This window comes from Serratia sp. LS-1, assembly GCF_003719595.1.
GTDB lineage: Bacteria > Pseudomonadota > Gammaproteobacteria > Enterobacterales > Enterobacteriaceae > Serratia > Serratia ureilytica.
This window is the reverse complement of sequence record NZ_CP033504.1, coordinates 1,812,023-1,869,693: the sequence shown is the minus strand read 5'-3', so window position 1 is coordinate 1,869,693 and position 57,671 is coordinate 1,812,023. Positions and strand designations below refer to the sequence as shown.

General features: G+C 59.8%; 46 protein-coding genes and 1 riboswitch (2 of these 47 running past the window's edge). Of the genes, 32 read left to right on the top strand and 14 right to left on the bottom strand.

Features of this window, described 5'->3' with window-relative positions; genetic code table 11:
- Positions 1-1,585, top strand: partial view of a TonB-dependent siderophore receptor gene (locus tag EDY99_RS09125; RefSeq protein ID WP_123061694.1) — the 3' portion only. Its footprint begins 557 nt before the window's first position; the window shows 1,585 of its 2,142 coding nt (coding positions 558-2,142); its start codon lies off the left edge, out of view; the stop codon is at positions 1,583-1,585.
- Positions 1,585-2,724 carry an ABC transporter substrate-binding protein gene (locus EDY99_RS09120; protein ID WP_123061693.1) on the top strand — a complete coding sequence of 380 codons (1,140 nt, stop codon included), beginning with the start codon at positions 1,585-1,587 and terminating at the stop codon, positions 2,722-2,724. Before EDY99_RS09125 ends, EDY99_RS09120 begins: the two co-directional genes overlap by 1 nt.
- Before the next feature lie 4 nt (positions 2,725-2,728).
- On the opposite strand, the gene EDY99_RS09115 is transcribed toward EDY99_RS09120, so the two are convergent.
- The gene (locus EDY99_RS09115) at positions 2,729-3,337 is read right to left on the bottom strand and encodes a TetR/AcrR family transcriptional regulator (RefSeq protein WP_033643085.1); all 609 of its coding nucleotides are present in this window, start codon (positions 3,335-3,337) and stop codon (positions 2,729-2,731) included.
- Positions 3,338-3,458: 121 nt separating this feature from the next.
- On the opposite strand from EDY99_RS09115, the gene EDY99_RS09110 reads away from it, so the two are divergent.
- Together EDY99_RS09110 and EDY99_RS09105 are read left to right on the top strand one after the other, a co-directional pair.
- Complete coding sequence (locus EDY99_RS09110; RefSeq protein WP_308324924.1) at positions 3,459-5,057, top strand: MFS transporter; 1,599 nt, start codon at positions 3,459-3,461, stop codon at positions 5,055-5,057.
- 2 nt (positions 5,058-5,059) lie between these two features.
- Positions 5,060-6,445 carry an MmgE/PrpD family protein gene (locus EDY99_RS09105; RefSeq protein ID WP_123062166.1) on the top strand — a complete coding sequence of 462 codons (1,386 nt, stop codon included), beginning with the start codon at positions 5,060-5,062 and terminating at the stop codon, positions 6,443-6,445.
- Between the two features lie 24 nt (positions 6,446-6,469).
- Here EDY99_RS09105 and EDY99_RS09100 read toward each other — a convergent pair whose 3' ends face one another.
- Positions 6,470-6,784, bottom strand: coding sequence for a helix-turn-helix transcriptional regulator (locus EDY99_RS09100; protein ID WP_033643082.1), 315 nt, complete (start codon positions 6,782-6,784; stop codon positions 6,470-6,472).
- Between the two features lie 186 nt (positions 6,785-6,970).
- On the opposite strand from EDY99_RS09100, the gene EDY99_RS09095 reads away from it, so the two are divergent.
- Complete coding sequence (locus EDY99_RS09095) at positions 6,971-7,393, top strand: MAPEG family protein (RefSeq protein WP_033643081.1); 423 nt, start codon at positions 6,971-6,973, stop codon at positions 7,391-7,393.
- Positions 7,390-7,746: a thioredoxin family protein gene (locus EDY99_RS09090; protein ID WP_050594418.1), complete on the top strand. Its 357-nt coding sequence runs from the start codon at positions 7,390-7,392 to the stop codon at positions 7,744-7,746. The genes EDY99_RS09095 and EDY99_RS09090 overlap by 4 nt, the downstream gene beginning before the upstream one ends.
- On the opposite strand, the gene EDY99_RS09085 is transcribed toward EDY99_RS09090, so the two are convergent.
- The 5 genes from EDY99_RS09085 to EDY99_RS09065 all read right to left on the bottom strand — a co-directional run bounded on the left by EDY99_RS09085 (position 7,727) and on the right by EDY99_RS09065 (position 14,209).
- Positions 7,727-9,262, bottom strand: coding sequence for a phospholipase D family protein (locus tag EDY99_RS09085; protein WP_033643080.1), 1,536 nt, complete (start codon positions 9,260-9,262; stop codon positions 7,727-7,729). The two genes, EDY99_RS09090 and EDY99_RS09085, sit on opposite strands and share 20 nt — an antisense overlap.
- Before the next feature lie 86 nt (positions 9,263-9,348).
- Complete coding sequence (locus EDY99_RS09080; protein WP_033643079.1) at positions 9,349-10,140, bottom strand: helix-turn-helix domain-containing protein; 792 nt, start codon at positions 10,138-10,140, stop codon at positions 9,349-9,351.
- 357 nt (positions 10,141-10,497) lie between these two features.
- Positions 10,498-10,815, bottom strand: a complete 318-nt coding sequence (locus tag EDY99_RS09075; protein ID WP_033643078.1) for a cupin domain-containing protein — start codon at positions 10,813-10,815, stop codon at positions 10,498-10,500.
- Between the two features lie 233 nt (positions 10,816-11,048).
- Positions 11,049-13,019 carry an FAD-dependent oxidoreductase gene (locus tag EDY99_RS24575; protein ID WP_164489274.1) on the bottom strand — a complete coding sequence of 657 codons (1,971 nt, stop codon included), beginning with the start codon at positions 13,017-13,019 and terminating at the stop codon, positions 11,049-11,051.
- Positions 13,020-13,036: 17 nt separating this feature from the next.
- On the bottom strand, positions 13,037-14,209 hold the full coding sequence (locus EDY99_RS09065; protein WP_232098240.1) for a nitrate/nitrite transporter: 1,173 nt from the start codon (positions 14,207-14,209) through the stop codon (positions 13,037-13,039).
- Positions 14,210-14,390: 181 nt separating this feature from the next.
- On the opposite strand from EDY99_RS09065, the gene EDY99_RS09060 reads away from it, so the two are divergent.
- Entirely contained in the window at positions 14,391-15,260 is an 870-nt protein-coding gene (locus EDY99_RS09060) for a LysR substrate-binding domain-containing protein (RefSeq protein ID WP_033643077.1), read from the top strand.
- 90 nt (positions 15,261-15,350) lie between these two features.
- Here the strand turns inward: EDY99_RS09060 and EDY99_RS09055 are convergent, their stop codons facing one another.
- On the bottom strand, positions 15,351-17,129 hold the full coding sequence (locus EDY99_RS09055) for a sensor domain-containing phosphodiesterase (protein WP_122003830.1): 1,779 nt from the start codon (positions 17,127-17,129) through the stop codon (positions 15,351-15,353).
- 4 nt (positions 17,130-17,133) lie between these two features.
- Positions 17,134-19,014, bottom strand: coding sequence for a diguanylate cyclase domain-containing protein (locus tag EDY99_RS09050; protein WP_046687046.1), 1,881 nt, complete (start codon positions 19,012-19,014; stop codon positions 17,134-17,136).
- A gap of 180 nt (positions 19,015-19,194) precedes the next feature.
- Positions 19,195-19,270: riboswitch (Fluoride riboswitch) on the top strand.
- 40 nt (positions 19,271-19,310) lie between these two features.
- On the opposite strand from EDY99_RS09050, the gene EDY99_RS09045 reads away from it, so the two are divergent.
- From EDY99_RS09045 to eno, 3 genes are read left to right on the top strand one after another with little or no spacing between them, the layout of a single operon-like run.
- Entirely contained in the window at positions 19,311-20,276 is a 966-nt protein-coding gene (locus tag EDY99_RS09045) for a DHHA2 domain-containing protein (RefSeq protein WP_123061692.1), read from the top strand.
- A gap of 3 nt (positions 20,277-20,279) precedes the next feature.
- The gene (locus EDY99_RS09040; protein WP_089197052.1) at positions 20,280-20,708 is read left to right on the top strand and encodes a universal stress protein; all 429 of its coding nucleotides are present in this window, start codon (positions 20,280-20,282) and stop codon (positions 20,706-20,708) included.
- Between the two features lie 16 nt (positions 20,709-20,724).
- The gene (gene eno, locus EDY99_RS09035; RefSeq protein WP_123061691.1) at positions 20,725-22,008 is read left to right on the top strand and encodes a phosphopyruvate hydratase; all 1,284 of its coding nucleotides are present in this window, start codon (positions 20,725-20,727) and stop codon (positions 22,006-22,008) included.
- Here eno and EDY99_RS09030 read toward each other — a convergent pair.
- Positions 22,005-22,412 carry a MerR family transcriptional regulator gene (locus EDY99_RS09030; protein ID WP_123061690.1) on the bottom strand — a complete coding sequence of 136 codons (408 nt, stop codon included), beginning with the start codon at positions 22,410-22,412 and terminating at the stop codon, positions 22,005-22,007. The two genes, eno and EDY99_RS09030, sit on opposite strands and share 4 nt — an antisense overlap.
- A 70-nt stretch (positions 22,413-22,482) precedes the next feature.
- Here EDY99_RS09030 and EDY99_RS09025 point away from each other — a divergent pair, with 70 nt between their 5' ends.
- The 4 genes from EDY99_RS09025 (at position 22,483) to EDY99_RS09010 (ending at position 28,128) form a co-directional block, all read left to right on the top strand.
- Positions 22,483-23,703: an NADH:flavin oxidoreductase/NADH oxidase family protein gene (locus EDY99_RS09025; protein ID WP_123061689.1), complete on the top strand. Its 1,221-nt coding sequence runs from the start codon at positions 22,483-22,485 to the stop codon at positions 23,701-23,703.
- Positions 23,704-24,208: 505 nt separating this feature from the next.
- Positions 24,209-25,591, top strand: coding sequence for a diaminobutyrate--2-oxoglutarate transaminase (locus tag EDY99_RS09020; RefSeq protein WP_071845182.1), 1,383 nt, complete (start codon positions 24,209-24,211; stop codon positions 25,589-25,591).
- A gap of 18 nt (positions 25,592-25,609) precedes the next feature.
- Positions 25,610-27,079, top strand: a complete 1,470-nt coding sequence (locus EDY99_RS09015) for an aspartate aminotransferase family protein (RefSeq protein ID WP_123062165.1) — start codon at positions 25,610-25,612, stop codon at positions 27,077-27,079.
- 143 nt (positions 27,080-27,222) lie between these two features.
- Positions 27,223-28,128 carry a LysR family transcriptional regulator gene (locus EDY99_RS09010; protein WP_123061688.1) on the top strand — a complete coding sequence of 302 codons (906 nt, stop codon included), beginning with the start codon at positions 27,223-27,225 and terminating at the stop codon, positions 28,126-28,128.
- A gap of 40 nt (positions 28,129-28,168) precedes the next feature.
- Here EDY99_RS09010 and EDY99_RS09005 read toward each other — a convergent pair whose 3' ends face one another.
- Entirely contained in the window at positions 28,169-28,810 is a 642-nt protein-coding gene (locus tag EDY99_RS09005) for a TetR family transcriptional regulator (protein WP_123061687.1), read from the bottom strand.
- Between the two features lie 94 nt (positions 28,811-28,904).
- Here EDY99_RS09005 and EDY99_RS09000 point away from each other — a divergent pair, with 94 nt between their 5' ends.
- From EDY99_RS09000 to EDY99_RS08960, 9 genes are all read left to right on the top strand, one after another.
- The gene (locus EDY99_RS09000; protein ID WP_033650409.1) at positions 28,905-29,567 is read left to right on the top strand and encodes an O-methyltransferase; all 663 of its coding nucleotides are present in this window, start codon (positions 28,905-28,907) and stop codon (positions 29,565-29,567) included.
- A gap of 81 nt (positions 29,568-29,648) precedes the next feature.
- Positions 29,649-30,698 (top strand): dipeptidase, encoded by a 1,050-nt coding sequence (locus tag EDY99_RS08995; RefSeq protein WP_123061686.1) that lies wholly within the window; start codon positions 29,649-29,651, stop codon positions 30,696-30,698.
- Positions 30,699-30,815: 117 nt separating this feature from the next.
- A complete protein-coding gene (gene pqqA / locus EDY99_RS08990; protein WP_004937827.1) occupies positions 30,816-30,893 on the top strand; it encodes a pyrroloquinoline quinone precursor peptide PqqA in 78 nt (25 codons plus the stop codon).
- Positions 30,894-30,951: 58 nt separating this feature from the next.
- A complete protein-coding gene (gene pqqB, locus EDY99_RS08985; protein WP_033643061.1) occupies positions 30,952-31,863 on the top strand; it encodes a pyrroloquinoline quinone biosynthesis protein PqqB in 912 nt (303 codons plus the stop codon).
- Between the two features lie 9 nt (positions 31,864-31,872).
- Positions 31,873-32,628, top strand: coding sequence for a pyrroloquinoline-quinone synthase PqqC (gene pqqC / locus EDY99_RS08980; RefSeq protein WP_089194742.1), 756 nt, complete (start codon positions 31,873-31,875; stop codon positions 32,626-32,628).
- Positions 32,628-32,906, top strand: a complete 279-nt coding sequence (pqqD, locus tag EDY99_RS08975) for a pyrroloquinoline quinone biosynthesis peptide chaperone PqqD (protein ID WP_033643059.1) — start codon at positions 32,628-32,630, stop codon at positions 32,904-32,906. The genes pqqC and pqqD overlap by 1 nt, the downstream gene beginning before the upstream one ends.
- Positions 32,899-34,035 (top strand): pyrroloquinoline quinone biosynthesis protein PqqE, encoded by a 1,137-nt coding sequence (gene pqqE, locus EDY99_RS08970; protein ID WP_033643058.1) that lies wholly within the window; start codon positions 32,899-32,901, stop codon positions 34,033-34,035. The genes pqqD and pqqE overlap by 8 nt, the downstream gene beginning before the upstream one ends.
- 2 nt (positions 34,036-34,037) lie before the next feature.
- Positions 34,038-36,347: a pyrroloquinoline quinone biosynthesis protein PqqF gene (pqqF, locus tag EDY99_RS08965; protein ID WP_123061685.1), complete on the top strand. Its 2,310-nt coding sequence runs from the start codon at positions 34,038-34,040 to the stop codon at positions 36,345-36,347.
- Between the two features lie 149 nt (positions 36,348-36,496).
- Positions 36,497-38,932, top strand: a complete 2,436-nt coding sequence (locus tag EDY99_RS08960; RefSeq protein ID WP_123061684.1) for a glucose/quinate/shikimate family membrane-bound PQQ-dependent dehydrogenase — start codon at positions 36,497-36,499, stop codon at positions 38,930-38,932.
- 443 nt (positions 38,933-39,375) lie between these two features.
- Here EDY99_RS08960 and EDY99_RS08955 read toward each other — a convergent pair whose 3' ends face one another.
- Positions 39,376-42,306 carry an autotransporter domain-containing protein gene (locus EDY99_RS08955; protein ID WP_231922825.1) on the bottom strand — a complete coding sequence of 977 codons (2,931 nt, stop codon included), beginning with the start codon at positions 42,304-42,306 and terminating at the stop codon, positions 39,376-39,378.
- Between the two features lie 1,024 nt (positions 42,307-43,330).
- On the opposite strand from EDY99_RS08955, the gene EDY99_RS08950 reads away from it, so the two are divergent.
- The 7 genes from EDY99_RS08950 to EDY99_RS08920 all read left to right on the top strand — a co-directional run bounded on the left by EDY99_RS08950 (position 43,331) and on the right by EDY99_RS08920 (position 52,709).
- Positions 43,331-45,436: a bifunctional diguanylate cyclase/phosphodiesterase gene (locus EDY99_RS08950; protein ID WP_047575248.1), complete on the top strand. Its 2,106-nt coding sequence runs from the start codon at positions 43,331-43,333 to the stop codon at positions 45,434-45,436.
- A 277-nt stretch (positions 45,437-45,713) separates the two neighbouring features.
- Positions 45,714-47,090 carry a glycosyl transferase family 2 gene (locus EDY99_RS08945; protein WP_047575251.1) on the top strand — a complete coding sequence of 459 codons (1,377 nt, stop codon included), beginning with the start codon at positions 45,714-45,716 and terminating at the stop codon, positions 47,088-47,090.
- Between the two features lie 76 nt (positions 47,091-47,166).
- Entirely contained in the window at positions 47,167-48,444 is a 1,278-nt protein-coding gene (locus tag EDY99_RS08940; RefSeq protein ID WP_046898373.1) for a glycosyltransferase family 2 protein, read from the top strand.
- On the top strand, positions 48,444-49,892 hold the full coding sequence (locus EDY99_RS08935; protein WP_123061683.1) for a radical SAM protein: 1,449 nt from the start codon (positions 48,444-48,446) through the stop codon (positions 49,890-49,892). Before EDY99_RS08940 ends, EDY99_RS08935 begins: the two co-directional genes overlap by 1 nt.
- 3 nt (positions 49,893-49,895) lie before the next feature.
- The gene (locus EDY99_RS08930) at positions 49,896-50,705 is read left to right on the top strand and encodes a hypothetical protein (protein WP_046687030.1); all 810 of its coding nucleotides are present in this window, start codon (positions 49,896-49,898) and stop codon (positions 50,703-50,705) included.
- Positions 50,702-51,874 (top strand): MFS transporter, encoded by a 1,173-nt coding sequence (locus tag EDY99_RS08925; RefSeq protein ID WP_123061682.1) that lies wholly within the window; start codon positions 50,702-50,704, stop codon positions 51,872-51,874. Before EDY99_RS08930 ends, EDY99_RS08925 begins: the two co-directional genes overlap by 4 nt.
- A 22-nt stretch (positions 51,875-51,896) precedes the next feature.
- Positions 51,897-52,709, top strand: coding sequence for a hypothetical protein (locus EDY99_RS08920; RefSeq protein WP_123061681.1), 813 nt, complete (start codon positions 51,897-51,899; stop codon positions 52,707-52,709).
- Positions 52,710-52,739: 30 nt separating this feature from the next.
- Here the strand turns inward: EDY99_RS08920 and EDY99_RS08915 are convergent, their stop codons facing one another.
- Positions 52,740-53,933: an MFS transporter gene (locus EDY99_RS08915; RefSeq protein ID WP_089197038.1), complete on the bottom strand. Its 1,194-nt coding sequence runs from the start codon at positions 53,931-53,933 to the stop codon at positions 52,740-52,742.
- Between the two features lie 149 nt (positions 53,934-54,082).
- Between EDY99_RS08915 and EDY99_RS08910 the strand changes: the two genes are divergently transcribed.
- A complete protein-coding gene (locus EDY99_RS08910; protein ID WP_123061680.1) occupies positions 54,083-54,997 on the top strand; it encodes an ABC transporter substrate-binding protein in 915 nt (304 codons plus the stop codon).
- Between the two features lie 57 nt (positions 54,998-55,054).
- Here EDY99_RS08910 and EDY99_RS08905 read toward each other — a convergent pair whose 3' ends face one another.
- Positions 55,055-56,830, bottom strand: a complete 1,776-nt coding sequence (locus EDY99_RS08905; RefSeq protein ID WP_046687026.1) for a sigma-54-dependent Fis family transcriptional regulator — start codon at positions 56,828-56,830, stop codon at positions 55,055-55,057.
- Positions 56,831-57,104: 274 nt separating this feature from the next.
- On the opposite strand from EDY99_RS08905, the gene EDY99_RS08900 reads away from it, so the two are divergent.
- On the top strand, positions 57,105-57,671 hold the 5' portion of the coding sequence (locus EDY99_RS08900) for an aldehyde dehydrogenase family protein (protein ID WP_033643043.1). The gene runs 954 nt beyond the window's last position; only the first 567 of its 1,521 coding nucleotides appear in the window; it begins with the start codon at positions 57,105-57,107; its stop codon lies off the right edge, out of view.

Sequence of the window (57,671 nt, the reverse complement as noted above, 5' to 3'; positions counted from 1 at the left end):
TGTCGGCAATGACCGCTCGCACTCCCTCAGCCTCGATTCCATCGGCGCGCTGACCGATGACGAACGGTGGGTGTACCGCTTCGATGGTCTGGCGGCCACGCGCGGTTCGCAGATCGAAGACACCAGGCAAAAGCGCATCTTTCTGGCGCCCGCAATCACCTGGCAACCCAATGATCGCACGCGCTGGACCGTGTTGGCTCACTATCTTCGCGAACCCCAATCAGGCTATTACAACACCCTTCCCGCCCAGGTTTTGGGGCTGTTGCCCAATCCGCACGGCAAGATAGATACCGATAGAAATTACAGCGATCCCGCGCACGAGCACTCGAGCCGTACGCAATACGATATGACCTCGCTGCTTGAATTCGAATTGAACGATCGCTGGCGCCTAAAGCAAAACCTGCGCTATTCCCACGTAGACTCGACGGTGCGACGCGATTTTACGCGCGCCATCACGCCGGACGAGAGACTTTTGACGGCGGTTTATCAGGACGCACCGAGTCAGGCGGACAGCATCGTGATGGATAACCAGGCCGAGACGACATTCGTTACCGGCGCCATCGTCCATCAGGGATTGGCCGGGATCGACTTTCAGGCCGGTAAATTGGATAAAGACTGGTGGGGATCGCAAACCGTGACGTTTGATCCCTGGTCCGAACAGTACCGCCCTTCATTCGAACCTATCCCGGTTTCACGCACGTCGACAACGCAACGCTTCCAGCGCACGGGCTTATACGGACAGGACGAAGCCAGCTGGCGCGGATGGCATTTGTTGTTGGGCGGCCGTCATGACTGGTCACGCATGCGTACCAGTGACAATCTGGCCCATACTCAAACGCAAACCAATGACGCAGCCTGGAGCTATCGCGCCGGGTTGAGCTACCCGTTCGACAATGGCCTGGCGCCGTGGGCCAGCGTCTCTACCGCCTTCGATCCGTTGACCGGCACAAACGCTCAAGGCACGCCGTTCAAGCCAACCCATTCCACTCAGTATGAGATGGGGATGAAACTGCAGCCTCCCGGCAGCGCAACGATGACCAGCCTGGCGGTCTACCAACTGACGCAGCGCGATGTGAACACCATCGATCCCCTTAATCCCAGTTATTACACCCAAACGGGTGAAGTGCGTTCTCGCGGCGTGGAGCTGGAATCACGGGCGGCGGTGACCGATAACCTTAATCTGATGCTGTCCTATGCCTGGGTCAACAACGTCGTGACTGAGGCTAACGATAGCACGCAGGGGAAACATCCGGTGGGGGTTCCGGCGCAGACCGGCTCGATGTGGCTGGACTATCGCTTTACTAAAGGGCCGCTGCAGGGGCTGCTGATCGGTGGCGGTACCCGCTACCTGGGGGCCAGTTGGGGAGATGGCGCCAACACCTTCAAAGTGCCCGCCGTTTGGCTCGGCGATATGACCGTCCGCTATACGCCGGGTGCCTGGGATCCTCGTCTGTATAATCTGGAGCTGGGACTGACGGTCAACAACCTGACCAACAAATCTTACATCGCCAGTTGCACCAGTGCGCCTTACTGCAGCATCGGCATCGAACGCCGCATCATCGGTTCGATAAGCTGGTATTTCTGATGCACAGACGACGTTTTCTTCAGGCGGCCGCTTTGCTGGCACTTTCTTCGCCTTCACGCTCTCTGCGCGCCCAGGCTGATACACAGATCGTGACCGATATCGTCGGGCGTACGGTGACTTTACGCTATCCTCTGCGGCGTATTTTCCTGGCGGAAGGCAACCTGTTTTATACCGTTGCGGCGCTCAACCCACGCGCGCCGATGGAAAAACTGGTGGGTTGGCGAGACAATTTCCGCACCGCCGACCTGGACAGCTACCGGCTGTATCTGCGCTATTTTCCCGAACTGGCCAAGCTGCCGGCCTTCGCCGGCGTGCAGCAAATGCAATTCGATCTGGAAAGGTTGATCGCTTTGCGGCCCGAAGCCATGTTGCTCAACGCGAATACGCGTTCTGTGCTGGAAACGAGCGGCCTGATGGCTAAGCTTACGGCGGCGAACATCCCCGTGGTGTTTGTCGATATGAGCATCGGCCTGATGAACAACAGCGCCAGAAGCATCGCCATCATGGGGCAGCTGTTTGATAATCCGCAAAGTGCACATAGCCTGATTCGCTTCCGCCAGCGTCATCTCGATACGATCCGCGACACGCTGATGAAACGGGCTCCGCCGCGCCCACGCATAATGATGGAGCGCGCCGCCGGATTATACGAGGATTGCTGCCTGTCTTGGGGCAATGGCAACTACGGCGAGATGGTGGATAGCGCAGGAGGATTCAATTTGGCTCAGACGCATATTCACGGCGTTTACGGCGCATTGAGTCAGGAAACGGTGATCGCTTCCCAGCCCGATAAGATCGTCGTGACCGGCAGCAACTGGAGTCATTACTCGCCCCACGGTGACTGGATCAACCTTGGGCCAGGCGCAGATTTGACGCTGGCAAAAACGCGGCTGGAAAAATTGATGCGACGCCCGGCTTATCGCACCCTGGCCGCGGCAAAGAACGGACAGGCGTACGCCATCTGGCACCCGTTTTACGATCACCCTTTTAATTTCGTCGCGATCGAACGTCTGGCCAGTTGGTTCCATCCGTCGCTGTTCGCCGGCGTTGATCCCGAAGCGACTTTTGCTGAACTCTTCGCCCGCTTTCTTCCCATTCCGTATCAGCCCGGTTACTGGGTGTCGCTCAAGGCGGCGCCGTAAACGATCAGCGACATCCCAGCAAACGCATGAATTCCTGCGCCAGCGCAGGCCCCAGCCCTTGGCGGTCGGCGTCGGGGTTGACCATGACGTCATCCACGGCACCATGCATGCCGTGATACATCAAGATGGCGGTCAGATGCGGATTCTCCAGACGCCAGGCGCCCGCCGCTGCGCCATCGTTTAAAATCGTCAGGATCTGCTCCAGCACGGCATCACGATCCTGATTGCCTCGGGTATGATAATGATGATCGTGATACAACGCATCGTGCAGTTCCATGCCTTCAAAATAGGTCGCCACGCCGGCATCACACCAGGCTCTCAGACGCGCCAACCAGTCATCCGGCGCACACTCATCGATAGCCAGCTGAATTTTCTCGATAAAGTGATTGGTGAAACGTATACGTAAAGCGGACAACATTTCATTTTTGGACGGGAAATAGTGGTAGAAGGTCCCTTTGGCGACGTTGGCGTCGCGGACGATATCGCTGATGGTGGTCGCTTCAAACCCTTTTTCGATAAACAGCTTCTGCGCCGCATCCATCAATTCATCCAAGCGCACTTCCGCCGGTTTGGTTCGAGGCTGTGTTTCTTTCATCTTCTCTTTTGTCTTCATATCAACATCCACTAGGAGTCCAGCGGCCATCGTAACCAATGTTGTTGCCATTGACCAGCCGGCCTATCTCAGTGAAATCAATATTTACGCTCCATTGACCGACGGTCAGTCATAATATAGGATGAGAATAGTTTTCACTATCACCCCCATCTCAATAAGGAGCCCCACTATGTCCGGTATGCGCAGGATTTCGCTCGTTGCCGCCATCTGTCTGGGTACATTTATGGCGTCGCTTGATATCAGCATTGTCAATGTGGCGCTGCCCACGATGCTGGAATCGCTGCAAACCGACATGTCGGGCCTGCAGTGGGTCGTTGACGCCTATGCCCTTTGCCTTTCCGCGTTAATCCTTTCCTCCGGTCCGCTGGGCGACAGATTTGGCCGTAAGCGTATTTGGCTGTACGGCGTTGCATTGTTTACCGTCGGTTCGATCGTTTGCGCATTCGCCTCCTCTCTCGGCATGCTGCTGACGGGCCGGGTGATACAAGGGATCGCCGGCGCAGCCGTTATCCCTGGGGCATTGTCGTTATTGACTCATGCTTTTCCGGAGGAGCAGTTGCGCACCCGCGCGATCGGGATCTGGTCTTCGGTCAATGCCCTTTCGCTGGTGATTGGCCCGGTTTTGGGCGGCTTGCTGGTGCATACCACCGGTTGGCCAGGCATATTCTGGATCAACATTCCGGTCGGGATCGTCGCGTTGATATTGGGCGGTTGGGGGCTGCGAGAAAGCTCGCATCCTGAGCACGCTGCGCTTGACCCGCTGGGGCAAGGGTTGAGCATCTTGTGGCTTGGCGCGCTGACCTACGGGCTGATTGCCGCCGGAGAATTCGGTTGGCACAGTGTGCAATCGCGTTTTCCGTTGTACGCCGCCCTGGCGCTGTTTGCGCTATTTCTCTGGGTGGAAACGCGGGTCAAACGCCCCTTGCTGCAGCTGAGCCTGTTTCGCAACGCCGATTTTAGCGGCTATAACCTCGCCTCTTTTGTACTCGGTTTTTCCGCTTACAGCAGCGTCTTCTTCGTCTCGCTATTCCTGCAACAAGCCCAGGGCTGGAGCCCCGCCGACACCGGTTGGCGCATGGCGCCGGAATTTCTCGCCATGGCGCTGGCCGCTTCCGGTTTTGGCCGCCTGTCCGCCAAACTGAGCGTGAACTCGCTGATGATCGTCGGTTATGGCCTGATGGGCGTTGCCCTGTTGTTGCTGACGCAGCTGCACGCCGATTCGCCTTACGCTCTGGTGGCGCTCTATTTGGCCCTGCTCGGTTTCGGCATGGGGCTGTCCATGCCGGCGACAAGCGCCTTGGTGATGCGCACCGTTGCGCCGCAACGTTCCGGGATGGCGTCGGCAACGATGAACGCGCTGCGACAAACCGGCATGACGCTGGGCATCGCCTTGTTGGGCACGCTGATGAGCATGAAAGCGGTGACTACCTTGACTGCGGCTTTGCAAACGCAAGGCGTGGAACAGGCCGCCGCAATCGCCCGGACGGCGGTCATCGAACAACAGCAAACGGCCGTTGATGCATTGAGCGCGAGCCGCATGCAAGCGCTGACGCACAGCGCCTTCGCCGATGGTTTCGGGATCGCCATGCTGTGTGCCGGATTACTCAGCATCGTGATGACCGTGTGGCTGCTGATCATGCTACATCCGCGTTTCCGTCTGCATCCTCAGGCCGGAAACGCCGTGCTGAACAAGTCACCTGAACGACTGAACGAGGAATGAACATGACAAAATTATCGGTCGACCCGATCGAAGAATTGATCGCTTTCGCTTCGCAGGTAGATGCGTGCATGATTCCCCCCGCCGTCCTGGCATTCCAGTGTAAACGGCTCATGGATAATCTTGGCTGTCTCGCCGCCGGCTACGATCAAAGCGGCGTTGACGCGGCGCTGTCGCTGGCCAGACGCTGGAGCGGCAGCGCCGAAGCCAGCATTATCGGCAGCGAAGAACGGCTCGCCGCGCCGCAGGCGGCGTTTGTCAACGCCGTACGCGCTCGCGCGCTCGATTATTGCGACGTGCTTTCTCCTGGCTGGCACCCCAGCTCCTCGGATATTCCTGTGGCCTTGGCGGCTGCGGAACTGTCGGGTGCTTCCGGCCTCGACACCTTGGCTGCGTTGGCCGTTGGGCAAGACTTCGCTCAACGCATCAACCTCGCCGCGCAGGCGAACGGCTTTTTCTACCGCGGGTTCGACTCGAACATCCTCGGCCTGTTTTCCGGCGCAGCGATCGCCGCCCGCCTGTTGCGCCTGGACCTGCACGCCTTTACCGACGCTATCGGCCTGGCTTTCGATTTTGGCATCGGCACCTTCCAACACTACCAGGACAAGACGCTGGCGGTACGTATCAGCCAGGGATTGGTGGCTCGCCATGCGCTGGAAGCGGTTTTAATGGCGCAGGCTGGAATAAGTGGCCCTAAACGCGTCCTGAGCGGCGAGAACGGATTTTTCAATCTCTATGCCCCGGGCGAACCCGACCTGGGATTGCTGACCCACCAATTGGGCTCCGCCTTTCTGGGTGAAGAAGCGACCTGTTTCAAACTCTACCCGCACTGCAGCATTCTGCTGGCGCTGACCGAAGCGCTGTTGAACGACGGCCCGCATCGGCAGTTGTCCGATCCCGCACGGGCGAAGATCACTCTGCATGCCTCGCCGACCATGCGCATGGTCTGCGGCGCGCCATACGAGCCGCAGAAAACGGCCGAAATCGATGCGCAGTTCAGCGCGCGTTACATCATCGCCAACGCGCTGCTGCGCGGCCAGGCCAGCGCACGTGAATTCAGCGCGGCTTCAGCGACAGAACCTACGGTCGTTGCTCTGGCGCAGCGTATCGAAGTTCATGAACAACATGCCTTCGATAGGTTTGACCGCTTCGAACTACACATCACGCCGGAGCAGGGTGATACGCTGCGGCTCAAGGCCGAGTTTGGCCGCGGCTGGCCGGAGAATCCGGCCGATATGCAGGATATTCGTGAGAAATTTCTTCACTGCTGTGCGCAATCACCCAGTGAGGGATTACGCCTTAATGCGCGAAAACTGATGGCCTGCATCGAGAATCTGGTCGAAGCGCCTTCGTTACAAGCCTTGTTGGCCGCAACGCGAGAAGTGCGCTAGTCCCGACGCACTTCGCCTGCCCCCTCACTTCGGCGCGTAAATCTCTCTGAGCGTGGCGATCACTTTCGCCACGTTTGGGTCATCGATGCGGTAAAACAGGGTTTGCGCTTCGCGTCGGTACGTTACCAGACCTTCATTGCGCATTTTCGCCAGGTGCTGCGACAGCGCCGATTGGCTGAGCGGCACCAACTGTTGAAGCTCCCCCACGGCAATCTCATCGTGTTTCAATAGCAGGCAAAGCACCAGCAAACGGTGTTCGTTGCCTATCGCTTTCAACAGCCTGGCGGCCTCAATCGCCCCTTCATTCAAAAAGGGATCCTGCTTAGCTTTTGCATTCATGGTCAGTCACGGCCCCGTCATCATTCAGCCGCATTATAGCGGCTTTCAGGCGCCGGCACAGCATTACATTAGCACCCATTAAATTAGGTATTGCTAATTTATATAATTCTAATATAACCTTATATTCAAGCCGAGCAGCTCTCCCTGAGGCCGCAGGCTCTTTCCCAAGACAAGTGAGAATGCGTTATGAATATGCCAACCCTGGTGTTGCTGGCGTTTGCCGGCTGGACATTATTGATTCTATTCGGCACCGTCGGCGTTTATCGCTGGTCCCGAATTTTAACCGGCCGCGCCACGGTCAGCGAATGGCAAGCGAATAAACCGCAGGGCAGCGATGGCTACCAGCGCGCCATTGCGGCGCATCGCAACTGCATTGAAAATTTGCCGGTTTATACCGCCCTCGTTGTAGCGATAGCCGTATTTCAGGTGGAAAGCACGACGCTGAATGTCTTGTCTCTGGCCCTGCTCGGCGCGCGCATGGCGCAGAGTCTGGTTCACATCGGTTTCGAGCAGACGGAGAAAGTCGCCACCTGGCGCTTCGCTTTCTTTTTCACGCAAATCGTCACGATGATTTGGATGGGGATAGAGATCGTCAGGAGCCTGCCATGACGATCACGAACCTGGCAGAGCCCCATGAGGTGACCCGTTTCCTCTATGACGCAGACAAACCCGAGGGGCAGCGGGCCATCCTCTACTTTTCCGCCTCCTGGTGCCGCCCTTGTCAGAATATGCAGGGGATCGTTGAACAGCTGCACCGTCACGCCAACGAGATCGCCTTCGGCCGCATTGACGTCGCGCAGGCGCCGACGGTCGCCCCTGCGTTCGGCATCAAATCCGTGCCCTCCCTCGCCCTGTTTGAGGATGCGCGCCTCATCGCAATCATCGCGGGCGAGGTTCCCTTGCAACGGCTGTTACACCGGGTGGCGACGGCCTTCGCCGGCGTTACAGCATCCACTCGATAGGCAGCCAGCCGGCCACGGTAAGAACGATGCGTTTTACCCAGCCGGCGCCGGGTTCTTGCTGGTGCACCTCGGTGTGGCCGTCTTCGAAGGCTTCTTTCCACACCATTTTGCCTTCGGGCGTCAATACCGGCCGATAGGCGGCGTATTCGAGCGGGCCATCAAACAGTTGGCGGGTGTCGGCCGCCAGCGACGGGCTATCGATCAAGAATCCCATTTCGCAGTTCAGGTGCGCCGAGCGCGGATCGAAATTGAACGAGCCGATAAACACCCGTTTGTCATCGATGGCGAAGGTTTTAGCATGCAGCGCCGCACCGGACAGCCCCAGCGGCTTGAGTTCCTTGCGCCCCGTCGGTTGCCCGGCGCGCAGCTTCAGCTCGAACAGCTCGACGCCCGCCTGCAGCAGCTCACGCCGGTATTTGGCGTAGCCGGCGTGAACCACCAGCACGTCGGTGGTGTTCATTGCGTTGGTCAGCACGCGGATGGATTTTCCCTGTTTGGCAAGCGATTCAAAGAAGGTTGCCCCTTCCCGCCCCGGCACGAAATAGGCGGAGACCAGATCCAATTGCCGGCTGACGCCGCCGATGATCTTGCCCAGCTGCGTCACCATCAAGCGATCGCGCGACGCTTTGCCCAATCCCTTCGCCGGATCGTCGGCCACCAGCTCTACCTGGGTGAATTCCGGCTGCACGGCGCCATCACGAAAGCGCACCGCACTGGTTTCCAGCTGCACCGCCAATTTACGGGCGCGCTCGCTGGTTTCGGTTGCGGCGGCCTGCGTCAGGAATGCCGAGAGGTTGCCCTGGCCCCGGATAATTTGCTCAACGCCGAATACCGAGGCGCTGTTCCAGTAGCGATCGAAGACATCGGCGGTCTCCGCCACCACGCTGCCGACGCTCAACACGTCGAGATCGAGGAAATAGTTCTCGTCGCCGACCTGGAAATACTCATCGCCAATGTTGCGGCCGCCGATGATCGCCACGGCGCCGTCGACGATGTAGGACTTGTTATGCATGCGCCGGTTCATGCGCATAAAGTCGAAGGCGTAACCGGCCAGCTTCGGCGTACGCACGGTAGACGGGTTGAACAGACGGATCTCGACGTTTTTCTGCGCGTTCAGCGCCGCCAGCGTCTCATCCATGGCGACGCCGTTATCGTCCAGCAGCAGCCGCACACGCACGCCGCGTTGGGCCGCGTCATACAGGGTTTTCAGCAGGATCTGCCCGGAGGTGTCGTTATGCCAGATATAGTACTGGGCATCGATCGACCTTTCCGCCATCCGCGCCAACGCCAGGCGGCTGGCGAACGCATCGTGGCCGCTGACCAGCGGCACCACGCCGCTCAGGCCGGGGTGTGCCGCCATCTGTTCGGCGGCCCGCGCCGGCAATAGCGCGGCAGGATCCGCCGGCAAGGCCGCCTGCGGCAGACGCTGCGAAATATCCGGCAAACGAAAGATGACTCTTGCCGCAATAATGGCGATCGTCACGGCGATAATCAGGTACACGACAATTTTTATCACGGGAAGCGGCCTCGGAGGTTGACTGCTTTGCTTTATACGTCATTAGGTTGCTTCAATCTATAGGAGAAGCGCGCTCTGCAATACGGCTATAGCGTAAAGCGCGAAGGCGAAACGCCAAACAGTTTTTTAAACGCCACCGAATAGGCGCTGTGGCTCTCATAACCGCTTTCGAAAGCGGCGTGTATGATGGAGTGGCCGGCCAACAGCAGCGGAATGGACGACAGCAGCCGCAGACGCTGTTTCCACTGGCCAAAGGTGATGCCGGTTTGTTGAGTAAAGTGACGCTGGAAGGTTTTCGCGCTGATCGACAGTGAATCCGCCCAGATCTCAATGCCGCGATCGTCGGCCGGCGTGATGACCAACTGCCGGCAAATGGCGGCCATTCTCGCTTCCATCGGCCAAGGGAGATGCAGCGCCAGCTGTGGCTGCAGGCTCAGTTCCTCGAGGAACAGCGCTCTGAGCAGCGCGTGGCGTTTGGTTTCCTCGCCCTCGGGTGCCAGCGTCGCCAGTTGGGCGATCAGCTCCCGCAGCAGCGGTGACACCTGCAAAACGCCGTCGCGCAACGGCAACCGCGCGGCGGTGAATTCATCGACAAAAATCCCGTAAACGCAGATATTGCTCTGCATGACCAGTTGATGCTCCACCCCCGGCCGCAGCCAGACTGCGGTGGTTGGCGGCACGATCCAACGCCCGCTGCCCGCCTCGACCGCCATCACTCCCTGTTGCGAATAGAGCAAATGGCAACGTTTATGCGAGTGGAAAGGAACGACAAAGCCTGCCGGATAGTGTTTCACCAGCCCTGTCACCTCGAACGAGGAATTCTCGTGGCTGCTGAGGTTGATGCGTTTCGTTTCGGCGTTGTCGACTTCGAATCCCATGGTCGTTTGTCCCTTTTGATAACGCGAATGTCTTTTATTTGATAGAGAGGCCGCATGATCCTCCATATAGTGACGTTCTCGCAAGCCACACCAGGGGCCTTATGCGAATAAACTCACTATGACACCCACATTTCATCGTTCTGCGTGGTAACGGGGCGATGACATTGTGCATGCGCTGCACAATGGCGGCAACGTTGCGGGGGCGACGGAGGCCGAAAGTGATGGAAAGGGAAAGCGCGGTGGATTGAATCAGGAGGTTTATGCCTAGTCAGCAGGTAGCTTAGCCTGGGGGGCGGCTCAATGCTGAAGGGATAGGGAGAGCGCCTAGGCTCTCCGCTATCCCTTCTTGTCAATACGTCAACGGGCCAGTTCGGCGCCGTCCAGCTCGGAAATCGCCAGACAAATCACTTCCGTTATGGCCTCTACCGTATAGGCGGTATTGGCAGGAATGATTAACATCTCATGAGGTTGCAGCGTCTGATCGTCAACCTTCAGTTCACCGCTCAGCACCATCAGTTTCACCCATCCCGGATGAAAACGCGCCGGTTGTCGGCTGCCCGCATCCAGCTTCAGCAACGCCGTATGGCCCGGCGTCTCCCGTTTCAAAATATGAAAGCGCACCCCATCGTAAGGCATGTTTTCGTAATGCAGTGACGCCAGTGTTCTCTTATGCATGGTAAGTGTCCTCGTGACCTGTGAGTAGCTGCTCCGCCTTCGGTCGCCGTAAAAACGTTTGGCGGCTGTCCCTACCGAAAGCACCGTCTCGCAGCCTCTTGGCGAACGGATTAACTGTCGTGCTTGCAGCGGCCTGTACGGCCTCCACTTCATGCCTAACCTGCCTCAGGCATGCTAATAAATATATAAGAGCCTCGCCAACGGCGCAAAAAACCACTGCAACGTTGAGCGCATTACGGTGTTAATCCGTAGTCGGAAAGATTATCCAGCAGCCCGATCAGAGAGAAGAACAGCGCCGTTTGCCGAGGATCGCGCCAGCCATCAGCAAAGTCCGCCATCAGCCACAGGACTTCGTCGAGAAACAGATGCTCTACCGCCTGATGCCAGCTTTGCACTTCGCCGGCCGTCAACGCGACAGACTCACCGTACCCCGTCAAAAACAGCCGCCATTCCCGTACGGTGAACACGCGGTCGGGCGCCGAGTCCAGTGCGTTGTGGAACAGCAGCAGGACCAGCGCCAGATCGAACACGCGCGGCAAAAACAGCGCGTTATCGGGGTCGATCAGCACTGGCCTATCCTGCGCGACATAAATCAGATTATCGGCTTTAAAGTCATAGGGCGTTTCCACGCAAGGGAGATCCCGTGCGCTAAGCGCCGTCTGCCGCCCGGCAATCTGCAGCATACGCGTTTTTAGCGCCTCGATGTCGAGCGTCAGCCCCTGGCTTGCCGCATGACTGGCGATCTCGTCCAGATCCGCTGAGATATCGTCTTCAGTCAGTGCATACTCGTCATAAACCGCCAGCCCGGCGTTATTGTCTGCCGAAGATAACGCGTGGATCCTTCCCAACAGCCTGCCCGCCGCGATAATCTGCTCATCGCGGCCCGCATATTTTTCTCCCGCCACAAAGGGATAAACCACCCACATACTGCCCGCTATCTCTTGCGGACAGGCCGTCGGCGCCACGACGTCAACGCCCTGACGATGCAACGCGGTGAGATACGCCGCCAGCGCCTGGGCTTCGCCCGACGTCGGACGGGTGCGCTTCAGGATGTGCTCCCCTATCTTATAAACCGGCGCATAGGGATAAAGACTGAGCGGCGGCTGCGCGGTATCCAGCGCGAACCGACCGGCAATCGCGATGATATCCCCCCCTTCACCCCCATCATCAATAAATCGCGCCGGGCGGTAACCGTGAGGAATGGCGGGATTAACGCCGTGCAACAGCTCGTCGCTGACCAGCCGACCCAACGTCGGAGCGCACATCACGGCCGGATGCATCACCGCCACATAGAGACAGGTGGCGCCCAGCGGCCCGAGGATGGGATAACCGTCGCGCGGCCTGGGGCGCAGCCCCACCGAACACGCCTGCAGTTGCAATGGCGCCGAGCCGTGCAGGCGGTTTTGAATCGCCGATCGCGCGTCCTCTTCCACGCGTTTGACATCGCCGCCCGCAGGATAATCCTCCGCCGCGAGCAGATCGCCATTTTGCGCATGACGCGCTTCGATGTCGTCGCCCGCAATCAGCGTGTTCACCGCCTGCGCCGCCGCGTGATAGCGCAACAAAATTGCCGGCGACGCCTCGATCGGCAACGAGAATTCGCTGCCGTCCAGCAGCGCCGAGATCCCCGTACCGCAGGCGAGCACTACCCGTTCGGCGGCGATCGCGCCCTCCTCGGTAACGATGCCGGTTATCTGACCACCGGCCTCGCGCAGAAATCCGCTGACCGCACGTCCCAGAAGCAACTCGCCGCCCAACGCGCCTACCCGTTCGAGCAACCGCTGTGTCACTTCTTGCGGATCGACCGCGCCATCGCGCGCCGCAAAATAGGCCTGGCTATCGGGCAGCCCGAGTGCCGGCTCCAGCGCCATCACCTCGGCGGAGGACAGACGCCGATTGTCGGGGTTTTGCGTCGCCGGCGCCTGACCATAGCTGAGCGCGCCGGACCAATTCACCCACAATTCCGGGATCTCCTGCGTCAGCCGCACCCAGTCAGCCACGATCTCGCGCCGCAGAAACGCGTCGGGAGCGCCCTCTGGCACGCCTTCGCTGATCCAGCCGAACGAGCTGCCTGTGGCCCCCGCCGCGGGATGCGCCTGCTCAACGACGATAACGCGCTGCCCCTGACGCGCGAGATGATAGGCGATCGATGCCCCGACAATCCCGGCGCCCACGATAACAATGCGTGATGATGTTCCATTCATTTAATGATGTCCGTACCTCATTTCAAATGTTGTCGCCAAAGCAAGCAGGCCGCCAGACAGGCTACCCCGCCGCCGCAGGCCAATACGGCATAAGACGCGCCCCAACTGTGGGTGGTATCCATCACCACGCCAAAGGAGAAAGGGGCGAACGAACCGATGCCGAACCCCAGCAACGATCGCCAGCCCATCACGCTGCCGAGCTGTTGCGGCGGTACGTTGTCCGCCATCGCGGCCGACAGCACGCCGGAGTCGCCGAGAATAAAGAAACTGCCGATGCTGACGAGCAGCAGCGTCCAGCCCGGCCCCCAGTTCGCCGACCCTCCCATCAGCAGCGAACCCAACGCGCCGGCGGCGCCCATAAACATCAGCACCGACGCGCGATTGAAATAGTCGGAAACGGTGCCGACAATCAGCGTGGCGATCATGCCGGCCAGGTGGATCACCGCCGCGACGATCAATCCGGCGCTGAGCGGATCCAGAGAGAAACCGCTCAACGCCTCGCTGACCAGGCTGGGCGCCCAGGCCCAGTTGCCGAGCAGCTCCCAGCTGTGGGCGATATACCCGATCAGCAACAGCAGGGTCGCATAGGTGATAGCATAGCTCTCACGTTTCGTCTTCCTCCCCAGCGTGCGCGGCTGCGGTTCCCGATAACCGACCAGGGCCAACGATCCCGCCAACGATCCCAGTAACGCACCGGCGGCGCACAGAGAAAACGCCACGCCGGCGCCCCAGCGCATGGCGCTCCAACCGGCGATGAAAACCGACAGAAAATACCCCAACGAACTGGCCGCCAGCACCATGCCGATGGCATAACCGCGCCGCGCCGGACCGTTCATCCCCATCGCCAACAGCAGCGCCGGCGTATAAGCCCCGCCCTGCGTCAAACCGACGAAGGCCATCAACACCAACGCGCTGAGATAAGAATGGGCAAATACGGCGAACAGCATCAACGCAGCGGCGCCCAGCCAGGAGAACAGCAGATAAACCCGGCGGGCGCCCAACGAATCACACCACCAGGAGGCCACCAGCAACGCCAGGGCGTTGGTCAGGCTGAACACCGTCTGCACCGTGCCGGCCGAAGCGGCGTCGAGCTGCCACTCGCTCCTGATGGTCGGCAGCGCGCCGGCGAACATCATGGTGCCCAGACACAGACCCGCCCGGCTCACGCAAAGCAGATAAAAAGCCCGCATTTCAGCGCCACCTCCCTGCCAACCGCAGGGGGAGAATAACGCCATTAACACGCATGACCGATAGCCAAAAGATCCGCATCATAAACTCAGCAATCAGAAGGAGATGCCTCATCATAGTGAGCAAAATCAAAGGCTGACAAACGATCTTTCTTCCCCCATTTGGTTGAGCTAGACTCAACCTATGAAAAAAATCCACTCCCTGCCGCACCTGTCCGCTTTCGAAGCCGCCGCCCGTCTCGGCAGCTTCAGCGCTGCTGCGGATGAGCTGTTTCTCACCACCGGCGCGGTCAGCCGCCATATTCGCAGTCTCGAAGCACAGCTGGGGATCACGCTGTTTTATCGCGGACACAAATCCGTGCGGCTGACGCAGGCCGGTGAGAACTTTTCCCGCACCGCGTCCCGGGTCATCGGCGAACTGTTTGCTGCGGAGAGCGCGCTGAAAGCGAGCGCCGGCCAGCAGCGGCTGGTGGTGCACAGCCTGCCGACGTTCACCATGCACTGGCTGATGCCGAAACTGGCGGCATTCAATGAGCGTCATCCGGGGGTCGCGATTGATATCACCACCGGCATCGGCGCCGTCGATCGCAATACGCCGTTTGACGTGGCGATCCGGCGCGATCCCGCGCACTTCTCCGGGCTGAAAGCGATCCCTTTCCTGCAGGAAGACAGCCTGCTGGTCTGCAGCCAGAGCTATCTGCACGCCAGACCGGTCATTGCGCCGGACACGCTTGGCGAGCATACCGCCATCCGCATCCGTGCACGGGAAGATTTGTGGCGCAGCTGGCTGAATGCTTATCCGACGGCGCTGGACGCTTCGCCGCCGCCGCTCACGCTCGATCATACCTTCGCCGCCATTCAGGCGGCTGAAGACGGCCTGGGGCTGGCCGTTGTGCCTTATTTGTTCTGCGCCAAACACCTGTCGTCCGGCCGACTGGTGTCGCCTTTCCCGACGCTGACCATCCGAACCGGCGTCTATTCTCTGCTGCTGCGCGACCGGGACGATGACGTCGTGAGAACATTCGCCGCCTGGCTGCGCACTTACCAGGCCTGACCGGGTGACGACATTGACGGACAGTCATGGCCTGCGCCTGGGTGAGAATCGCCGGCGATTTCCGGTTGGCGCGCCATGAGCGGCGCTGCCTCAGGCATTTCGCCGCTGCTGCCCGTGAATGTCGACGAGCGCGCACAGCTTTTCCAACGTCACCGCCGGTGAAAAATAGAAGCCCTGTACGACATCGCACCGATACTCGGTCAGGTAGTGGAGTGACTCCAGGTCTTCCACCCCTTCCGCCAAGACTTCATAGTTGAGTTTATGCAGCATATCGATGATGCTTTGCACGATGATGCGGCTTTCCGCATCGCTCTTCAGCAGTCTTATCAGGGAGGCGTCCAGTTTGACGACGTCGGCGGGGATATGGCGCAGATAGTTTAAATTGCTGTAGCCGGCGCCGAAATCATCCAGCGCGATGCGATGCCCGTTGGCCTTGAGCGCATGCAGACAGGCCAACGCCGCGCTGCTTTCCTGAATGCGTTGCGACTCCAGGCACTCTATCTCAATGTCCCCCGCCTGCAGCCCGCGCCGGGTGATGGCTTCATTCAACCGCGCCGCAAAGTGCCGCTCGGCCAGATTGCCGGCCGTCACGTTGATCGAGATGGGAAACGCGATCCCCGCTTCACGCATCAACAACAACTGTTCAATCGACTGCGCGATGACAAACTCGGTCAACGGTTTGATCAGCGAGGTATTTTCCACCAGCGGAATGAACTCCCCCGCCGGGATCGCCCCCCAACGTTCATGCAGCCAACGCAGCAATGCTTCCGCGCCGACGATCCTGCCGCTCGCCAAATCAATCTGCGGTTGGTATTCCAAAAATAGCCCGCGATTATTTTCCTTCAGACTCTGCGCCAACTCATTAAAAATATTGAAATTATGCTTGCGCGCCGCATCCTTCGGCTCGCTATAGAGGGAGACGGCTCGCCCCTCGTCGATCGAATCATGCAGCGCGCTGGTCGCCTGGCGCAAAATCTCGGGAGGATCGGCATGCGGCGCGGAAAACAACGCATAACCGGCATTAAGCTCCAGGCGCAGCGGCACGGCGCCTCTCACTTCGTGATGCAAACGGTCGGCGCAACGCAACAGATCGCGCTTCGCCTGCGGCATGTGCTGCGCCTCGATAATGACGGCGAAACGTCCGGGCGCGATGCTGTACAGCATGCGCTCACTGAGAAACGTCTCTTTCAGGAAATGGCTGATATCCCCCAGCAGTAACTCTACCGTAGACAGGCCGAAAGAACGCGCCATCTCGTAGGCGTATTGGATATCTATCGTATCGAACAGCAATAACGCGTATTTGCCCGTGTCCGGTAAATTGCCGAGTTCCCCCATCAGCCGCTGTCGATTGGGCAAGCGAGTGATGGCATCGACCAGGCCGATCTCACTCTGCGCTTCGATCAGCTCGCCGACGATGGTGGCCATGCTGCGCAGCAGTTCGACCTGACGGCGAGTCAGATGCTTTGGCTGCGAACCCACGAGGCAGAACGCGCCGATCGTATAGCCTTCGCGGGTGCACAGCGGGATGGCGGCGCAGTGGCGGATCGCCGCGGCGCCGTTGACCATGGGATCCGAGGCAAAGCGTTCATCCGCATGGGTGTCCGGACAAATCAACGCCTCGCCGCTCAGACGAACGAAATTGAACAAGGGGCTGACGAAATCGATCTCCTCGAACCCGACGTCAATGTGCTCGCGGATCCAAATCTTGCGCGTTCCGTGCAGGTAAATGAGGCAGCCCTCGGCCTGTAACAGCTTGCGGGTGATCGTCAGCACCTGATGGATCGCGTCGTCATGGCCGGCGCCCAACCCCGCCAGCGCATCGATGGCCGCCAGGCGCTCGTCTTCGTTCTTACTGAGATGTCGTAACATTGGCTCATAGCTCACAGATGGCGTAAGTGCCTTTGCCGGCGGATTTCGCCTGATACATCGCGCCGTCGGCGCTGGCCAGCAGCATTTCCGGCGTCACGTCCCCACTCGCAGAGATAGCGGCGCCAATGCTGGCGGACAGGCAGACCTTCTGCTGACCGATCTGCGAAATACCGGCCAGCTCCGCCAACACCTTTTCGCAAAACGCGCTGACCTCAGGCCGCGGCGCTGTCAGCGGCCACAGGATCACCGTGAACTCGTCGCCGGCCAGGCGCGAGACGCTGTGCCGTTCGTCGGCGCAAGCGCTGAGCAATTTGGCGAACGTCTTCAGGATCAGATCGCCGAAGTCATGGCCGTAACTGTCGTTCATGCCCTTAAAACCATCGAGATCGATGAACAACAGGGCCATCTGCCGCTGATGACAGCAGACTTGCAACGTGCCCGACAACCGGCGCAGAAATGCGCGTCGGTTGGTCAACCCGGTCAGCATGTCGTGCGTGGCGTCATATTCCAATCGTTGCTGCAGCCGCTTCAACTCGGTGATATCCATGGAGAGAATGTAAAAGCCCTGAGCCTCGCACGGCACCAGCGTGGTATGGATCATCAGCAGCCCCTGCTGGGTCTGCAATTCGTTTTCGAAGCTGACCATTTCGCCCGCCAAAGCCCGCGCGATCATCGGCCGGGCCATCTGATACACGCTTTCCCCCATGAACTCGCGCACCGTCATGCCCTGCAGGCTGGCCTCTTCCAGACCAAACCAGGTCTTATAGGCGCTATTGGCGAACAGGTAGCGTTCATTGGCGTCGATTTGGCTGATTAACGCCGGCATATTGTCGGTAATGGCGCGCAGGCGTTCTTTTTCCGCACTGAGCTGAGATTCGGCGAGCACCCGGGTTTCTATCTCTTCGTTAAGCTGTTTGACCACCACGTTAAGCTCATGCGTACGAATTTCGACGCGTTCTTCCAGCTCATGCTGCAAGGCATACAGGTCGGCCTCCGCCGCCTTGCGCTCGCTGATATCGACGATGACCGAGATGAAATGATCCGGCTTGCCGTTCGGCAGCCGATTCAGCGCCACCGTCAGTTCCACCCATACGATCGTGCCATCGGCGCGGAAATAGCGTTTCTCCAGCGAGTAGGTGTCGATCTCGTTTCTCAGCAACTGCTGCAGTTTTTCCAGATCGGTGTTGAGATCGAGCGGATAGGTAATGTCCTGAAAGGTGCGATCCATCAGCTCGCGCTCGGAGTATTGCAGCATTTCACAGATGCGCGGATTGACCCGCAGCCAATACCCCTGCAGCGAAACCAGCGCCATGCCCACCGCCGCCTGAGAGAAAGTCTGTTCGAATAACGCCTCCGTGCGCTGCAGATCGGATTTCAGGTTTTCGGTATAGACGTTGCGTTCGATGCTCTGCAGATACTCTTCCACCACCGCGGCGAAGTCACGCAGGTCGGCCAGTTTATCTTGAGGAAACGACTGCGGGTGGCTGTCGATAATGCATAGCGTGCCGAGCGGCAACCCGTCGAGGGACAGCAGCTGTTGCCCGACGTAGAAGCCGATGCGCGGGCCACCGACCACCAGTGGGTTATCGAAAAAGCGCGGATCCTGCGCGGTATCGGGCACCACCAGCGCTTCGCGTTGCAGGATGGCATGGCCGCAGAACGAGATGTTGCGCGGCGTTTCCCGGACATCCAGGCCATAACGTGATAAAAACCATTGACGATCGCGGTCGATCAGTGACACCAGCGCAATGGTGACGCCGAAATATTTCGCAGCCAGCCGCGTGATGCGATCCAGCTTTTCTACTGAGTTCGAATCCAGCACGTTCAGCGAATCCAATACCGACAGGCGTTCGGCTTCGTTTTCGGGGAAGCATGGCTCGAGCATGTTGACTCCCATTGTGACACCCACGGATCCGATGCAGCCGGCCGGCGTGATTCCGTTCAGCCTATCCGTCGGTTAGCGGCAAATATCCTTGTCCATCATAGACTCACTCAGTATCAATCCGATTATGCATTCTCGCCAGCTTTGCCGGGCGTTGCGTTTGCCACCGCGCTGCGCTACAGTCGTTCACAAGGTGATGGTGTTCCACCTTTCCCAACCGCCGCGTTCGCTCGAACCGGATGATGACGCCTGATATACAACTTCGCTTTATTTTTTAGGCAGGTATGTCAGGAGTCGCTATGAATGAAATCTCACGTATTACCCCTTTTCCGTCCCAGCCTGATCTCGCCGTGCGGGAAATGCCGCTGTACGTTTTCGGCCATAAAAATCCCGACAGCGACAGTATCTGCAGCGCGCTGGTGGTCGCGGACTGGCTCAATCACCTCGGCAAACCGGCCGTCGCTTTCCGCCTTGGCGAATTGACGCCGGAAACCCGCTACATACTGGCCGCCGCCGGCGTACAAGCGCCTGCGCTGCTGACAGACGATCTCCGTGACCGCAAAGTCTGGCTGGTGGATTTTACCGACGTCGAACAAGGGCCGGCCTCATTGCCCGACAGCGATGTGGTCGGCGTTATCGATCATCACCGGCTGGGCACCTTGATCACCCGCAACCCGCCCGATGTCTGGATCCGCGCTGTTGGCTGTTGCGCCACCGTGATCCTGTCCATACTGACGTCAGATACGCCGATGCCGCTTTCTTCCGCCCAGGCCACGCTGCTGCTGGGCGCGATTTTGAGCGATACCGTTGCGCTGAGCGCACCGACCACCACCGAACAGGATCGGTTGGCGGTCGCGCGGTTATGCGCAATCTCTCACGTTGACTATGACGCCTTCACCGCCGGGCTGCTGGCTGCCAAAACCGATCTTTCGGGGCAATCCGCCCCGCAGTTGCTGCACCGCGACGCCAAGAATTACCGCATCCATAGCGTCTCGCTGCTGCTGTCGCAGATAGAAGTGCGGGCCATGAGCGATATCGATCCGTTGTTGCCCTCGCTGCAACAGGCGCTCGAGCAGGCTAAGCAGGAGGCCGGGCTGGAGATGGCCGCGCTGCTGGTGACCGATATCACCCGCCGCCGCTCCACCCTGTATTTCTCGTCGAACCGGGTGCTCGCCATTCGGCAGGTGTCGTTGCCCGGTATGACGAGCCGGAAAAAAGAGGTTTTACCGTGGTTAACCCTACAGATTGCTAACGCAGGGAGATAAGTCATGTCGCTCTATCAACATGCTTTACTGCTGGTGCAGGATGAACGCGACGGCCGGCTGCTGTTACGCCATGCCGAACGCCTCAATCAGCAGATGAATACGCGCATTACCGTGGCGCACATCAGCGCCGACTATGCCGAGCTGGACTACCTCAGCGATGCACAAACCAAAGATCGCCAGTCCAGCGAGGTGATCGCCGCCAAAGCCATGCTCAGCCGCCTGGTGGAAGACTGCTCAATCCCCCTGGAGGTGCGCGCAATGGTCAGCATCCATCGCTTCAAAGACGTTGAAACCCTGATTGCCCGTGAAGGCGTCGATCTGTTGCTGCTTGGCCATCAGAACCGACCATTCGGCGTCTTTGCCTCCTTCGGCTTCGAGTTCGTTAACCATTTGTCGATCGACGTGCTGATAAAGCACGTGCCTACTCCCTAGAATGAGGTGATCATCCATGAGCTATGAAATTGAAAACGTAACCGCCAGAGAGATTCTGGATTCGCGCGGCAATCCCACCGTCGAAGTTGAAATGACTGCGGCGGGCGTCGTGGCACAGGCTCCGGTTCCCTCCGGCGCCAGCACCGGTTCACGCGAGGCGGTGGAACACCGCGACGGCGATCCGCACCGTTACGGCGGCAGAGGCGTACTGGAGGCGGTGCAAAGCGTCAAAACGGCGATCAATGAAGCGCTGCGCGGGGTAGATGTACGCCAACAAGGGGAGATTGACCGCCGGTTGATCGCACTGGACGGCAGCGAGAACAAGAGCCGATTGGGGGCCAACGCCCTGCTCGGTGTTTCTCTGGCCGCCGCCCGCCTCGCGGCGCAATTGTCGCAGCTGCCGCTGTATCGTTATCTGGGCGGTCTCGGCGCCAACCTGCTGCCGGTGCCCTGCATGAATATCATCAACGGCGGCGTGCATGCCCGCTGGCAAGGTGCGGACTTTCAGGAATTTATGATAGCGCCGCTGGGCGCGCCGTCGCTGCGCGAGGCCGTGCGCTGGGGCAGTGAAGTTTATCAGGCGCTGCGCCAAATTCTGTTGGAGAAAGGCCTGTCGGTCGGCGTTGGCGACGAAGGCGGTTTTGCGCCGGCGGTTGCCTCGAACCGGCAACCGCTGGAGCTGATCGTGCAAGCGATAGAGAAAGCCGGTTATCAACCGGGAGACGATATCGCCATTTGCATGGACCCGGCCTCGAGTGAATTCTATGCCAACGGCAAATACCGCCTGCGCAGCGAAAACGCTGAGCTGGATGCCGAACAGATGACGGCCTATTACCAGCGGCTGGTGCAAGATTTTCCCATCGTGCTGATTGAAGACGGTTTGGCCGAGGACGACTGGGCGGGCTGGCGCATTCTCAGCGACGCCCTGGGCGATCAGGTGGAACTGGTCGGTGACGATCTGTTCGTCACCAACGTGAAATACATCCAGCGCGGGATTGATGAAAGATTGGCCAATGCGGCGCTGATCAAGCTGAACCAGATTGGCACGCTGAGCGAAACTTTCGCCGCCGTGCAGCTTTGCCAGGCAAATGGCTGGGGCGCCTTTATCTCACACCGCAGCGGCGAAACCGTCGACAGCTTTATCGCCGATATGACGGTTGCGATGCGAGCTGGCCATGTGAAAACCGGCGCGCCGTGCCGCGGCGAGCGGATCGAAAAATACAATCAGCTGATGCGCATCGAAGACCAATTGGGCAGCGCGGCGGTATATGCCGGACGCGCCGCCTTTAAACACCGTTAATCTTTGCAGGCCGGCCACGCACCGGCCTGTTTTTCATTTTTTGCGCGGCATAATCCCGCCACGCCGGATTCCAACAGAATACGCCGCGTCGCCATCAACGTCTCACGCTGCTCGTTCAGCGTCGCCATCATCCGTTCGATTTCCGCCAGCCGGCTGTCGACGCCTTGCATCAACCCATCCTGATAGGCGCTGCCCTGCAGCGCCAATACCCCGCGGATCGCCTGCAGCGAGAACCCCAGATTCTGGCCGATTTGGATCAGGTGCAGCCGCTCCAGCGCGCTTTCGCTATACACCCGATATCCGTTAACGCCGCGCAACGCTTTGGGCAGCAGACCCTGCTGTTCGTAGTAACGTATCGCCGAGGCGGCCATGCCGGCGCGTTCCGCCAACTCTCCGATTTTCATGCCCTATTGACCTTAAAGTTAACTTTAAACCTAGTATAGCGCCATTCCCCCTGCGACAGGAACGTACCCGATGTTTACCCCGCTGATTCTGCCCAACGGCAGCCGCTTACCCAACCGTTTGGCCAAAGCCGCGTTGGAAGAAAATCTGGCCGATGAAGGCCAACTGCCCGGCCCCGCACTATGGCGTCTGTATCGCCACTGGGGTATCGGCGGCGCCGGCCTCATCATCACCGGCAACGTGATGATCGACGGACGCGCCATGACCGGCCCCGGCGGCGTGGTGCTGGAACAGGATACGCCGCTCGAGGCGTTCAAAACCTGGGCGGCGGCCTCGCGCCAGGAAGGCGCGCAGGTATGGATGCAGCTCAGCCACCCGGGCCGTCAGGTGATGGCCAACATGGGCGGCAACGCCTGGGCGCCCTCCGCCATTCCGATGGCGATGGGCAAGTACAGCAAGGCGTTCGCGCAGCCGGAAGCCATGAGCGAAGCGCAGATTGCCGAGGTGATCGCCCGCTTCGCCGCCAGCGCGCACGCCGCCGAAAAGGCCGGGTTTACCGGCGTGCAGATCCACGCGGCGCACGGCTACCTGATCTCCCAGTTCTTGTCGCCGTTGGCCAACCGGCGTAGCGATCGTTGGGGGGGCGAACTGGCGAATCGCGCCCGTCTGCTGCTGGAGGTGGTGCGCGCGGTGCGCCAGCGTGTCTCGCCAGATTTTTGCGTGGCGGTGAAGCTCAATTCAGCCGATTTTCAGCGCGGCGGCTTTTCGCCGGACGAGGCCCGACAGGTGTTGTTGATGCTCAACGAACTGCCGGTCGATCTGGTGGAGTTGTCGGGCGGGAGTTATGAAAGCCCGGCGATGCAGGGGGAAGCCGCAGACGACAGCACCCTGGCGCGCGAAGCCTATTTTCTGACCTTCGCCCGCGATCTCGCCGCAGTAGCGCGCATGCCGGTGATGACCACCGGCGGCATCGCCCGCCCGTCGGTGGCGCAACGGGTGCTGAACAGCGGCGTCGCGGTGGTCGGCATCGCCACCGCCATGGCGGAAATTCCCGATCTGCCGCGCCGCTGGCAAACCGGCGAAGCCCCTCATGCGCTGCCCGCACCGGTAAAATGGCGCGACAAAACGCTGACGCTGCTCGCCCGCATGGCGCTGATCAAGCGCCGCATGCACGCCCTGAGCCGCGATCGGACGCGCTACGTGCGCTACTCCCCGCTGTGGTCGCTGCTCATCGATCGATGGCGCACCCGCCGCACTCTGCGGCGCTATCATGCCTGGTTACGGCAACGTTAATGACCGAGGCGCCGGCAGACACGCCGGCGCCGCACAAAAATCCCGCTATTTTGATCGCGCTACGTAAAATCTGCAAGAAATCACCACTCTGGATACTGCGCTTTTAACGCTCGACTGCTTATATTCATCACAAATTTTGTGTATATAACCGCTATAGGACTTAAGGTGGTGAATAGATGAAAATAAGCCGCTATTTTCTATTTATGTTATTAATCGGAAATTCACCTTAATAATAAATGCATTAAAGAAGCAGCCAAAGGAAAGCAGAAAAGGATTTTTACGCAATGTTAAAGAAATGTTGTTTTTTGCCGGCAAAACCAACGGTCAACAAATCAACAACATATTGATGAGCCTAAGAAAAAACTAAACAATTCAAAACAAAATCGGCTATTGAGTCCCAGGCGAAAAAGCCATATATTGGTCGCGCTTTTCACAAGGCAGTTACTTTTCTAATTCATTAATTCAATCGTTGCGTCTTGAGACCTTCGGTTGTAGGAGAGATATGATGACGGATAAAGTCCGTATTGATACTTTAGTTGCAAACTCATTAAACGGAAACAATGAAACCTATTTGGCGCGTCAAGCCGAATTTGAGTCGAATGTTAGGAGTTATCCGCGCAAATTGCCGTTGGCAATTGCGAAAGCCCAGGGCGTTTGGATCACTGATGTTGAGAATAATCAATATCTTGATTGCCTGGCCGGGGCGGGAACGTTGGCTCTTGGACATAATCACCCCGACGTCCTGCAAAGCATCCAAAATGTCATTACCAGCGGCTTGCCGTTACATACTCTCGATCTCACGACCCCGTTGAAAGATCGTTTCTCCGACTACCTGCTCTCTCTGTTGCCGGGCGAAGGCAAAGGGTACTGCCTGCAGTTCTGCGGCCCGTCCGGCGCCGATGCGGTGGAAGCCGCGCTGAAGCTGGCGAAAAAACACACCGGCCGTTCCGGCGTGATCAGCTTCTCCGGCGGCTACCACGGCATGACCCACGGCGCGCTGTCGGTCACCGGCAACCTGTCGCCGAAAGCGGCCATCAACGGCATGATGCCGGAAGTGCAATTCATGCCTTACCCGCATGAATACCGCTGCCCGCTGGGCATCGGCGGCGAAGCCGGCGTCAAGGCGCTGACCTACTACTTCGATAATCTGATTAACGACGTGGAAAGCGGCGTGCGTAAACCGGCGGCGGTGATCCTGGAAGCCGTTCAGGGCGAAGGCGGGGTTAACCCGGCCCCGGCCGAGTGGCTGCAGCGCATTCGCAAAGTGACGCAGGAACATGGCATTCTGCTGATCATCGACGAAGTTCAGGCCGGTTTCGCCCGTACGGGCAAGCTGTTCGCCTTCGAACACGCCGGCATCGAGCCGGACATCATCGTGATGTCGAAAGCGGTCGGCGGCGGCTTGCCGCTCGCGGTGCTGGGCATCAAAAAAGAGTTCGATGCCTGGGAACCGGGCCACCACACCGGCACCTTCCGCGGCAACCAGCTGGCGATGGCCACCGGCCTGACCACCCTGCAGTACCTGAAGGAGCATAAGGTCGCCGACAAAGTGGCCGCTCAGGGCGAATGGCTCAAAGGCAAGCTGGCCGAGCTGCAGAAACGTTATCCGGTGATCGGGCACGTCCGCGGTCTGGGCCTGATGATCGGCATCGAGATCGTCAAGCCGAACGAAGCGCAGGATCACATGGGCTGCTACCCGGCCGATGGCGAGCTGTCCGCGCTGCTGCAGAAAAAATGCTTCGAATCCGGCTTGATCCTGGAGCGCGGCGGGCGCAACGGCTGTGTGCTGCGCCTGTTGCCTTCCCTGCTGATCACCAATGATGAGCTGGGTATTTTCCTGGATAAATTTGAGCAGGCGCTGTTGGCCGCCGGCGTCAAGCCAGTCTGATTGGAGCGAATGACCGCGATGTCCAAGTTAAACCCGATTCTGGCTTCCTCGGCGCACAGCGCCGAGGCTTACCGCCAGGCGATCGCACAGAGCAGTGAAGCCGTCGTGCAGTGGCTGCAACAGCCCGAGATGTATCAGGGCAAAAGCGTTGCCGAACTGCGCGAGCGCATCCAGCTCGACTTTACCCCGCAAGGCCTGGGCAACCAGGCGGCGATCGAGCGCGCCATCGAGTACTTTTTGAAAGACAGCCTGTCGGTGCACCACCCGCAGTGCGTGGCGCACCTGCACTGCCCGAGCCTGGTGATTAGCCAGGCCGCTGAAGTGCTGATCAACGCCACCAACCAGAGCATGGACTCCTGGGATCAGAGCCCGTCGGCCACGCTGATCGAAATGAAGCTGATCGAGTGGCTGCGCGCCCAGGTCGGTTACCAGCCCGGCGACGCCGGGGTGTTCACTAGCGGCGGCACCCAGAGCAACCTGATGGGGCTGATGCTGGCGCGCGATGCATTCTTCGCGCGTCAGGGCCACTCCGTGCAACAGGACGGTCTGGTGGGCGATCTGCGCAAGCTGAAAGTGTTCTGTTCTGAAAACGCCCACTTCTCGGTGCAGAAGAACATGGCGCTGATGGGCCTCGGCTACCAGTCCGTCACGCTGGTGAAAACCGATCGCTTCGCCCGCATGGACGTGAACGATCTGGCGGAAAAACTGGCGCAGGCCAAGGCTAACGGCGAGCAGGTGATGGCGATCGTCGCCACCGCCGGCACCACCGATGCCGGCGCGATCGACCCGCTGCGCGATATCGCGCGGCTGGCGGCGGAGCAGAAAATTTGGGTGCACGTGGATGCGGCCTGGGGCGGCGCGCTGCTGCTCTCCGAGCAGTACCGCGACTACCTGGACGGCCTGGAGCTGGTGGACTCCATCACTCTGGACTTCCATAAGCAGTTCTTCCAGACCATCAGCTGCGGCGCCTTCCTGCTGAAAGACGAGCGCCACTACGAGCTGATGCGCTATCAGGCTGCCTACCTGAACTCCGAATTCGACGAAGCGCAAGGCGTGCCGAATCTGGTCTCCAAATCGCTGCAGACCACCCGCCGCTTCGATGCGTTGAAGCTGTGGATGGGGCTGGAAGCGCTGGGGCAGAAGCAGTATGCCGAGATCATCGATCATGGCGTCTCGCTGGCGCAACAGGTGGCGCGTTACATCGCCGATCAGGAATCGCTGGAACTGGTGATGCAGCCGCAGCTGGCCAGCGTGCTGTTCCGCTACCGTCCGGCGCCGCTGGCGGCGAAAGGCGACGCGGCCGTCGCGCTGTTCAACCAGCGCATCGGTGACGCCTTGCTGGAGTCGGGCCGCGCCAACGTCGGCGTGACCGAGGTCGATGGCGTGACCTGCCTGAAGATGACGCTGCTGAACCCGATCGTGACGCTGGAAGACATCAAGCTGCTGCTGGCGCTGGTCGAGAAAACCGCGCAGCAGCTGCCGGCGTAACCCTCCGCCACTGCGCATTAAAAGCCGATAACCCCCAGGTTATCGGCTTTTTTATTGCCCATCAGAGAGCAAGTGACACAGCGCTTACGCTGATATACTGCAGTAAACGCCTTCTCTTATTTCCGGCGCCACAGGATAAACGCATGACCGACCCTGATTTCAACCTCCTGACCGCGCTCGACGCGCTGCTGTCGACGGGCAGCGTTGCCGGCGCGGCGCGACGTCTCGGTTTAAGCGCCTCGGCGATGAGCCGCACACTCAGCCGACTGCGCACGGCCACCGGCGATCCGCTGTTGGTGCGCGCCGGGCGTCATATGGTGCTGACGCCTTATGCCGAAACGCTGCGCGAACGGGCGCGAAACGCGGCATTCGAAGCTCGGGCGCTGCTGCGTCCGACGCCGAACGCGCTGGATCCCGCCACGCTCGACCGGACCTTTACGCTGCGCGCCAACGACGGCTTCGTCGAGGCCTTCGGCCCGGCGCTGATCGCCGCCGCTGCGCAACAGGCGCCACGGGCGCGGCTGCGCTTTGCGCCCAAGCCGGAGAAAAGCGACCGCCCCCTGCGTGAAGGCCTGGTCGATCTGGAGATTGGCGTGCTGGGCGAAATGGGGCCGGAAATCCGCCTGCAGGCGCTGTTTCGCGACCGCTTCGTCGGCGTGATGAGAAGCGCGCACCCGCTGGCGCAGCGGCCCAAGATAGGCGCCGCCGAGTACGCCGCCTGCGGCCACGTGGTGGCCTCGCGCAGCGGGCGCATTCTCGGGCCGGTAGACGCCGCGTTGGCGGAGCTGGGGCTGACGCGCCAGATTGCCGCCGTGGTGCCGAGCTTTCCGGCCGCGCTGGCGGTGGCGCAAGCCTCAGACCTGCTGGCGCTGTTGCCCGCCTCCTTTGTGCATGCTCATCCGGACGACGGCCCGCTGCGCATGTTCGAGCTGCCGGTGAAAACGCCGCCCATTACCGTCTCGCAAATGTGGCACCCGCGCCTGGACGCTGAAGCGGAGCACCGCTGGCTGCGGCAGTTGGTGTTGGCCGTCTGCCGCCAACGGGCGTAGGCACCGCGCACCTCAAGTGACAATGTCACCAAACATTCCCTTACGGCGCCGCTCGCCCGTTTAAATCGGCCAGATAGGCGCAAAACATGTCCGCCATCGCGTCGGCATAAGCCACAATTTCCGCATCGCTGCGCGGCGTTTCGGAGAATTGCTTGCCCGCCGCCCCCAGCGTGCCGACGATCAGCTCGCCTGCCAACTTACGGACGCCTTCCGCCGCATCGGGCAACGCTTCGCCCATAAACACCTGCACGATGTCTTTGCCGGTGGCCTTCGCCGCCTGCGCCTCCGGCGCATCGCGGTACAACGGCGCCGCATCGTTCAGCGCCACGCGCATCTGCGCCTCTTCACATTCCGAACGGATAAATGTCTGCACCAACAACCGCAAACGCTCGAACGGCGCAGTCTCTCGATCGGCCAGAATGCCGCTCAGCATGGCGGTGGTCTGCCGCCATTCGTCGCTTTGCAAACGGAACAGGATCGCCGTTTTGTTGGGAAAATACTGATAAAGCGAACCGATACTGACGCCGGCGCGTTCAGCCACTCTGGCGGTAGTGAAACGCGCGGCGCCCTCCTGCGCCAAAACCTGAATAGCGGCGGTCAAAATGGCGGAGACCAATTCGGCGGATCGCGCCTGTTGCGGTTGTTTTCTCGAGGAAATTTGCTTACTGCGGCGTTCAGTCATAGCGGGCGGCCAATGCGAATAGTGAAATGCGAATAGTTCGTCATATTATAGCGGCACGCGCTTTCGCGCTCACTTTTTCTACGGGAGTTTTGCCATGAGTACCCTGACCACCGCGCCGTTGGCGCCGCTGCTAAGCACCCTGTTCCAGCAGGCCGCCGGCCGTTCACCGGCGCTCGCCGCCCTGTTCCGCGACGTGCCTGACGAAGAGCAAAATCGACTGATGCAGAGTAAAACTGACTATCGTGAACTCTACCATCGCCTGAAGGATTTCCCCCTGGCGGTGTCGCCGGAAACCGGCGCATTGCTGTACATGCTGGCGCGCGGTTGTCGGGCGCAAAACATCGTCGAATTCGGCACGTCGTTCGGTATTTCAACGCTGCACCTGGCCGCCGCGCTGCGCGACAACGGCGGCGGCCGGTTGATCACCTGCGAATTTGAACCGAGCAAAGCGGCGCAGGCGCGCCACAACCTGACCGAAGGCGGCGTCGTCGATCTGGTGGAGATCCGCGTGGGCGATGCCCTGGAAACGCTGCGCGACGATCTGCCGGCCACTGTCGACCTGCTGTTGCTGGACGGCGCCAAGGGGCTTTACCCCGATATCCTCGCGCTGCTGGAAAATCGTCTGCGCCCCGGCGCGCTGATCGTCGCCGACAACGCCGATTACAGCCCAGATTATCTGGCGCGCGTGCGTTCTCCGGCGTCGGGTTATCTCTCCACGCCGTTCGCGGATGACGTCGAGCTGTCGATACGCCTTTAAATCCCTCATCGCGCGGGGGTTGTTCCCCCTCGCGCGATCGTACAACATAGCGTGCATGATGCCTGACACAGTGAAACGCCCATGACGCTTCCCCCCCTTTGGCCGGTGTTCGACGGCCATAACGACCTGCTGCTCAACCTGTGGCTGCAGCACGATGATGATCCGGTCACCGCCTTTTATTCGCACGTCACGCCGGGCCACCTCGACTTTCCACGCATGCGGCGCGGCGGATTCTGCGGCGGGCTGTTCGCGGTGTTTATTCCTCCGGTCAGCTATATCGCCCAGATGCGTAATCAAACGCTGGAGGACGCGCAGGCCGCGTTCGATCCGCTGGCGATAGCCGAACGGCAGATAGCCATCCTGCACCAGTTGGAACGCGCCTCTCAGGGGCAGTTGCGCCTCTGCCGCACGGCTACCGAGATAGAACAGTGCCGCCTCGGCGGGCAAATCGCCGCGGTGCTGCATATTGAAGGCGCCGGCATGATCGATGCGGAGCTGACGCAGCTGGCGGCCTTCTACCGGCTGGGCGTGCGCAGCATCGGGCCCTTCTGGAATCTGCCGAACGCCTTCGGCACCGGCGTCAGCGGGCCGTTCCCCGGATCACCCGATACCGGCCCCGGCCTGACGCCGGCCGGTGAAGCGCTGATCCGCGCCTGCAACCAGCGCCGCATCATGATTGACGTCTCGCACATGAACGAGAAAACCTTCTGGCAAACCGCCGCGTTGAGCACCGCACCGCTGGTCGCCACCCATTCCAATGCCCACGCCCTCTGCCCGCAGCCGCGCAACCTGACCGACGCGCAGCTGGACGCTATCGCCCAGAGCGACGGTATGGTCGGCGTCAATTTCGGCACCGCCTTCCTGCGGGCTGACGGAAAACGTGACAGTGCAACGACCGGCTTAACAGAAATTGTTAAACACGTTGAGTATTTGATCGCTAAACTTGGTGAAGATCGCGTGGGATTTGGCTCTGATTTTGACGGGGTTAACGTACCGCAACCGTTGGAGGACGCCGCAGGCCTGCCGCGCCTGACGCAAGCGCTCAAGCAGGCGGGGTTTGACGACCGGCTGCTGGAGAAGCTGACCTGGCGCAACTGGCTGAACGTGCTCTCCGCCACCTGGGGTGAATAACCCGGTTACGCTTTAACGGTTGCGATCTCCGTCACATTTCGTCAACATTGAGCCAGCCGAATGCGAATTTTTCTCATTGGCTTCGAACTATCACGATGCATGCAAAGGAGCACCGCTATGACTACCTGGACCAAACCTGAGTTTGTTGACCTGCGTCTGGGGCTGGAAGTGACGCTGTACATTTCCAACCGTTAATCGCCTGTCTGCCCGCCTTTCGCGCGGGCATTTCTTTCCTTCTTTTTCTGGTTCAGACATGCAGATAAAAGTTCTCGGCTCGGCAGCGGGCGGCGGCTTTCCCCAGTGGAATTGCAACTGCGACAACTGCCGGGGCGTTCGCAGCCACAGCATCAACGCCACGCGCCGCACGCAGTCTTCCATCGCCGTCAGCGACGACGGTAAAAACTGGGTGCTGTGCAACGTTTCCCCGGACATTTGCCATCAGCTGCTGGCCTCGCCCGAATTGAACAATCCCGACGTGCTGCGCGGCACCGGCATCGGCGCGATCGTGCTGACCGACAGCCAGATCGATCACAGCGCGGGCTTGCTCAATTTGCGTGAGGGCTGCCCGCATCAGGTCTGGTGCACCCCCGAAGTGCACGACGATCTCAGCACCGGTTTCCCTGTGTTTCCCATGCTCTCTCACTGGAACGGCGGGTTAATCCATCACCCTGTGACGCCCGGCGAACCGTTCCACACGGCGGTCTGCCCAAACGTGCGCTTCACCGCCATTCCGCTGCTCAGCAACGCGCCGCCCTATTCGCCGTACCGCGATCGCCCGCTGCCGGGCCACAACGTGGCGCTGTTTATCGAAGATACCGCGCGCGGGGTCGGTCTGCTGTACGCGCCGGGCCTGGGTGAGCCGGACGAGGCTTTGATGCCCTGGCTGCGCCGGGCGGATTGCCTGCTGATCGACGGCACGCTCTGGCGCGACAACGAGCTGGCCAACGCCGGCGTGGGGCGCAATACCGGCAAAGACATGGGGCACCTGGCACTGGCGGAAGAGCACGGGCTGGCGGCCCTGCTCAGCACCTTGCCCGCCAAACGCAAGATCTTGATCCACATTAACAATACCAACCCGATCCTCAATGAAGACTCCGCGGAACGGCAGAGCCTGAGCGCCGCCGGCATCGAAGTGAGCTGGGACGGCATGAATATCGAACTGTAGGGAATCGCCATGACGCAACCACTCCCCCTGACTCCGCAGGCATTTGAAGCGGCGCTGCGCGCCAAAGGCGCTTATTATCATATCCACCACCCGTATCACATCGCGATGCACAACGGCGAAGCGACCCGTGAGCAGATCCAGGGCTGGGTGGCCAACCGTTTCTACTATCAGACCAGCATTCCGATCAAGGATGCGGCGATCATGGCCAACTGCCCGCAGCCGGAAACCCGTCGCAAATGGGTGCAGCGCATTCTGGATCACGACGGTTACGGCGGCAGCGAAGGCGGCATCGAGGCCTGGCTGCGCCTCGGCGAGGCGGTTGGGCTGCAGCGCGACGCCCTGCTATCCGAGCAACTGGTGCTGCCCGGCGTGCGTTTCGCGGTGGATGCCTACGTCAACTTCGCGCGCCGCGCCTGTTGGCAGGAAGCGGCCTGCAGCTCGCTGACCGAATTGTTTGCGCCGCAGATCCACCAGTCGCGCCTCGACAGCTGGCCGCAGCACTACCCGTGGATCGACGCCGCCGGCTACGACTATTTCCGCAGTCGCCTCGGCCAGGCCAACCGCGACGTGGAGCACGGGCTGGCGCTGGCGCTGGACTATTGCGATACCGTTGAAAAACAGCAGCGCATGCTGGAAATCCTGCAGTTCAAGCTGGATATTTTGTGGAGCATGCTGGACGCCATGAGCATGGCCTATACCCTGAACCGCCCGCCTTACCACAGCGTGACCGCCGCGCGGGTCTGGCACAATCAGAGGCTGGTGTAATGACACTGAATCCTGAACACACCCCCGTCTTCCGCCGCGGCTACCGCCTGCAATGGGAGCAGGTGCAAAACAGCCACGTGATCCTCTACCCGGAAGGCATGGCCAAACTGAACGACAGCGCCGCCGCCATCCTGCAGCTGGTTGACGGCAACACCACGCTGAACGGCATCATCGCGCAGCTGAACGCCCGCTTCCCCGGCGCCGAGGGGCTGGCGGACGATGTGCTGGCGTTTTTCCAGCGCGCCTACGAACAAAAATGGGTGACTTTCCGTGACTGAGCCACGCGCGCCGGCGGTAAATCCGCCGCTCTGGCTGCTGGCGGAGCTGACCTATCGCTGCCCGCTGCAGTGCCCCTATTGCTCCAACCCGCTCGACTTTGCCGCGCAGGAAAAAGAGCTGACGACCGAGCAATGGATCGCGGTGTTTCGCCAGGCGCGGGCGATGGGCAGCGTACAGCTCGGTTTCTCCGGCGGCGAGCCGTTGGTGCGTAAAGACCTGCCCGAGCTGATCGCCGCCGCGCGCGATCTCGGGTTTTACACCAACCTGATCACCTCCGGCATCGGCCTGACCGAGAAAAAGCTGCAGACCTTCGCCGACGCCGGGCTGGATCATATTCAGATCAGTTTTCAGGCCAGCGATGAAACGTTGAACGCTGCACTGGCGGGCTCCGCCAAGGCGTTTCAGCAGAAGCTGGCGATGGCCAAGGCGGTCAAGGCGCTCGGCTATCCGATGGTGCTCAACTTCGTCTTGCATCGCCATAATATCGGCCAGATCGACCGCATCATCGAACTGGCGATCCAGCTGGATGCCGACGACGTCGAGCTGGCGACCTGCCAGTTCTACGGCTGGGCGCACCTGAACCGTGAAGGCCTGCTGCCGACCCGCGAACAGATCGCCGATGCGGAAGCCGTGGTGAAACGCTATCGCGAACGCATGGCTGCCGACGGCAAGCTGGCCAACCTGCTGTTCGTCACGCCGGATTACTATGAGGAACGCCCCAAAGGCTGCATGGGCGGTTGGGGGGCTATTTTCATGAGCGTGACGCCGGAAGGCATGGCGTTACCCTGTCACAGCGCCCGTCAGTTACCGATCGCCTTTCCGTCGGTGCTGGAGCACGATCTGCAGCATATTTGGTATCACTCCTTCGGCTTTAACCGCTATCGCGGCTATGACTGGATGCCGGAGCCCTGCCGTTCCTGTTCGGAGAAAGAGAAAGACTACGGCGGCTGCCGCTGCCAGGCGTTCATGCTGACCGGCGACGCCGACAACGCCGATCCGGTGTGCGGCAAGTCGCCGCACCATGGCACCATTCTGGCGGCGCGTGAAGCGGCGAATCGCTCGCAGATCGGCATCGATCAGCTGCGTTTTCGCAATCAGACCAACTCCCGACTGATCTTCAAGGGCTGACGATGACACTCGCCGCCTCGTGGCAGCTCGATAACGGTTTGGCCGTCAGGGCGATAAGCACGCCTGACGCCGAGGCCGCCGCCGCGCTGGTGCGCATCGAGGCGGGCAGCTTTCAGGCGCCTGCCGCCTGGCCGGGCCTGGCGCATCTGCTGGAGCATATGCTGTTTCGCGGCAGCGTGAACTTTAGCGCACAGGATGGGCTGATGGGCTGGACGCCGGCGGTCGGCGGCCGGTTAAACGCCACGACCCAGGCCACGCAAACCGCGTTTTTCTTTGAGGTGGGCGCCGAACAGCTGGCGGAGGGGTTGGCCAGGCTGATCGATATGCTCGCCGTCCCACAGCTGGCGGCTGAGGCAATCGCCCAGGAGATCGAGGTCATCGACGCCGAATATCGCCTGCTGCGCGCCGACGGTGAAACCCGCTGCGAAGCGGCGCAGCGGCAGATGTTCAGCGGCATTGACGCGTTGCACCGCTTTCATATCGGCAGCCGCGCCGCTTTCGGCAGCGATATTCCCGCGTTGCAGCGGGTGCTGCGGCAGTTTCACCACCACTATTACCGCGCGTCGAACATCACGCTGTGGCTGCAAGGCCCGCAATCGCTCGAGCAGTTGCATGCGCTGGCGCAGCGCTACGGCGGCGCCTTGCCGCCGGGCAGCGTCGCGCCGCCCGAGGCATTGCCGCCGCTGGCCGCCGGGCAAGATTACACGCTGTCTCTGCCCGGCGCGCCGCAGCTGCGGTTGGTGTTTGCCCTGCCGCACTCCCGTTCACGCGGCTGGCTGCGGCGGCTGGAGCGTTTATTGCTGGACGAAGCCCCTGGCGGGCTGCTGGCACGGCTGCGCGCTCACGCGTGGGCCGACGCCGTTAGGCTGGATTACGCCCGCTGCGCTGAAAACAGCGCCCTGCTGAGTTTTATTTTTACCGTCAATCACGGCTCGGCGTCTGAAGCCGCCCACATCGAAAGCGCCTTGCTGGCCTGGTTGCAGGCGCTGATCGCGCTGACACCGGCTCAGCTTGCGCATTTCGGGCAACTGGCAAACCGCGATTTCCACCGTTTGGCGCCGCTCGATCAGTTGCGCGCCCGAGCATTTGGGCTGCCGCCGGTGGAGCCGAACGACGATTGGCCACGGCATATTTCGGCGCTGATTAGCGCGCCGCATCGCCGTCTGGCCGTGCTGCCTGAGGGAGGCGGTGAAACGCGTGAAATTCAAGGGCTGCCGTTGGCGCTCGCGCCCTTCGTTCGCACCGTGCCGACGCCCACGATAGATCCTTTCCGCTTTTTCTCCACCTCGGCGGCGCTGCCGATCCCGCCCCTGCCGGCCGGCCAGGCGCCGCTGCGGCATCTGCACCCCGACGAAGCGCAGCCGGTGCTGCTGCTGCGCCCATCGCCGCATGGCGCTCTCAGCGAAGAACAGGCCTGTGGTTTGCAGGCGGCATTGCGCCCTGGAGCGGCCGAGTTAGCCCATCGGGAGGGACATTTAAGCTTCGAGCGCCACCAGGGCGTGTGGTTGTTACAGCTGGCGGGCAGCGCAGCGCTGATCTGCCACGGTCTGAACGTCGTGAATCGAGCCCTGGCGGCGCTGCCGCCGGCCGTCATCAACGAGGCGGCGAGAAACCTGCGCCACGCGCAGCTCAAAGCGCAAAACGATATCGCCATTCGCCGCCTGTTAGCCCAATTGCCGGCGGCGTTGAGCGTATCAACGGCAACGGCCCCACTCTGGCATGCCACCTTGGTCGGCGGCGACGGCGAGTTAAAACGGCGGCTGTCGCATTTGCTGTATGACTTTCCTTTTCCCATAACCGACGAGGCTCAGCGGCCGACGCCTCTGCATCACCACCCCGTCACCCTGACGGAAAGCGGCGCAGAACACGCCTTGCTGCAATTTTACCCGCTGCCAAACGACCAAGCCGAAGGCCGCTGGGCGCTGCGCGTGCTGGCCCGGCTTTACGCGCCGCGTTACTTCCAGCAGTTGCGCGTCGAGCGCAACGTGGGTTACGTGGTGCAATGCGCCTTTCATCGCAGCGCCGATGCCGAAGGCCTGCTGTTTGCGCTGCAATCCCCGACGTTCGCCGTTGAGCAGCTGCGGCAGTTAACCGACGAATTCTTGCTGCAGATGCGCCATGAACTGGCGCACCTCGGCGCCGGCGAACTGGAGCTGGCGCAACAGGCGCTGCGACAAAGCGTGCAGCGCCTCAGCGCCGAGCCGTTGCAACGCGCCCGGGAAATCGCCCTGGAAAATCGCCACCGGGTGGCGCAGGTTGCCTCTCTGCCTGCCGCGCAGCTCGTACACTGGCAGAAACGGATATTCCTCTAAGCCAAACCGAGGTTGTGCCGATAACGTCGGCTTTTCCCTCATAAAAACAGTTACATATCCTTAACAAGCGCACCTCCATCAATGTTACAATAGTCGCCAATAACGACCTATTCACCTTTAATAATCAGTATGTTATTGGAGATTATTCAATGTCAGATGCCAATGCACGTTCGGGCATAAAACTTACGCTATGGTGTTGCCTGTTGGGCATCATCCTGGCCGCCACCGGCCTGTTCTTCACTGTCGCCGGCGGCAAACTGCTCTCGCTGGGCGGCAGCGTCTACTTCCTGATTGCCGGCCTCGTCATCCTGCTGTCGGCCATTCAGTTTTTCCGCCGCAAGTCCTCAGCGGTTTGGCTGTTCCTGGCGGTGTTCATCGGCACCGTCATTTGGGCGCCGTTGGACGCCGGTTTTGATTTTTGGCCGTTGATTTCCCGCCTGATGGTGCCGACCGGCCTGATGCTGCTGGCCTTCCTCACCTGGCCGGCGCTGCGTAAGCGCGAAGGCAAAGCGCCGTTGGCCAAGCCGGCTTACCTGCTCTCCGCCTTGCTGGCGGTCGGCATGGTCGGCGCCTTTGTCCAAATGTTCCAGCCGCATCCCACCGTTGCCTTCAGCGGCCAGCCGCTGCCGCTGATCCCGGTTGATAAAGCGCAACAGCAGAAAGATTGGGATAACTACGGCAATACGCCGGGCGGCAGCCGTTTCGTCGCGCTGGATCAGATCACCCGCGATAACGTGCGGGAGCTGAAAGTCGCCTGGACGTTCCATACGGGTGACATCCCTATCAGCCCTGATGGCAACGGCGCGGAAGATCAGCAAACGCCGCTGCAGATCGGCAACCGCATTTTCCTGTGCACGCCGCATAACAATGTGATCGCCGTCGACGCCGACAGCGGCAAAGAAATTTGGCGGCGAGAAGTCAACGCCAAGTCGCAGGTATGGAACCGCTGTCGCGGCCTGGCCTACTTCGACGTCAACAAGCCGTTGCCCGCGCCGAGCGTGCCGGGTTCAACCCCCGCCGCGCCCGTCGCGCTGGCGGCCGGTGACAGCTGCCAACGGCGCATATTGATGAACACCATCGACGCGCGCCTGATGGCGATTAACGCCGACAACGGCGAATTCTGCCAACACTTCGGCAACCAGGGCGTGGTAGACCTGAAGGCCGGTCTCGGCGACGCCACCGATCCGAAATATCAACTGACGTCGGCGCCGACGCTGGCCGGCACCACCGTGGTGGTCGGCGGGCGCGTTGCCGATAACGTGCAAACCGATATGCCCGGCGGCGTGCTGCGCGGCTTCAACGTGATCACCGGCGAAATGCGCTGGGCGTTTGACCCGGGCAATCCGCAGCCGAACGCTGCCCTGAAACCGGATCAACACTTCGTGCGCAGCACCCCGAACTCCTGGGCGCCGATGTCGTACGATCCGGCGATGAACACGGTCTTCCTGCCGATGGGCAGCTCCTCCGTCGATCTGTGGGGCGCCAACCGCAACGCGCTGGATCACCGATACGGCGCCTCGGTGCTGGCGCTCGACGCGACCACCGGCAAAGAGAAATGGGTCTATCAGACCGTGCATAACGATCTGTGGGACTTCGATCTGCCGATGCAGCCCAGCCTGCTCGACTTCCCGATGCAGGACGGCACCACCCGCCCTGCGCTGGTTATCGGCACCAAAAGCGGGCAGATCTTCGTGCTGGATCGCCATACCGGCAAACCGCTGACCGAAGTGAAGGAACTGCCGGTGAAGACCCGCACCATTCCGGGCGAGCAATATTCCGCCACGCAGCCGTTCTCCGTCGGCATGCCGCAGATTGGCGCGCAGAAGCTCAGCGAGTCCGACATGTGGGGCGCTACGCCATTCGATCAATTGATGTGCCGCATCAGCTTTAAATCGATGCGTTATGACGGCCTGTTCACCGCGCCGGACACCGACGTTTCCCTCAGCTTCCCCGGCTCGCTGGGCGGCATGAACTGGGGCGGTCTCTCTACCGATCCGAACAACCGTTATATTTTCGCCAACGATATGCGTCTGGGCCTGTGGGTGCAGATGATCCCGCAGAAAGCCGACGCAGGCGCGCCGGCCGGCAACGGCGGTGAAGCCGTGAATACCGGCATGGGCGCGGTCCCGCTCAAAGGCACGCCATATGCCGTCAATAAGAATCGCTTCATGTCGCCGCTGGGCATTCCTTGCCAAAAACCGCCGTTCGGCACCCTCTCCGCCATCGATTTGCAGACGCGCAAAGTGGTGTGGCAGGTTCCGGTAGGAACGGTGCAGGATACCGGGCCGTTCGGCATCAAAATGCGCGCGCAGATGCCGATAGGCATGCCGACGCTGGGCGGCACGCTGGCGACTCAAGGCGGCCTGGTGTTTATCGCCGGTACGCAGGATTATTATCTGCGCGCCTTTGATTCGTCCACCGGGCAAGAGCTGTGGAAAGCGCGCTTGCCGGTCGGCAGCGGCGGCACGCCGATGAGTTACGTCTCGCCGACCACCGGTAAGCAGTATGTCGTCATTTCCGCCGGCGGCGCACGTCAGTCGCCGGATCGCGGTGATTACGTCATCGCCTACGCGCTGGATAAATAATCGCCGGAACGCCGGTTAAATAAAGCGGCGCACCGCGCTCAATGGGCATTTAGAGGGAGACGTTGCATGACGTCTCTTTTTTTTGGGTTTATTGCCTGAACAGCAGAATATTAACCATCCGTTTCATTTTCATGCCTTTTCTTCTATTTCTCTTACGGCGATACAGCACGCGCCACCGGCGCCGGTGATACTCACAGGCAATTGATATGTATAAGGTAAAAAATAATAAAATGAAGAGAAATTCCATGTTTCGGCCTAAATCCTTTTAGTCATTTCAGATGATTATCATCAATTTTTCTAACCAAAAGAATTAGAAACATCCTGTTCTAACGCGCCTTTATCCTGTGAAGACACCGCCGCCCGGCCTGTCGCTTCCGCGCGCCCCATAAAAAACCCCCATCGTTGCGATGGGGGCTGAGTAGCGTGAAACGGATCAACGGCTATCAGAAGCGCCAGGTCAGACCGGCATTGACGCTGTTGTCCTGATGGTTGGACGACAATTGCCCGCCGTAACCGAGGGACAACACGGCGTTTTTGTTAACCCAAACATCGACGCCCGCCTTCAGAACCGCCCCGTCACGGGAAACGGGGACGCTGTTCACGTCGAACGCCGCATCGCTGCGTTTGAACATCAGCTGTGTTTTACGCTCCAGCTTGCCGTACTGATGTTGCCAACCCAGCTCGCCGCGCAACGCGATCGCCACGCTGTCGGTCTGCCATTGCGTATCGGCGCGCAGGCCCAGCGTCGAAGCGGTGGCGGACTGACTTTGCTTATCGCCGCGCAGCGCCGCCGCCCCGCCTTGCTCGTTGATCCCCTCGTTGCGATAGTGGGTGTACGCCAGGTTGGCGAACGGCTCAAGATTGACCACGTCGTTGCTCCAATCGTAACCGCTTTCGATAAACAGCTGACCGGTGCGCGCGTTATAGCGGGCCTTTTCGCGATCCGCCTGCGCGCCGTAGTTTACCGAGCGCGACGTGTCGATGCGATGCCAGGTATAGGTGCCGCCCGCTCGCAGCGCCAACGCGCCGAAACGTTTGTCGCCGTACAGCCCCAGATGGTAGTTGTCGCTGTGAGCATCTGACTGATAGCCGCCATCCAGCGACGTGCGGGTATACCCGGTCATCACGCCCAGCCGGCCGTCGTCAAACAGTTCGCTGTCCAGACCCAACAGCACGCCATAGGTGGATGTCTGGTAACCGGTGGCGTTGTTGTTGCCGGAAGCATGCCCCCAATTGCCCAGCAGTTTCGCCCAGGCGCCATTATCATCCGCTTTGATATCGGAAGCGGTGCGGCGGCCTTCAGCCTGGCGCAAGCGCTCGGTGGCGGTATCGCGCAGATTACGGCTTTCGTTGATCTGGGCGGAAGCCATATCCGCGTGGATCTGGCCGGACAGTTGACGGGTCGCCTGCTGCAATTCTCTGGCCGAAGTGAAGCCGAGGAAGCTTTCATAAACCGGATGGCCGGCCACGGGGCTCGTCGCTTCGGTAACGGCTGTCGCCTCGCCTTCAACGCCCTGCAGTGCGGTTAGCGCTTCAGCGGTAGGCGCCGCGACGCTGCGTTTGGCCGTTTCCGTGACCGGTTCCGTGGCGTTGAGCGTTTCCACCGCGCGGGCGACCGCTTTCTCGTTTTCGGTGCTGGCCAGGCTGTCAAAACGGGCGGCGGTGCGCGTGATCCCAAGGCCGACGTCATTGCCCTGATAGTCCAGCGTCACGTTGACAAACGGATACGAAGGATTGGCGTTTTCGAAGCGGCCGGTCACGCCATCCGTCGTCGTCAGGATGGTGTATTTGTTGCCCAGCAGGCTTTGCGCCTCATTTTGCGACAGCAGGTTTTTGCTGTGCTCCAGGCTGACGTTCACACTGCCGCCGTAGAGGAAAGCGCGCCGCGCTTCGATTTTATCGCTGCGGCCATTGTCTGCGACCTCGACGTTATACTGCGAGCCGCGATCAAACACGGCGTCATGCAACACGTGCAGCGTACCGATGCCATTTCCCGGCGTCACGCTGCCGCCCCGAACCGCTCTGAATGCCCCCACCGTGCCGTCGCCGGCCAGCGTGCCGCTATTTTCGATATAGACATTGGACGCCACCGAACCGTTGATCGCCAGCACGCCCTGTTTCACCCAGGTGTCACCGCTGTAAGTATTATTGCCCAACAGCGCCAGCGTACCGGCGCCCGTTTTGGTCAACCCGCCGTGGCCGCGGATGTCATTGCTCCACGAATCGAAGTCGCATTCGCCCGACGTGCAACGCCGCTCAACCGGGGTTCCGGCTTCGACGATATTCCCCAGACCGGGGATATTCACCACGAACTGTTTTTCACTGTAGGAACCCGGTACATAGAATTCCTGCGGAATATCCTCTTGGGTGATAAACATCTTCGGCCCGTTGATCGCATCGCGTAAATTGACGCGGCCCCAGCCGAATAAATGATCAATGCCGGCCTCGCCTAAATCGGTGGCGGTGGTTTTGATGACCGCGGATATTTGAGCGGCGCTCATATAAGGGAAGCGCTGCATCAATACGGCGGCAAATCCGGTGACGTGCGGCGCCGCCATTGAGGTGCCCGACATATTTCCGTAATCGGGTTTAACCGTCAGCTCGCCCTTATTATAGGCTTCGCGGTTCACCGCCCCGCCGGTATTGGAAACCAGCTCCCCTACGCTGCTGTAAATACTGCTGCCCGGCGCTGACACGCAAAAACTGGCCGTATGTCCGCAGCTGGTTGAGGAAACGCTTAACTTATCGTTATTACTCAGATTGGTCACGATCAGATAATTGTTTAATACCTCAGGGAAAGCATAGGGAAGTGACTTTTGCGCCTCAGGAATATTGTAGTTATTGTAATTTCCTGCCGAGAAAACGATCAGCTTGCCATGCTTGGCGGCGCGCAGCAGCGTCGCCATGGCGCTGTGCCCGCCGGTGGGCACGGGTTGCTCGCTGCCCCATTCCAGGTTGGACTTATTGCGCATCACTTCATTGATGACGTCGGTTTTCACCCACGCCACATAGTCAGGCCGCCCGTTCGGCAGCCAAATGGTGTTGCCATTGGCATCCTTTCTGACCGCCGGTGGGATCCCCCAGCTGTTATTGATAACCCGGGCTGGGCTCTGGATCAGTTCTTCGCGGCCGTTGCGATTGCCGAAGTCGTTCAACTTGGCGCCGATAATGTCCGCGTCGTAGGCGACGCCATGCATACCGGAGCCGTCTCTTTTGGCGGCTGCAATACCGGCGACATGCGTGCCATGCGTACCGAATGACATATTATCTTGTTTATCATACGAGAAATTATAGCTGCCGTTATCCAGCCGCGTCAGTTTACCGGCGAATTCCGGATGAGAGAGAATGGCATCATCAATAACGCCAATCGTCACGCCCTTTCCGGTATAGCCTCTGGCATAGGCGAACTCGGCAGAAATAGCCTCAAGCCCCCATTGGCGATTAAATTCTGCGGTTTTCCAACTGTCGGGCGAACCTAATTGTCCTGGTTCCCGATAAGCGGCAAGAGATGAATGAAGAGATAAGCCATAACAACCCAGAAACACGCAATACGCTAACTTCAATTTTTTATTAAGTATCATTTTACGCTCCATGTTTATTTATACCCAGAAGAAAACTGACGTTTTAACTGCGCTGAAACCTCCTATGATCGTGAAACGACAGATAACGCATGCCTGCCCGACGCGGGCCGCATAAAACAGGCTGAGTGATAAAAATTCGGGCGTGCGGACATGAAGATGTCACCACGCCATACGCTTAGGGCGTAGAAGTGCAGACAGGTGGCGAATGTACGTTTGCCGGCGATAAACCCGGCGCCGTTATACCGGCACGGCTCGGCCATCCGGCCGAAGCGCGAGAATCAGGCTGTGGGTGCATCTCGCTTAATTATCCAGTTTTGTTAATGATTTTCATTCGCGAGGCTATCTTATACGTAAGTAAAGTGTCAACAGATGAAACAAAACATTTCTTGATTTGCATCATAACTTTCACCGCAAACGTCGGCGACAGGTGCGTCGGCCACCGCTGAACCGGGCATAACATGGCGCTTTTTACCGCCCGGCATGCGGATTTTGTCAGTCATGATGCATAAGAGAGGCGGTATGACGAGTGAAAGAGCAGCAGAAAGACTGAACATTTCCTCAAAAAGAAACATCAGGTTTGATTACTTTTTTGCGGTTATTAAACCGCCTGGTCGGAGCACTTATTTTTCGATGCAATATAAGAGGGGCTTATAAATAACAGGAGTATTCCTAATGCGTTCTTGCGTAATCTATTTCATGCTATCAGGCCGATTTTTAGCCGCGCCCGCTGGCTATTCCCATTTTCATTGGCAAGACTATATTGAAAGAGGCTCTGCTATAGAGCAAGAATATGGGTAATTTTCCGAGGAAATACCGCATGAGCCTGTTGCCCGAGCAGACCAATAACAAAAATCCGATCGACCTCTACAGCGAAATCGTAGACGACTTGCCGGGTCTGATCTGCTTCGGCAACCGCCTTGGCGGTTACTTCAACAAGCAGTGGCGCGACTATACCGGCGCAATCGCCGGTGAGCACGGCGCCGCAGACTGGCTCGAGGCCCTGCACCCTGACGATCGCGAACGCCTGGCCGCGCAATGGCGCCAGGCCATCGTTGCCCTCTCCTCGTTCGCCGGCGAAGCCCGTCTGCGCGAGCGCAGCGGCGCCTACCGGTGGTTTATGCTGGCGTTTAACGCCCGCCAGGACGGCAAGGCGCTGGAGCCCAGCTGGTACCTCACCGCCACCGACATCCATCCGCAAATGCTGCAACGCCAGCAAAACGTTCAGGCGCTCTCTATCCAGCAAGACATGCTGGACGCCAGCGTTGACTGCATCAAAGTGATCAATCGCGACGGCACGCTGCGCCACATGAACCGCTCCGGCAGCCTGGCGCTCGGCCTCGATCCGGCGCAAAAAGAGTTTGGCATGCCCTGGCTGGGGCTGTTGTCGCCCGAAGTTCGCCGCCGCGGCAGCAAAGCGTTGCGCAGCGTCAAAGCCGGTAAGAATGCGCGCTTCGCGGGATTGAGCGTGACGCCGCAGGGCAAAAAACAGCATTGGGACAACATCCTCTCTCCCGTCAGCGATGAGCACGGGGTCGTGGCCGAGATCTTGTGCGTCTCACGGGATGTGACGTCGCAGCGCGTGATGGAGCAACGCCTGCTGCTTGCCAGCGAGTATGACGAACTGACCGGCCTGCCCAACCGGCGCCTCTTCAAGAAAAAGCTGAAGCAAGAGATGAAGCGCGCCCTGCACGGCAACAAGTCGCTCGGGCTGATGCTGCTGGATCTTGACCATTTCAAACTGGTGAACGATACGCTGGGCCACGCGGCGGGCGATCATCTGCTGCGGGTGCTGGGCAAAAGGCTCAGCGCCTGCATGAATACCCATTCGTTCGTCTCTCGCCTCGGCGGCGACGAGTTCGCCGTCGTGATCAGCGACGTCGAAAACGAGCAGGATATTTTCCGCATCGCCAACAAGTTTCTGCTGCAGCTGGAGACGCCGATCACCCACGGCGGCAAGACGTTGCATTGCGGCATGAGCATCGGTGGCGCCATCTATCCCAAAGATGCCCGCGATGCGTCAGAGCTGATGAAGTGCGCCGATACCGCGCTGTATGAACTGAAAGAAGGCGGCCGCGGCGGCGTCTACATGTTCGACAGCAAGATGATGGACAAAGCCCGCGCCCGCGCCAGTCAGCTCAACTACGCGCGCCAGATCGTGCGCGATAATTGCATTCGCCCCAACTACCAGCCGAAGGTCAGCCTCGCCGATGGCAGCATCGTCGGCTTCGAAGCGCTGCTGCGCTGGCATTGCCCGCAAAACGGCATACAGCTGCCGGCGACGGTCAGCGAGGCCTTCAACGACTATGAACTGGCGACCAAAATCAGCGAAGCCATGCAGCTGAAAGTCTTCGCCGATATCGCCCGCTGGCGCGCGGCCGGCGTGGCAGTGCGGCCCGTTTCGCTGAACGTGTCGCCGATCGAGTTTTTACGCGACAACTACGCCGAAACCTTCCTGCAACGCCTGCTGAAGTTCCACATTCCCCACCACCTGATCGAACTGGAAGTGACCGAACACGCGTTCAACAAGCACGGTTCGAAATACGTACTGCGCGCGCTGCACATGCTCAAAGAGATGGGTATCCGTATCGCGCTGGACGACTTCGGCACCGGCCACTCCTCGTTCAGCCATATCATGGACTACCCGCTGGACTGCATTAAGCTGGACTGCGACTTCATTCAACGCATGAACACCGAACCGGCGATCCTGGCGATCGTGGAAAGCATCGGCATTCTCGGTCAAAAGCTGTCGATCGATATCATCGCCGAAGGCGTGGAAACCGAGCAGCAGCGCCAAACGCTGTGCGAAGCCGGTTTCCATATCGGCCAGGGGTTTTTGTTCAGCCCGGCGGTGGGATCCCAGCAGGTGCCGACGCTGCTGCAGGCGATACTTCAGCCTGCCGAAGGCGGCACGGCGAATCGTTAAATCGGCATCGCATGCCCCACATTCGGGGGGCTTGATCCCCCCTCTTTTCCTCTGCTTGTTTCACGCCTCCCGCACCGGAATATTTGTGAGAGCCCTCACAAAGCATAAACGTATCTTTACATTTTTGAACGGTTAAGCTTCCGTTCTGTCAGATTTGAGTGTATTCCAGAGCGTCAAAACGATTCTTTTTCCACTCAATTGGGAACGTTACCGGAGACTTGTTAAGAAATAGTTAATTTAAATCAATGCACTACAAATAATAGCAGGAGGTACTGCGATGCACGAAAGGCAAGAGAAGAATGCAATGTTCATTTCGTTCGATGCCGTCTCGGTCTCGGGGATCACGGTGGAAGCAATGAAGATTGCCAAACGACTGCAAGCCTGTGGATTTCGCTCTTATCTTGATTTGGGATACGACATCAAGATTGATAAGGGAAACTTTAATAAACCCTATCAGCATGAGCATGACATCTACCGCGATGTCTTTACGCTGGTCCGCCTGGATGACATCACGTCGATTCCAGATTACCACCCCGCCTTTCTCGAGTACGCGCACGCGGCGTTGATCGGCCAGAAAACGCCCATTGACGAGCAAGAAAAAGCCGCTTTGTTGCATACCATCGCGTTGACGGCGCGGCAGCTGGCGGATCGCCTCATCGCCCAATGGGAAGCGCTCGCAATCAGCCATGTGGTGGTGGAAAACGGCACGCTGCCGGAAAACATCATCTATACCAAAGCGCTGTATCTGGCGATCGAAGATTATGGCCGACGTTATCGACTGACGCGTTTCGTCATCTGGCGCGATCATGACCTGATGTGGAACAGCGAAAAAAAGGTGCTCAAATACGGCCCGCCACCTTATTCTCACGCCATCAAACCTATCCCTTCAAAATACATTACCTATGTCACGCTCAATCACGATCTGAAGCAAAAGCTGGAGGCCTGGTGCAATCATGATGTCCATGTCGAGGTAAAGAAAAATACCTATGACTTCTCGGACAGTCACGAAAGAACGAATGTCAGAAAGCAGATGAATATTCGCGACAATGATCTTCTCATTGCCAGAACCACCCGCATCATCCCTCAGAAAAGATTGGATCGCGATATTGTGCTTATCAGCCGGCTTAACGATTTATTTATCCGCGACCACAACACGCGACGCGCCTATTTGGCGATCGCCGGCAATGAATATGAAAATCCGTCATGTTATCTGCAACTCGCCAAATTGGCGCAGGAACTGAATGTTCTCCCCTATGTCAAATTCGTCGGCATGCTTCCCCATGTCGATATGCGCTCGGAAAACGACGCGTTTTGCATAGAGGACCTCTATCACTCTTGCGACCTGGTCTCTTTTCTCACCTCGTATGATTATGATAGCTATGGCAATCCTATCGGCGAAGCGATCAGTTGCCGCCGTTGCTATATCACCACTCGCTACGAATATTATCACGAAGTCTACGGCCGGCATGGGTTTGAAGCGCCCGTCATGCCGATCTCCGAGTTACAGGATGGGCCGCCGAACGACGAATTCATCCAGCAAGTCTACCGGTTCATTAATAACAAAGAGAAGATGAAACGCGTGGCGGAAAAAAATTACGCGCTGGGCAAGCGGATTTTATCCAACAACGTCATGGAGTTCTTAAATATCAGCTAATCATCGAATGACGTGAAATTTAACTTTCAGACAAGCCATTTCTAACTGTGGACTTTCATTAGCCCTTGGAGGATCTATGCGTGATACTGTTTTTGTGTCTGTCGTACTGCCCGTTTATAATGAAAGCGACCGTATTGAGGCGGTTTTACTTTCGCTGTTCAATCAGCACACCAAGAATGAATTAATCACCCACGACACTTACGAACTGATTGTCGTTGATAACAACTCCACCGATGATTCCGTCGCTAAAATAAACGCGTTTAGTGAAAGGCATCCGGCTATGGCCATTCATGTTATCGCCGAAACGGTGCAGGGTGTCTCCTCGGCCAGAAAACGCGGCATGGACTATGCGTCGCTGCGTTCTAAAGCCCGCGACAGCCGGCTGGGAAATAAACGCAAGCACTATATCGTTTCCGCCGATGCCGATTGCACCGTGGATGCATTTTGGCTTTACGAGCTGGTGAATACCATGATCGAGCAACAAGGCGACCTGGGCACCTGCAACTATTACTACCCTCCCGCAGAGTTTGAGCACCGCCCCAACCTGTTCCGCGAGATCCAAAAAACGCTGCGTCTGCGCGAATTTTCGTTCTCCCTGTTCGGCGGCTTCCCCGACGGCAAAGGGTTCGGGGTGGAGCGCAGCCTGTATGACGCGGTAGGCGGCATCGAAATCTTCTACCAGCTCAACCATGGCCGCTTTGTCGAACACCTGTCCGACGACTGGGACTTCGGCATTAAGGTCATCGCCTACGGCGGCAAGCCGGTTTACGCTCGCCATGCTTACGTTGAGATCAACAGCCGCCGGGTGGACACCATTCTCGATGAGGTGATCAACGGCATCGCCTACGGCAAGGACGGCATCATTATCATGAAGGACGTTCGGCCGGACGTTGAGCGACAGAAAACCGCGCTGGCGGACGCCACGCCGGCGGAGGCGAAACTGGCCTGGGACTACTCGGTCAAGGACTACACGCCAAAGAATATCTTACTGCCGGTGCTGCTCAATCCGTATCTGCTGTTGGAAAACAGCGAAGTGCGCGATTTCTTCTCCGGCCCGCTGGCCGACAGCCTCTACCGCCGCATTCATGAGCTGAAACACGAGATGCGCATCATCGATTTCAAACCGATCCATGCCTACAAAACCCCCGCCTATCGGCTCTACCTCGAATTTCGCGATGCGCTGTTTGCCGCCATGCGGCGCGCCGTCGGTGACGATATCGGCTTCCCGCCCGCATTGCCGGCCTGCTTCGATACGGTCAAAGACGAGGATTTCACCCGCTTTGTTTATTACTTCTGTGAAGACCGCGAGTCCGGCGAAGCCCACAACTATTTCGGCAACGGGGGGGTCTTCTGATGAACGACGAAGCCTTGCACTCATTGCTGGATATCGATGAAAACTATCCCACGCCGCGGGTGAACGCGTTCCTGGCGCAACCGGAAAACCGGGCCTTTCTGGAGTACGTCCATAAGGATCCGTTCGGCTGTCACGTGTTCCCCGGCGATCTCGTCGACTACCCGCTGGCCGCGTTTTTTGCCGATATGGAGGCTGACATTCGCCAGGCGGGCAAAATCCACCTCTGGGCCTATATCCCGACCTGCCGCTATCGCTGCCATTTTTGTCAGTACCCCACGGTGATCCTCAATCCCAAGGCGCCCGCCTCTCAGGCGGTATTCCGCGATTTGGTCGATTTCAACATCAAGGAGGCGCAAATGTGGCTGGCGCGCGTGCCCAGCCTGGCCGAAGTGGAAATCGGTGAATTCAACGTCTTTGGCGGCACGCCGTCCTTGCTGCCGGAGCCGGAACTGCGCCGCATGATGGCCTTCTACTTCAGCCACTTTAACTTCACCAACGCCACCCTGCGCTTCGAAGGGGAGCCCGGCACCCTGAACAAAGCCTATCTGGCGCTGCTGAAAGAGCTCGGCTTCAGCAAAATCAGTTTCGGCACCCAATCCTTCAATGACGACATCATCACCGCCTGCGGGCGCATGCACTCGGCCGAAGAGTGCGTGGAGACCATTCATCATGCGCGCGCGCTCGGCATTGATTGGGTCAGCGTGGATCTCATTTACGGCATGCTGGGCCAAAGCGTGGACGACGTGAAATACGACATGGAAAAAACCCTCGAGCTGAATCTGTCGCACGTCGTCTGCACCAAGCTGCACATGGATGAGTTTATTAAAAATCGCACCGGCGTCTCGGGCGAGCGCGAAAGCCTGTGGCAGAAAAAGGGGCTGATCAGCATCAACAACCTGCGCTTCCCTGGGCTGGGCAAGCAGTACCAAATGCGCGAGCTGGTCGAGAACTACCTGAATGGCGGCTATACCGAACACCCCACCATGTACTTTCACCGCAATGATCAACAGCCGGAAAAGTGGAAATCGCTCATCACCGATCTCGACAAGCAGTATCCGGAAGTGGCGATCGGTTTGGGCGGCAGCTCCAAATCGACGCGATCCGAAGCCATCAACATCACCGGTTACAAGAAGTACAAGGAGGCGCTCAACCAAGACCGCCTGCCCATCGAGGAAAGCCGCGGTTTCTCCCCGATCCAGCGTGAAGTGAACGCCTTCAAAATGGCGCTCTCCACCTTGCTGCCGGTGGACGATCGGGTGTTTAAACGGCGCTTTGACGGCAACAGCCTGTTTGCTAACCCGGTCATCCGCCGCACGTTGAAAACCCTGGTGGATAAAGCGCTGGTCACCGTCGATGGTCCGTGCGTGACGCTCACGCCCATCGGCGTCACGCTGGTCGAAGCCATTATCAATACCCAATTTTCCGCCGCATTCGTCAATCAGGAGTGAAAGATGACGACGACAGTCCCCGATCCCAAACCGGTATTCAGCTTCTATTACATCGGCATCGATACCGAAGCCGGCGTCACGCCACAACAGTTTGAAACCTTCGTGCGCGAACAAGGCGTGCATATCCCCTGTTATCCCGGCTGGCGCTGGACGTTGCTGCGCGGCCTACGCGGCGAACGCGTCGGGCAATACCTGATGCTGTACGAGATTGACAGCGCCGAGCAGCGCGATCGTTACGTCACCGCCACCGGGCAGCGAACGGCGCACGCGCACGAATTCTGGCGGCGGCATGCCGCCGCGCAGGAAATCCTCGCCGAGTGGCGAAAACTGGGCACCTACAGCCTGCTGCCGACGCTGTTCAGCGATTATCGCCTGCTGGCTGAGAACAGAAAAAGCGACGTGCCGCCCGGCCCGCGCTACCGGGAACGGCCGGGCGAACCGCCCGAGGCGCGCATTATCGGCATCCACAATCTGGCGCTGCGCGAAGGCGTGACCCCGGCGCAATTCGAACGCTTTATCGCCGAAAATCACCATCGCATTGAGGATTATCCGGGCTGGAAGTTTCACTTGCTGAAGGGAGAGCGCGGCAATCGGCTCGATCAGTACGCGGTGATGATGGAAATCGTCAGCCTGGCGGCGCTGGACGTGTTCTATCCGGAGCCCGATATCGCCACCGCCGAAGCGGCAACCTTCGCCAAAGCGCATCGCGACACCAAGCAAATGTATGAAGAGTGGAAGCAACTGGCGTCATTTTCCGGTTCACCGCAGATTTATACCGATTATCTGTCCGTCGCGCAGAGCCGATCGTCATGATGCTACCTTGGCTAACCGGCGAGGCCGCAGAGAATCATCGCCGGCAAATCGCCACCCGAGCGATCTTCTTCCTCGCCGGGTTGGGCATGGCCGCCTGGGCGCCGTTGATCCCTTTCGTGAAAGCGCGATTGGGCATCGATGACGGCGCGCTCGGTTTGCTGCTGTTTTGCCTCGCCGCCGGCTCCATGGCGATCATGCCCTTCGCCGGGTATCTGATCGCCAAACTGGGGTGCCGCGCCGTGTTGCTGGGCGCTGGCGCCTTGCTGTGCATCGACTTGCCGCTGTTGGCGTTACTCGATGCTCCGCTGTTGATGGGGGCGGCATTGGGGGTATTTGGCGCCGTCAACGGCATCATGGATGTGGCGATGAACTCACAGGCGATAATCGTCGAGCGGGAGAGCGGCCAGGCGAAAATGTCCGGTTTTCATGGTTTCTACAGCCTTGGCGGCATTGCCGGCGCCGGCGGCGTCAGTCTGTTGCTGCTGGCGGGCCTCGCCCCGACCCAGGCCATCGGCCTGATCGCCCTCCTCATCGCGATCCTGCTGCTGATCGTCGCCGGCGATTTACTGGCGCACGGCGGCATCGGCGAGCGGCGACGGGGCGGCGCGCGGTGGGCGCTGGCCCACGGCAAGATCCTGTTTATCGCCCTGCTCTGTTTCTTCGTGTTCCTGACCGAGGGGGCGATGCTCGACTGGTCGGCATTATTCCTGCATGCCGAGCGCGGCGTGGCCAAATCGCAGGCGGGGATCGGGTTCACGCTGTACGCCGTCGCCGTGGCCTGCGGGCGGCTGTATGGCGACAGGCTGATCGGCGCAATCGGGCGCTACCGCACTCTGTTGCTCGGCAGCCTGTGCGCCGCGGCGGGCGTGCTGTTGACCGTCACCGTCCCTCTGGTATCGGCCGCCTTTGGCGGGTTGATGCTCGCCGGCCTGGGCATCGCCAACATCGTTCCCATTCTGTTCAACGCCGTCGGCAATCAAAAACAGGTGCCGCCCGGCCAGGCGTTTCCGGCCGTGACGCTGGTCGGCTATCTCGGCTTATTAACCGGCCCGGCGCTGATCGGTTTTATCGCCAATTACACCAGCCTGGCCCTGGCGTTCGGCTGCACGTTGCTGTGCCTGTTGCTGGTCAGCATCAGCGCCAAAGCCGTGACGAACACATCTCACTAACTTAACTTGCGAGGATCGTTTAATGCATGCATCAAGCACGCCGGTTTTCTCCCTGCACTACGTGGGAATCAACCTGAAACGGGGCGTCGCCTCGGATCGTTTCGAAGCGTTCGTTCGCCGTAAAGGCGTCGCCATCCCGGCCTATCCCGGCTGGCGATGGACGCTGCTGCGCGGCCTGCGCGGCGAGCGTGAAAATCAGTACCTGATGGTTTATCAGGCTAAAGACGCCGCCACCTACGCGCGCTATATCGACGGCAACGGCGAGCTGACCGACGAGGCGCACGCCTTTTGGCGGCAGCGTCCGGAGGCCGCCGCGCTGATTGAGGAGTGGAAAACCTTCGCGACCTTCGCCGAACTGCCGACCCTTTACACCTGTTACCGTCTGGTGGCCGAGAATAGCCGCAGTTCATTGCCGCCCGGCCCCAATTACCGCAGCGAACCAGGGAAGGAAAGCATTCAGCGTGTCATCGGCATTCATAACCTGGCGCTTAAAGCGGGCGTCTCGCCCGAGCGGTTTGAACGGTTCATTACCGACAACATCCACCGCGTGGAAGACTACCCGGGCTGGAAGTTTCACCTGCTGAAGGGCCAGAGCGGCAATCGGCTGGACCAATACGCGGTGATGCTGATCATTGAAAGTCTGGCGTCGCTCAACGCGTTCCATCCGGAGCTCGATGTCTCAACCGAGCAAGCGCTCAGGTTCGTGGCCGAGCATCAGGACACCGAACGCATGTACGACGAGTGGAAAACACTGGCGTCGTTCTCCGGCGCGCCGCAAATCTACACGGATTACCTGGCGATTGGCGGCAACGAGAATGACGCCCATCGGGCGTAAACCGCGCGGCGGCGTTCAGCGCCGCCGCTTTCACGGCCGCCGTTCGCCGAACGGCGCCAGCTTCATGCCGATAAGCGTCACCACGCAGATGAGCGCCCCGGCGTAGAAGGTGGAGGCGGAACCGAACAGCTCCCACAGGGTTCCGGCCCCGAGACTCGCCAGCAGCAGCGCCACGCCGCTGATCAGATTGAACATGCCGAACGCGGTGCCGCGCAGGTGCGCCGGCGCGGTATGTGCCACCATCGCCGCCAGTAGCCCCTGGGTCATGCCCATGTGCACGCCCCACAGCGCGACGCCAAAAAGCACCCCGCCCCAATGATCGCTCTGCGCCAATACCAGGTCAGCGGCGATCAGCACCAGCAACCCGGCTTTCAGCAATCCTTCATGGCTCATGCGGTCGGACAGTTTTCCGAACGGATAGGCCGAGCAGGCGTAGACCAGATTCATGGCGACCATCACCAGCGGGATCAGCGCCAGCGGCGTGCCGCCCTGCTGCGCCTTCAACACCAGGAACGCTTCACTGAAGCGCGCCAGCGTGAAGATCGCGCCGATGCTCACCACCCACCAATAGCTGCGCCCCAGCAGCCGCAGGTTGGCGCGAGTGATCGGGTTGGTGCGCTTGTGGGTTATCGTGGCGGCCGGCTCTTTCAGGCCGAAAAACAGCAGCGCAATCGCCAGCGCCGCCGGGATCGCCGCCACCCAGAAGATGGCGCGAAAATCGTTGTGCCACAGCAGCATCAGACCGACGGCCAGCAGCGGCCCTAAAAAGGCGCCGACGGTATCCAGCGACTGGCGCAGCCCGAAAGCCGCGCCGCGAATTTCCGGCGGCGTCACGTCGGCCACCAGGGCATCACGCGGCGCCCCGCGAATGCCTTTGCCCACGCGATCCAGCAGGCGCGCGCTCATCACCATGCCGGACGACGACGCGATGGCGAAAAACGGTTTGCTGATGGCGCCCAACCCGTAGCCCAGCAGCGCCAGCCCTTTACGTTTGCCGAGGTAATCGCTGAGCACGCCGGAGAACACCTTGACGATCAACGCCGTCGCCTCCGCCAGCCCTTCGATCAGACCGATGACAATCACGCTGGCGCCGAGCGTCGTCGCCATAAACAGCGGCAACAGGCTATGGATCATTTCCGAGGAAACGTCCATCAGCAGGCTCACGCCACCCAATACCCACACGCCGCGCGGTATGCGGCCCAACGTAGCGAAACGCGACGGCATGGTTCATCCTCGATCGATTCAGCGCCGCCAGAGGCGCCTCATGATTTTTCCAAGATTGGTTAGTTGATTTTGTTCGTTCACAGATCTGCAGCCTTTAGAGATAGTGCAACGACCGTGTGACATCCATAATAATGAAGGTAATTAACATAATGATATATAGCAAAAAGATGATAGTGATTGCGGCGCTGCTGAGTTTTTCCGCCGCCGCACCGGGCGTGGATCTCGTCGCCAACGAAACGCCGATCCACACGGTGAAGAGCGCCGAAGCCGTGGCCAAAATCCCCGCCGGCTTCCGGTTCGTGGAACCCGGCACGCTGACGGTGGCCATTTCCCTGCTGGGCAGCGGCCCGCCGTTCGGCCTGTACGCCCGCGACAATAAAACGGTGATCGGCAGCGAGGCGGACATCGCGCGCCTGGTGGCCGATGGTTTGGGGCTGAAACTCAGGCTGGTGCCCACGTCGTGGGAAGACTGGCCGCTGGGGGTGGCCTCCGGCAAATATGACGCCGCGGTTTACAACATCACCGTGACCAACGAACGCAAGACTAAATTCGATTTCGCCACCTATCGGCAGGATACGCTGGGCTTCTACGTCAAGTCCGACAGTAAAATCATCCAGATCAAAACGGCGCCGGATATCGCCGGTAAAAAGATCATCGTCGATTCCGGCACCAATCAGGAAGCGGTACTGCTGGCCTGGGACAAGGAGAACCGCGCCAAGGGATTAGCGCCGCTGCAGCCGGTGTACGTCACCGATAAGGCCGCCTCCACGCTGGCCATTCAGTCCGGCCGCGCCGACGCCACCTTCGGGCCCAACGTCTCCGGCGCTTATCAGGCGCGGCTGACCGGTAAAACCCGGCTGGTGGGCATCGTGCCCGGCGGCTGGCCGAAGACCGCCAACATCGCCGTCACGCTGAAGAAAGGCAACGGCCTGGTGGACGCGGTGCAGGCTTCGCTCAACAGCGCCATCGCCAACGGCAGTTATCTGCAGGTGTTGGATCGCTGGGCGGAGAGCGACGAGAAGATTGCCCACTCCGAGATTAACCCGCCGGGACTGGGGGATTGAGAGAGCAACAAACAGGCCCCGCGCAGCGGGGCCTTATCGCCCGTCAATCGATAAGCGTCATTCCTCTGCCGCTCTTCGCCTCCCCAGCTTGCGGTACAGCGTGCTGCGCGAAACGCCGAGCGCCTTCGCCGCCCGGCTGAGATTGCCGCCCGCCCTGTCGATCGCCGCCTGCAGATCCTCGCCGCCGGCGTCGGCGCATGCCTGGCGCGGCGACAGTACCGCGATCGACTGCGGCAGATCGTCCAGGGTGATCACCGCGCGATCGTCCGCCAGCGCCAGCAGCACCTTGAGCGTACTTAACAATTGCCGCACGTTGCCGGGCCACGGATAGCGCGCCAGCATCGCCAGCACCTCCGGCAACAGGCGAATGTCGCGCCGTTCGCCGCCCAGCTCCCGCCACAGCTGCAGAATGAACGCCTCCAATTGCGCCCGCTCTCTGAGCGGCGGGATGCGCAGGCTGTATTCCTGTATGCGATACAATAAATCTTCGCGAAACGCCCCCGTTTGCACCTGCCGATGCAGATCGTGGTGCGTCGCGCAAACCAGCGCGAAATCGACCGCATAGGCGCTGCGGCTGCCGAGCGGCGTGACCGTTTTCTCCTGCAACACCCGCAGCAGGCGCGTTTGAAGGCCCGCCGGCATGTCGCCGATTTCATCGAGGAACAGCACGCCGCCGTCCGCCTCGCGGATCTTGCCGATATAGCCTTTGGGGTTGGCACCGGTAAACGCCCCCGGCGCATAGCCGAACAGTTCGGACTCGATCAGCGGTTCCGGCAGCGCCGCGCAGTTGATCGCCACAAAGTTGCCGTTGCGCCAGCGACTTTCCTGAAACAGGCGGCGGCTGAAGTGCTCCTTGCCGCAGCCGGTTTCGCCGGTCACGCACAGAGAAAGGCCGGCGTTGAGAATGCGCAACGCTTTCTGATGCTGCTCGTCGTGCCGTTCCGCCGGCGGCGTCGAACGCAGAGCGCTAACGCGGCGTTGGGGCGCCTCGAGCAGCGAATAATAGTGCCGTTGATTGCCGGCCAGCGTCTGGCGCGGCGCGCCGGAGGGTTGCCGCAACAGATCGGGGAACAGCTGAGCGAATTCAAGCGAGCCGAATGCGGCCGGCGAGAGTTGGAACTCGACCATCGCCAGCCGATTGGCGGCGATCAGCACTTCGTCGTGAAACACCAGCAGCAGTTCCTGCGCGCTGCCCAGGCGCCCAGCGTCGGCGTGCAGGCGCAGCGTCCAGTGACGATCGGCGATCGCGCTTCTGACCCAGCGGTGTTCGATATGGCGCACCGCCTGCATGATCAGACGCTGCGCATCAGGATACGGGCGCTGGGCCGGGGCAGAGAGATCCAGTATGCCGGCAATATGGCCATCCGGCCGGTAGATCGGCGCGGCGGTGCAGTTCAATCCGGCGTTTTGGTTGAGAAAATGCTGATCGCCGCGCACTTCGCAGAAAGCGCCCAGCGCCAGCGCAGTGCCGATGGCGTTAGTGCCCCGCTCCGCTTCTCCCCACTGGTTGCCCGGCGCCAGCGCAAAGCGCGACGCCTTGTGCAGAAAATCGTGATTGCCACGGGTTTCCAACACCAGCCCGTCGGCGTCGGCGATCACCACGATGGCCGGTTGACGCGTAATTTGCGCGCCCAACTGTTCGATCAGCGGCTGTACCCGTTGCGGCACCCAGTCGTTGCGGCTGCGCAGTTCTTCGAGCAGACCTGCTTTGATAAACGGGATATGTTGATCGGCGCGCGTCAGGCCGTAACTGCGGCTGCGCTGCCAGGATTCCGCCAGCGGGTGGGTCAGCAAACTGGCGCTCTCAGTGAGCAAGCGATCGTCAGGCAACATGCGTTTCTCCCCCGGCTGCAAGTGTTGCAAATATGTATCATAGATGTGTATCAGGCGTTGCGACACGGAACACAAAAAATCATCGGCGGCAGCGGCACCGCTCGATTGGCCTACCCTCATCAATGCTTAACGTTTTAATAAATAGCCATTTTTTAATAACGCTACGTCCGTCGCTAATCTGGCACGGGGCGTGCTTCTCTGTGCTGCGGCGACAGGCCGCACTCACAGGCGCAGCGCAATAGCGCCGGTTATCATCTGCAGAGAGGTGCTTCACATGAAATATGTTCACCCCGGTTTGCCTGGCTCGCTGGTTTCGTTCCGTCAACGCTATGGCAACTACATTGGCGGCAAATTTGTCGAACCGGTATCCGGCAACTACTTCACCAACACCTCGCCGGTGACCGGCCAGCCGATCGCCGAATTCCCGCGTTCCGATGCCAAAGACATCGAACTGGCGCTAGACGCGGCGCATGCGGCGGCGGACGCCTGGGGTAAAACCAGCGTGCAGGAACGCGCCAATGTGCTGTTGGCCATCGCCGATCGCATCGAGTCGCGGCTGGAGATGCTGGCGCTGACCGAAACCTGGGACAACGGCAAACCGATCCGCGAAACCCTGAATGCCGATCTGCCGCTGGCGGTCGACCATTTCCGCTACTTCGCCGGCTGCCTGCGCGCGCAGGAAGGCACCGCGGCGGAGATCGACCAAAATACCGTGGCCTACCATATCTATGAACCGCTGGGTGTGGTCGGCCAGATTATCCCGTGGAACTTCCCGCTGCTGATGGCCGCCTGGAAACTGGCGCCGGCGCTGGCGGGCGGTAACTGCGTGGTGCTGAAACCG

What these genes read in the sequence shown, in the direction of transcription:
- EDY99_RS08910 (WP_123061680.1), top strand. Translation starts at nt 54,083, where the DNA reads ATGATATATAGCAAAAAGATGATAGTGATTGCGGCGCTGCTGAGTTTT.
- EDY99_RS09120 (WP_123061693.1), top strand. Translation starts at nt 1,585, where the DNA reads ATGCACAGACGACGTTTTCTTCAGGCGGCCGCTTTGCTGGCACTTTCT.
- EDY99_RS08905 (WP_046687026.1), bottom strand. Translation starts at nt 56,830, where the DNA reads ATGTTGCCTGACGATCGCTTGCTCACTGAGAGCGCCAGTTTGCTGACC.
- EDY99_RS09000 (WP_033650409.1), top strand. Translation starts at nt 28,905, where the DNA reads ATGAGTACCCTGACCACCGCGCCGTTGGCGCCGCTGCTAAGCACCCTG.
- EDY99_RS09025 (WP_123061689.1), top strand. Translation starts at nt 22,483, where the DNA reads ATGTTTACCCCGCTGATTCTGCCCAACGGCAGCCGCTTACCCAACCGT.
- EDY99_RS09105 (WP_123062166.1), top strand. Translation starts at nt 5,060, where the DNA reads ATGACAAAATTATCGGTCGACCCGATCGAAGAATTGATCGCTTTCGCT.
- EDY99_RS09030 (WP_123061690.1), bottom strand. Translation starts at nt 22,412, where the DNA reads ATGAAAATCGGAGAGTTGGCGGAACGCGCCGGCATGGCCGCCTCGGCG.
- EDY99_RS09110 (WP_308324924.1), top strand. Translation starts at nt 3,459, where the DNA reads ATGAGAATAGTTTTCACTATCACCCCCATCTCAATAAGGAGCCCCACT.
- EDY99_RS09115 (WP_033643085.1), bottom strand. Translation starts at nt 3,337, where the DNA reads ATGAAGACAAAAGAGAAGATGAAAGAAACACAGCCTCGAACCAAACCG.
- EDY99_RS09090 (WP_050594418.1), top strand. Translation starts at nt 7,390, where the DNA reads ATGACGATCACGAACCTGGCAGAGCCCCATGAGGTGACCCGTTTCCTC.
- EDY99_RS09080 (WP_033643079.1), bottom strand. Translation starts at nt 10,140, where the DNA reads ATGGGATTCGAAGTCGACAACGCCGAAACGAAACGCATCAACCTCAGC.
- EDY99_RS08915 (WP_089197038.1), bottom strand. Translation starts at nt 53,933, where the DNA reads ATGCCGTCGCGTTTCGCTACGTTGGGCCGCATACCGCGCGGCGTGTGG.
- EDY99_RS09020 (WP_071845182.1), top strand. Translation starts at nt 24,209, where the DNA reads ATGACGGATAAAGTCCGTATTGATACTTTAGTTGCAAACTCATTAAAC.
- EDY99_RS09015 (WP_123062165.1), top strand. Translation starts at nt 25,610, where the DNA reads ATGTCCAAGTTAAACCCGATTCTGGCTTCCTCGGCGCACAGCGCCGAG.
- EDY99_RS08950 (WP_047575248.1), top strand. Translation starts at nt 43,331, where the DNA reads ATGAGCCTGTTGCCCGAGCAGACCAATAACAAAAATCCGATCGACCTC.
- pqqD (WP_033643059.1), top strand. Translation starts at nt 32,628, where the DNA reads ATGACACTGAATCCTGAACACACCCCCGTCTTCCGCCGCGGCTACCGC.
- eno (WP_123061691.1), top strand. Translation starts at nt 20,725, where the DNA reads ATGAGCTATGAAATTGAAAACGTAACCGCCAGAGAGATTCTGGATTCG.
- EDY99_RS09060 (WP_033643077.1), top strand. Translation starts at nt 14,391, where the DNA reads ATGAAAAAAATCCACTCCCTGCCGCACCTGTCCGCTTTCGAAGCCGCC.
- EDY99_RS09040 (WP_089197052.1), top strand. Translation starts at nt 20,280, where the DNA reads ATGTCGCTCTATCAACATGCTTTACTGCTGGTGCAGGATGAACGCGAC.
- EDY99_RS08920 (WP_123061681.1), top strand. Translation starts at nt 51,897, where the DNA reads ATGCATGCATCAAGCACGCCGGTTTTCTCCCTGCACTACGTGGGAATC.
- EDY99_RS09055 (WP_122003830.1), bottom strand. Translation starts at nt 17,129, where the DNA reads ATGTTACGACATCTCAGTAAGAACGAAGACGAGCGCCTGGCGGCCATC.
- EDY99_RS08940 (WP_046898373.1), top strand. Translation starts at nt 47,167, where the DNA reads ATGCGTGATACTGTTTTTGTGTCTGTCGTACTGCCCGTTTATAATGAA.
- EDY99_RS09065 (WP_232098240.1), bottom strand. Translation starts at nt 14,209, where the DNA reads ATGCGGGCTTTTTATCTGCTTTGCGTGAGCCGGGCGGGTCTGTGTCTG.
- EDY99_RS08995 (WP_123061686.1), top strand. Translation starts at nt 29,649, where the DNA reads ATGACGCTTCCCCCCCTTTGGCCGGTGTTCGACGGCCATAACGACCTG.
- EDY99_RS09045 (WP_123061692.1), top strand. Translation starts at nt 19,311, where the DNA reads ATGAATGAAATCTCACGTATTACCCCTTTTCCGTCCCAGCCTGATCTC.
- EDY99_RS08960 (WP_123061684.1), top strand. Translation starts at nt 36,497, where the DNA reads ATGTCAGATGCCAATGCACGTTCGGGCATAAAACTTACGCTATGGTGT.
- EDY99_RS09005 (WP_123061687.1), bottom strand. Translation starts at nt 28,810, where the DNA reads ATGACTGAACGCCGCAGTAAGCAAATTTCCTCGAGAAAACAACCGCAA.
- EDY99_RS09075 (WP_033643078.1), bottom strand. Translation starts at nt 10,815, where the DNA reads ATGCATAAGAGAACACTGGCGTCACTGCATTACGAAAACATGCCTTAC.
- EDY99_RS08935 (WP_123061683.1), top strand. Translation starts at nt 48,444, where the DNA reads ATGAACGACGAAGCCTTGCACTCATTGCTGGATATCGATGAAAACTAT.
- pqqC (WP_089194742.1), top strand. Translation starts at nt 31,873, where the DNA reads ATGACGCAACCACTCCCCCTGACTCCGCAGGCATTTGAAGCGGCGCTG.
- pqqB (WP_033643061.1), top strand. Translation starts at nt 30,952, where the DNA reads ATGCAGATAAAAGTTCTCGGCTCGGCAGCGGGCGGCGGCTTTCCCCAG.
- EDY99_RS24575 (WP_164489274.1), bottom strand. Translation starts at nt 13,019, where the DNA reads ATGAATGGAACATCATCACGCATTGTTATCGTGGGCGCCGGGATTGTC.
- EDY99_RS09050 (WP_046687046.1), bottom strand. Translation starts at nt 19,014, where the DNA reads ATGCTCGAGCCATGCTTCCCCGAAAACGAAGCCGAACGCCTGTCGGTA.
- EDY99_RS09010 (WP_123061688.1), top strand. Translation starts at nt 27,223, where the DNA reads ATGACCGACCCTGATTTCAACCTCCTGACCGCGCTCGACGCGCTGCTG.
- pqqF (WP_123061685.1), top strand. Translation starts at nt 34,038, where the DNA reads ATGACACTCGCCGCCTCGTGGCAGCTCGATAACGGTTTGGCCGTCAGG.
- EDY99_RS08925 (WP_123061682.1), top strand. Translation starts at nt 50,702, where the DNA reads ATGATGCTACCTTGGCTAACCGGCGAGGCCGCAGAGAATCATCGCCGG.
- EDY99_RS09095 (WP_033643081.1), top strand. Translation starts at nt 6,971, where the DNA reads ATGAATATGCCAACCCTGGTGTTGCTGGCGTTTGCCGGCTGGACATTA.
- pqqA (WP_004937827.1), top strand. Translation starts at nt 30,816, where the DNA reads ATGACTACCTGGACCAAACCTGAGTTTGTTGACCTGCGTCTGGGGCTG.
- EDY99_RS09100 (WP_033643082.1), bottom strand. Translation starts at nt 6,784, where the DNA reads ATGAATGCAAAAGCTAAGCAGGATCCCTTTTTGAATGAAGGGGCGATT.
- EDY99_RS08930 (WP_046687030.1), top strand. Translation starts at nt 49,896, where the DNA reads ATGACGACGACAGTCCCCGATCCCAAACCGGTATTCAGCTTCTATTAC.
- EDY99_RS08945 (WP_047575251.1), top strand. Translation starts at nt 45,714, where the DNA reads ATGCACGAAAGGCAAGAGAAGAATGCAATGTTCATTTCGTTCGATGCC.